55 protein-coding genes and 4 tRNA genes (2 of these 59 only partly in view) are annotated in these 57,671 nt (G+C 40.2%); 38 read left to right on the top strand and 21 right to left on the bottom strand.

Going from position 1 to position 57,671, the window contains the following annotated elements; genetic code table 11:
* Positions 1-307, bottom strand: the 5' portion of a protein-coding gene (gene mutY / locus MNY66_RS03145; protein ID WP_047255391.1) for an A/G-specific adenine glycosylase. Its footprint begins 731 nt before the window's first position; the window shows 307 of its 1,038 coding nt (coding positions 1-307); the start codon lies at positions 305-307; the stop codon falls past the left edge of the window.
* 370 nt (positions 308-677) lie between these two features.
* Here mutY and trmB point away from each other — a divergent pair, with 370 nt between their 5' ends.
* The 5 genes from trmB to MNY66_RS03170 all read left to right on the top strand — a co-directional run bounded on the left by trmB (position 678) and on the right by MNY66_RS03170 (position 4,793).
* Positions 678-1,397, top strand: a complete 720-nt coding sequence (gene trmB, locus MNY66_RS03150; protein ID WP_047255390.1) for a tRNA (guanosine(46)-N7)-methyltransferase TrmB — start codon at positions 678-680, stop codon at positions 1,395-1,397.
* A complete protein-coding gene (locus tag MNY66_RS03155) occupies positions 1,397-1,723 on the top strand; it encodes a YggL family protein (RefSeq protein WP_047255389.1) in 327 nt (108 codons plus the stop codon). The genes trmB and MNY66_RS03155 overlap by 1 nt, the downstream gene beginning before the upstream one ends.
* Positions 1,724-1,820: 97 nt before the next feature.
* Entirely contained in the window at positions 1,821-2,747 is a 927-nt protein-coding gene (gene glsB, locus MNY66_RS03160; RefSeq protein WP_241501424.1) for a glutaminase B, read from the top strand.
* 209 nt (positions 2,748-2,956) lie between these two features.
* The gene (locus MNY66_RS03165) at positions 2,957-3,682 is read left to right on the top strand and encodes a DUF2884 family protein (RefSeq protein ID WP_047255388.1); all 726 of its coding nucleotides are present in this window, start codon (positions 2,957-2,959) and stop codon (positions 3,680-3,682) included.
* Positions 3,683-3,839: 157 nt separating this feature from the next.
* Positions 3,840-4,793 (top strand): siderophore ABC transporter substrate-binding protein, encoded by a 954-nt coding sequence (locus tag MNY66_RS03170; RefSeq protein WP_241501425.1) that lies wholly within the window; start codon positions 3,840-3,842, stop codon positions 4,791-4,793.
* 152 nt (positions 4,794-4,945) lie between these two features.
* On the opposite strand, the gene hemW is transcribed toward MNY66_RS03170, so the two are convergent.
* The 9 genes from hemW to rsmE all read right to left on the bottom strand — a co-directional run bounded on the left by hemW (position 4,946) and on the right by rsmE (position 11,948).
* Positions 4,946-6,079, bottom strand: coding sequence for a radical SAM family heme chaperone HemW (gene hemW / locus MNY66_RS03175; RefSeq protein WP_241501426.1), 1,134 nt, complete (start codon positions 6,077-6,079; stop codon positions 4,946-4,948).
* The gene (rdgB, locus tag MNY66_RS03180) at positions 6,072-6,665 is read right to left on the bottom strand and encodes an RdgB/HAM1 family non-canonical purine NTP pyrophosphatase (protein WP_047255385.1); all 594 of its coding nucleotides are present in this window, start codon (positions 6,663-6,665) and stop codon (positions 6,072-6,074) included. Before rdgB ends, hemW begins: the two co-directional genes overlap by 8 nt.
* Before the next feature lie 15 nt (positions 6,666-6,680).
* Positions 6,681-7,265 (bottom strand): YggT family protein, encoded by a 585-nt coding sequence (locus MNY66_RS03185; RefSeq protein WP_047255384.1) that lies wholly within the window; start codon positions 7,263-7,265, stop codon positions 6,681-6,683.
* A 20-nt stretch (positions 7,266-7,285) separates the two neighbouring features.
* Entirely contained in the window at positions 7,286-8,107 is an 822-nt protein-coding gene (gene proC / locus MNY66_RS03190; RefSeq protein WP_241501427.1) for a pyrroline-5-carboxylate reductase, read from the bottom strand.
* Positions 8,108-8,182: 75 nt separating this feature from the next.
* Positions 8,183-8,878, bottom strand: coding sequence for a YggS family pyridoxal phosphate-dependent enzyme (locus tag MNY66_RS03195; protein ID WP_241501428.1), 696 nt, complete (start codon positions 8,876-8,878; stop codon positions 8,183-8,185).
* Between the two features lie 270 nt (positions 8,879-9,148).
* Positions 9,149-9,565 carry a Holliday junction resolvase RuvX gene (ruvX, locus tag MNY66_RS03200; protein ID WP_047255381.1) on the bottom strand — a complete coding sequence of 139 codons (417 nt, stop codon included), beginning with the start codon at positions 9,563-9,565 and terminating at the stop codon, positions 9,149-9,151.
* On the bottom strand, positions 9,565-10,128 hold the full coding sequence (locus MNY66_RS03205; protein WP_047255380.1) for a YqgE/AlgH family protein: 564 nt from the start codon (positions 10,126-10,128) through the stop codon (positions 9,565-9,567). Before MNY66_RS03205 ends, ruvX begins: the two co-directional genes overlap by 1 nt.
* Before the next feature lie 119 nt (positions 10,129-10,247).
* Positions 10,248-11,207, bottom strand: a complete 960-nt coding sequence (gene gshB, locus MNY66_RS03210) for a glutathione synthase (RefSeq protein WP_241501429.1) — start codon at positions 11,205-11,207, stop codon at positions 10,248-10,250.
* Positions 11,208-11,216: 9 nt separating this feature from the next.
* The gene (gene rsmE, locus MNY66_RS03215; protein WP_047255378.1) at positions 11,217-11,948 is read right to left on the bottom strand and encodes a 16S rRNA (uracil(1498)-N(3))-methyltransferase; all 732 of its coding nucleotides are present in this window, start codon (positions 11,946-11,948) and stop codon (positions 11,217-11,219) included.
* A gap of 607 nt (positions 11,949-12,555) precedes the next feature.
* Here rsmE and MNY66_RS03220 point away from each other — a divergent pair.
* Complete coding sequence (locus MNY66_RS03220; RefSeq protein WP_241501430.1) at positions 12,556-13,386, top strand: prepilin peptidase; 831 nt, start codon at positions 12,556-12,558, stop codon at positions 13,384-13,386.
* On the opposite strand, the gene MNY66_RS03225 is transcribed toward MNY66_RS03220, so the two are convergent.
* Both MNY66_RS03225 and MNY66_RS03230 read right to left on the bottom strand, forming a co-directional pair.
* Positions 13,377-14,048, bottom strand: a complete 672-nt coding sequence (locus MNY66_RS03225; RefSeq protein ID WP_241501431.1) for a DsbA family protein — start codon at positions 14,046-14,048, stop codon at positions 13,377-13,379. The two genes, MNY66_RS03220 and MNY66_RS03225, sit on opposite strands and share 10 nt — an antisense overlap.
* A 234-nt stretch (positions 14,049-14,282) precedes the next feature.
* On the bottom strand, positions 14,283-15,158 hold the full coding sequence (locus tag MNY66_RS03230; RefSeq protein WP_241501432.1) for an MBL fold metallo-hydrolase: 876 nt from the start codon (positions 15,156-15,158) through the stop codon (positions 14,283-14,285).
* A 163-nt stretch (positions 15,159-15,321) separates the two neighbouring features.
* On the opposite strand from MNY66_RS03230, the gene MNY66_RS03235 reads away from it, so the two are divergent.
* The gene (locus MNY66_RS03235; protein ID WP_241501433.1) at positions 15,322-16,242 is read left to right on the top strand and encodes a LysR family transcriptional regulator; all 921 of its coding nucleotides are present in this window, start codon (positions 15,322-15,324) and stop codon (positions 16,240-16,242) included.
* Here the strand turns inward: MNY66_RS03235 and MNY66_RS03240 are convergent.
* The gene (locus MNY66_RS03240) at positions 16,219-17,151 is read right to left on the bottom strand and encodes a LysR family transcriptional regulator (RefSeq protein WP_053909135.1); all 933 of its coding nucleotides are present in this window, start codon (positions 17,149-17,151) and stop codon (positions 16,219-16,221) included. The two genes, MNY66_RS03235 and MNY66_RS03240, sit on opposite strands and share 24 nt — an antisense overlap.
* A 171-nt stretch (positions 17,152-17,322) precedes the next feature.
* On the opposite strand from MNY66_RS03240, the gene lysA reads away from it, so the two are divergent.
* Entirely contained in the window at positions 17,323-18,585 is a 1,263-nt protein-coding gene (gene lysA, locus MNY66_RS03245; protein ID WP_047255373.1) for a diaminopimelate decarboxylase, read from the top strand.
* 116 nt (positions 18,586-18,701) lie between these two features.
* On the opposite strand, the gene fadE is transcribed toward lysA, so the two are convergent.
* Entirely contained in the window at positions 18,702-21,179 is a 2,478-nt protein-coding gene (gene fadE / locus MNY66_RS03250) for an acyl-CoA dehydrogenase FadE (RefSeq protein WP_047255372.1), read from the bottom strand.
* Between the two features lie 373 nt (positions 21,180-21,552).
* On the opposite strand from fadE, the gene lpcA reads away from it, so the two are divergent.
* Positions 21,553-22,131, top strand: a complete 579-nt coding sequence (lpcA, locus tag MNY66_RS03255; RefSeq protein WP_047255371.1) for a D-sedoheptulose 7-phosphate isomerase — start codon at positions 21,553-21,555, stop codon at positions 22,129-22,131.
* A 25-nt stretch (positions 22,132-22,156) separates the two neighbouring features.
* Complete coding sequence (locus MNY66_RS03260) at positions 22,157-22,924, top strand: class II glutamine amidotransferase (RefSeq protein WP_047255370.1); 768 nt, start codon at positions 22,157-22,159, stop codon at positions 22,922-22,924.
* Here MNY66_RS03260 and MNY66_RS03265 read toward each other — a convergent pair.
* The gene (locus tag MNY66_RS03265) at positions 22,895-23,677 is read right to left on the bottom strand and encodes a L,D-transpeptidase family protein (protein WP_241501434.1); all 783 of its coding nucleotides are present in this window, start codon (positions 23,675-23,677) and stop codon (positions 22,895-22,897) included. The two genes, MNY66_RS03260 and MNY66_RS03265, sit on opposite strands and share 30 nt — an antisense overlap.
* 417 nt (positions 23,678-24,094) lie before the next feature.
* Between MNY66_RS03265 and MNY66_RS03270 the strand changes: the two genes are divergently transcribed.
* The 8 genes from MNY66_RS03270 (at position 24,095) to nqrM (ending at position 31,496) form a co-directional block, all read left to right on the top strand.
* Positions 24,095-25,444: a Na(+)-translocating NADH-quinone reductase subunit A gene (locus MNY66_RS03270; protein ID WP_047255368.1), complete on the top strand. Its 1,350-nt coding sequence runs from the start codon at positions 24,095-24,097 to the stop codon at positions 25,442-25,444.
* A 5-nt stretch (positions 25,445-25,449) separates the two neighbouring features.
* Complete coding sequence (locus MNY66_RS03275) at positions 25,450-26,688, top strand: NADH:ubiquinone reductase (Na(+)-transporting) subunit B (protein WP_047255367.1); 1,239 nt, start codon at positions 25,450-25,452, stop codon at positions 26,686-26,688.
* On the top strand, positions 26,681-27,475 hold the full coding sequence (locus MNY66_RS03280) for a Na(+)-translocating NADH-quinone reductase subunit C (protein WP_241501435.1): 795 nt from the start codon (positions 26,681-26,683) through the stop codon (positions 27,473-27,475). The genes MNY66_RS03275 and MNY66_RS03280 overlap by 8 nt, the downstream gene beginning before the upstream one ends.
* Complete coding sequence (locus tag MNY66_RS03285; protein WP_241501436.1) at positions 27,468-28,097, top strand: NADH:ubiquinone reductase (Na(+)-transporting) subunit D; 630 nt, start codon at positions 27,468-27,470, stop codon at positions 28,095-28,097. Before MNY66_RS03280 ends, MNY66_RS03285 begins: the two co-directional genes overlap by 8 nt.
* A gap of 8 nt (positions 28,098-28,105) precedes the next feature.
* Entirely contained in the window at positions 28,106-28,702 is a 597-nt protein-coding gene (gene nqrE / locus MNY66_RS03290; protein ID WP_047255364.1) for an NADH:ubiquinone reductase (Na(+)-transporting) subunit E, read from the top strand.
* Positions 28,703-28,717: 15 nt separating this feature from the next.
* Positions 28,718-29,944: an NADH:ubiquinone reductase (Na(+)-transporting) subunit F gene (gene nqrF, locus MNY66_RS03295; RefSeq protein ID WP_047255363.1), complete on the top strand. Its 1,227-nt coding sequence runs from the start codon at positions 28,718-28,720 to the stop codon at positions 29,942-29,944.
* Between the two features lie 275 nt (positions 29,945-30,219).
* Positions 30,220-31,251, top strand: coding sequence for an FAD:protein FMN transferase (locus MNY66_RS03300; protein WP_047255362.1), 1,032 nt, complete (start codon positions 30,220-30,222; stop codon positions 31,249-31,251).
* Positions 31,252-31,268: 17 nt separating this feature from the next.
* Complete coding sequence (gene nqrM / locus MNY66_RS03305) at positions 31,269-31,496, top strand: (Na+)-NQR maturation NqrM (protein ID WP_047255361.1); 228 nt, start codon at positions 31,269-31,271, stop codon at positions 31,494-31,496.
* Positions 31,497-31,677: 181 nt separating this feature from the next.
* Here nqrM and MNY66_RS03310 read toward each other — a convergent pair whose 3' ends face one another.
* The 3 genes from MNY66_RS03310 to MNY66_RS03320 form a co-directional block, all read right to left on the bottom strand.
* On the bottom strand, positions 31,678-31,890 hold the full coding sequence (locus MNY66_RS03310) for a CsbD family protein (protein WP_047255360.1): 213 nt from the start codon (positions 31,888-31,890) through the stop codon (positions 31,678-31,680).
* Between the two features lie 282 nt (positions 31,891-32,172).
* Positions 32,173-33,102, bottom strand: a complete 930-nt coding sequence (locus tag MNY66_RS03315; RefSeq protein WP_047255359.1) for a glycerophosphodiester phosphodiesterase family protein — start codon at positions 33,100-33,102, stop codon at positions 32,173-32,175.
* A 408-nt stretch (positions 33,103-33,510) separates the two neighbouring features.
* Positions 33,511-33,786, bottom strand: coding sequence for a DUF4282 domain-containing protein (locus MNY66_RS03320; protein WP_241501437.1), 276 nt, complete (start codon positions 33,784-33,786; stop codon positions 33,511-33,513).
* Between the two features lie 420 nt (positions 33,787-34,206).
* On the opposite strand from MNY66_RS03320, the gene dinB reads away from it, so the two are divergent.
* Positions 34,207-35,262 carry a DNA polymerase IV gene (dinB, locus tag MNY66_RS03325; protein WP_047255003.1) on the top strand — a complete coding sequence of 352 codons (1,056 nt, stop codon included), beginning with the start codon at positions 34,207-34,209 and terminating at the stop codon, positions 35,260-35,262.
* A gap of 115 nt (positions 35,263-35,377) precedes the next feature.
* On the opposite strand, the gene pepD is transcribed toward dinB, so the two are convergent.
* A complete protein-coding gene (gene pepD / locus MNY66_RS03330; RefSeq protein ID WP_047255004.1) occupies positions 35,378-36,838 on the bottom strand; it encodes a beta-Ala-His dipeptidase in 1,461 nt (486 codons plus the stop codon).
* A 264-nt stretch (positions 36,839-37,102) separates the two neighbouring features.
* Here pepD and gpt point away from each other — a divergent pair, with 264 nt between their 5' ends.
* The 18 genes from gpt (at position 37,103) to luxS (ending at position 54,969) form a co-directional block, all read left to right on the top strand.
* Positions 37,103-37,561 carry a xanthine phosphoribosyltransferase gene (gene gpt, locus MNY66_RS03335; protein WP_047255005.1) on the top strand — a complete coding sequence of 153 codons (459 nt, stop codon included), beginning with the start codon at positions 37,103-37,105 and terminating at the stop codon, positions 37,559-37,561.
* Between the two features lie 300 nt (positions 37,562-37,861).
* Positions 37,862-39,112: an esterase FrsA gene (gene frsA / locus MNY66_RS03340; RefSeq protein ID WP_241501438.1), complete on the top strand. Its 1,251-nt coding sequence runs from the start codon at positions 37,862-37,864 to the stop codon at positions 39,110-39,112.
* Between the two features lie 97 nt (positions 39,113-39,209).
* A complete protein-coding gene (gene crl / locus MNY66_RS03345; protein WP_047255007.1) occupies positions 39,210-39,611 on the top strand; it encodes a sigma factor-binding protein Crl in 402 nt (133 codons plus the stop codon).
* 112 nt (positions 39,612-39,723) lie between these two features.
* Positions 39,724-40,827, top strand: a complete 1,104-nt coding sequence (gene proB, locus MNY66_RS03350; RefSeq protein ID WP_047255032.1) for a glutamate 5-kinase — start codon at positions 39,724-39,726, stop codon at positions 40,825-40,827.
* A gap of 15 nt (positions 40,828-40,842) precedes the next feature.
* The gene (gene proA, locus MNY66_RS03355) at positions 40,843-42,096 is read left to right on the top strand and encodes a glutamate-5-semialdehyde dehydrogenase (RefSeq protein WP_047255008.1); all 1,254 of its coding nucleotides are present in this window, start codon (positions 40,843-40,845) and stop codon (positions 42,094-42,096) included.
* 188 nt (positions 42,097-42,284) lie between these two features.
* Positions 42,285-42,797 carry a shikimate kinase AroL gene (gene aroL / locus MNY66_RS03360; protein WP_241501439.1) on the top strand — a complete coding sequence of 171 codons (513 nt, stop codon included), beginning with the start codon at positions 42,285-42,287 and terminating at the stop codon, positions 42,795-42,797.
* 87 nt (positions 42,798-42,884) lie between these two features.
* Positions 42,885-45,029: a bifunctional acyl-ACP--phospholipid O-acyltransferase/long-chain-fatty-acid--ACP ligase gene (aas, locus tag MNY66_RS03365; protein WP_241501440.1), complete on the top strand. Its 2,145-nt coding sequence runs from the start codon at positions 42,885-42,887 to the stop codon at positions 45,027-45,029.
* A 3-nt stretch (positions 45,030-45,032) separates the two neighbouring features.
* Positions 45,033-46,235 (top strand): lysophospholipid transporter LplT, encoded by a 1,203-nt coding sequence (gene lplT / locus MNY66_RS03370; protein ID WP_241501441.1) that lies wholly within the window; start codon positions 45,033-45,035, stop codon positions 46,233-46,235.
* A gap of 14 nt (positions 46,236-46,249) precedes the next feature.
* The gene (gene pncC / locus MNY66_RS03375; RefSeq protein WP_047255012.1) at positions 46,250-46,765 is read left to right on the top strand and encodes a nicotinamide-nucleotide amidase; all 516 of its coding nucleotides are present in this window, start codon (positions 46,250-46,252) and stop codon (positions 46,763-46,765) included.
* Positions 46,766-46,858: 93 nt separating this feature from the next.
* The gene (gene recA, locus MNY66_RS03380; protein WP_047255013.1) at positions 46,859-47,932 is read left to right on the top strand and encodes a recombinase RecA; all 1,074 of its coding nucleotides are present in this window, start codon (positions 46,859-46,861) and stop codon (positions 47,930-47,932) included.
* A gap of 387 nt (positions 47,933-48,319) precedes the next feature.
* Entirely contained in the window at positions 48,320-50,950 is a 2,631-nt protein-coding gene (alaS, locus tag MNY66_RS03385) for an alanine--tRNA ligase (RefSeq protein WP_241501442.1), read from the top strand.
* A 224-nt stretch (positions 50,951-51,174) separates the two neighbouring features.
* A complete protein-coding gene (gene csrA, locus MNY66_RS03390; protein ID WP_047255015.1) occupies positions 51,175-51,360 on the top strand; it encodes a carbon storage regulator CsrA in 186 nt (61 codons plus the stop codon).
* 565 nt (positions 51,361-51,925) lie between these two features.
* Positions 51,926-52,018, top strand: a tRNA-Ser gene (locus MNY66_RS03395).
* A 10-nt stretch (positions 52,019-52,028) separates the two neighbouring features.
* Positions 52,029-52,105, top strand: a tRNA-Arg gene (locus MNY66_RS03400).
* Between the two features lie 166 nt (positions 52,106-52,271).
* Positions 52,272-52,348 (top strand) — tRNA-Arg (locus MNY66_RS03405).
* Between the two features lie 75 nt (positions 52,349-52,423).
* Positions 52,424-52,500, top strand: a tRNA-Arg gene (locus MNY66_RS03410).
* 234 nt (positions 52,501-52,734) lie between these two features.
* Positions 52,735-54,294, top strand: a complete 1,560-nt coding sequence (gene gshA, locus MNY66_RS03415; protein WP_047255016.1) for a glutamate--cysteine ligase — start codon at positions 52,735-52,737, stop codon at positions 54,292-54,294.
* 159 nt (positions 54,295-54,453) lie between these two features.
* Positions 54,454-54,969 (top strand): S-ribosylhomocysteine lyase, encoded by a 516-nt coding sequence (luxS, locus tag MNY66_RS03420; protein WP_047255017.1) that lies wholly within the window; start codon positions 54,454-54,456, stop codon positions 54,967-54,969.
* A 107-nt stretch (positions 54,970-55,076) separates the two neighbouring features.
* Here luxS and MNY66_RS03425 read toward each other — a convergent pair whose 3' ends face one another.
* Together MNY66_RS03425 and MNY66_RS03430 are read right to left on the bottom strand one after the other, a co-directional pair.
* On the bottom strand, positions 55,077-56,378 hold the full coding sequence (locus MNY66_RS03425; RefSeq protein WP_047255018.1) for a CNNM domain-containing protein: 1,302 nt from the start codon (positions 56,376-56,378) through the stop codon (positions 55,077-55,079).
* Positions 56,379-56,428: 50 nt separating this feature from the next.
* A complete protein-coding gene (locus MNY66_RS03430) occupies positions 56,429-57,220 on the bottom strand; it encodes a cytochrome C assembly family protein (protein WP_047255019.1) in 792 nt (263 codons plus the stop codon).
* 323 nt (positions 57,221-57,543) lie between these two features.
* On the opposite strand from MNY66_RS03430, the gene ffh reads away from it, so the two are divergent.
* Positions 57,544-57,671: the 5' end (the start) of a signal recognition particle protein gene (gene ffh, locus MNY66_RS03435; protein ID WP_241501443.1), read on the top strand. The gene runs 1,234 nt beyond the window's last position; only the first 128 of its 1,362 coding nucleotides appear in the window; its start codon is at positions 57,544-57,546; its stop codon lies off the right edge, out of view.

The following is a 57,671-nucleotide window of genomic DNA, read 5'->3' on the forward strand; positions in this document are numbered from 1 at the left end:
CACCTTTATGTTGTTCGACAATCATTTGCGCGGCTTTATGTAAATTGCGCGCGCGCGCATAATAGCCAAGGCCGGTCCACAGATGCAGCACTTCATCCAGTGGGGCGGCAGCTAAATCCACAACTGTTGGAAATCGGGAAATAAACCGTTCAAAATAAGGAACGACAGTGGCAACTTGGGTTTGCTGAAGCATAACTTCAGACAGCCATACATGATAAGAGGATTTTTCACGCTGCCAAGGAAGCGTTTTGCGACCATATTTATGGTACCAATTGAGCACTGCACGAGAGAATTGTTGAGCTTCCATTTGAAACGATATTTTTATCAATTAAGTTAACGCCAATGTTAATGATTGCAACATAGACCAGAACAACTGTAAACCGCTATTAATGCTTGGGTTTGTAAATATACTCGGATTTCATCATGCATACTTGCTCAAGGTTTGCTAAACTCCATGCTTCTTTGGGGGCAGCGCATTATTTATCGTATCACTAAGCCCTCAGCATACCGAACTTATCAAATTATATTGATACAGGCGTAGTGTGTTGCATAGCTGCATAGCTATAACTCGTACTGCGATGGGCGTAGATAAGAATGATGATTCTTTGCGCCGCTAATTTTGCTTTATTGGCTTATAGCCAGAGCAGAGCCGATTAATTCTTAATGTTTCTATTATTATGATCAATAACGTCATTTCCCCAGAATATAATGAAGAAGGCCGCGTTATTCGCCGCGTTCGTAGTTTTGTCCGTCGTCAAGGGCGTCTAACAAAACGTCAGGAAGATGCACTAGAGCAAGTGTGGCCGGTTATGGGTATTGAATTTGAACCACAACCGATGGATTTCGCCTCTATTTTTGCCAATAATAATCCAGTCGTTTTGGAAATTGGTTTTGGTATGGGAACGTCATTGGTTACTATGGCGGCACAAAATCCAGATAAAAACTTTTTAGGTATTGAAGTACACGCTCCGGGAGTAGGCGCATGTTTAGCAGATGCCGCTGAAGAAAACGTTCAGAATTTAAGGGTTATGTGTCATGATGCTATCGAAGTTTTAGATAGGATGATCCCGGATAATAGCCTGCATATGGTGCAGTTGTTTTTCCCTGATCCATGGCATAAAGCGAAGCATAATAAACGTCGAATTGTACAAGTTCCTTTCGCTCAAAAAATATTAAGCAAATTGTCGCCTGGCGGAGTTTTCCATATGGCGACCGACTGGGAACCTTATGCTGAACATATGCTCGAAATTATGAGTAGCGTAGAAGGCTACCAAAACCTTTCTCAGCAGGGGGATTATGTTGATCGTCCTGCGTCTCGCCCAGTAACAAAATTTGAAAAACGGGGCCAGCGGTTAGGGCACGGTGTCTGGGATTTAATGTTTAAGAGGATTAACTAATGGCTAAACAGCGTAGTCGTCGTTTACGTAAAAAACTTCGTATTGATGAGTTTCAAGAACTGGGTTTTAGCGTAAAGTGGAGTTTTGCTGAAGGTACATCAGTAGAAGAAATTGACAGTGTAGTAGATGCGCTGATCCTTGAAGTTATTGAGCCTCAGGGCTTGGCTTTTGACGCAAGTGGTTATCTAAGCTGGGAAGGTTTAGTTTGCCTTCAAGGGATTGGAAAATGTACTGAAGAGCACAGACAATCCGTAAATAACTGGCTAACAGCAAAAGGCTTGAAAGACGTAGAAACATCAGAACTTTTTGATGTTTGGTGGGAATAATCACTATATTTTATCGCTTTTAAGTGAATAGTTTTAAATAAATAGTTATTAAATAAAGGCACCGTAATGGGTGCCTTTATTTTCTGGGGTGGTTTCATTGAGTACATCGTTTTCTAATCAATTATTGTCCGATATTTTAGAAAGAGTGCGCCCTTTGATAGGTCAAGGTCGTGTTGCTAGTTATATCCCTGCACTGGCCAATGTCGCTCCCGATTCTTTAGGTATTGCGGTTTGTACGGCAAACGGTGATATTTTTCAAGCGGGGGATGCTGAACAACGATTTTCGATTCAATCGATATCAAAGGTATTAAGTTTAACCTTAGCAATGACGCGTTATGAGGAAGATGAAATTTGGCAGCGTGTTGGAAAGGAGCCTTCAGGTTTACCGTTTAATTCTCTGATTCAACTAGAAATGGAGAAAGGAATACCGCGTAATCCGTTTATCAATGCTGGGGCGATTATTATTGCTGATATGCTGCAATCTCGTTTAAGTGCCCCTAAGCAGCGCATGTTAGAATTTGTACGCAAAATGTCTTGCCAATCAGACATTCGTTATGATGATGCCGTGGCAAAATCAGAAATGGAGCATTTAAGTCGTAATGCGGCGATTGCTTATTTGATGAAATCTTTTGGGAATTTTGAAAACGAAGTGATTTCAGCGCTAGAAATTTACTTTCATTATTGCTCATTAAGCATGAGCTGCGTTGAATTAGCGCGCTGTTTTACTTATCTTACCACCCATGGCATTGGCTATAGTGATAGCAAAGCTATCCTTCGGCCGCAACAAGCTAAACAAATTAATGCGTTGATGATGACATGTGGTATGTATGATGGTTCTGGAGAATTTGCCTTTCGTATAGGTATGCCGGGGAAATCGGGTGTCGGAGGGGGCGTTGTTTGTGTGGTTCCCAAAGATTTTACCGTGGCGGTTTGGTCCCCTGAATTAGATAAAGCAGGGAACTCTTTGGCGGGTTGCGCTGCCTTAGAATTATTATCCAAACAAATCGGTCGTTCTATCTTTTGAATTTTATGAATAGGCTGGCAAGATAAAGACCCGTCCGAAATCATCGGAAAGGACTTATTTCAGGGATTTGTTTCAGAGACTGATAACTTAGCCCAAATATCGAGGGCAAATGATTGAATCGCTGGACCATTATTGTCTAGCAAGCGGGCCAACATATGGCCATTTTTAACAGGTAAAAACTGCCATAATGGCAAATTACGGGAGAATTTATGCTACGTCATACGTTGGTCGCTATTTCTTTTCTGACTTCTGCTAGTGCACTGGCAGCAGATTATCAATGCTCAGTTAACTTTAAAGATGACATCATAGTGACTCCGCAGTCCGTACAAGTGGTTGGGGCAAATGGCGACATGATTATTACGCCTAAAGGTGATGTGACCTTAAATGGCCAAATGTTGAACCTCAATGAGCAGCAAAAAGAAAGAGCACTGCGTTATCAATCAGCAGTCAGAAATGATTTACCTTGGATTAAACAGCAATCAGAACAAAAACTGGCTAACTCACGCCAATCGCTGGATAAAGTGGTGATTCGTGTTATTGGTGAAGATAGTAATGTGCGTAATCGATTAACTAAATTAGAAAGTGATATTAATCGTCAAATAAATCAAGTTATTGAAACGAGCCCTGAGAATCTGACATTCCATCATCAAGCGATTAACAAGCTAGAAGCGCAAGGCAAACAGTTAATGAATGAAAGCCTTGGCGGTATGCTGCAAGACAGTATTAATGAAATGGGTCGTAAGCAATTACTTTCCGGCGGTGATGCCAAGCAATCACTGCAAGGCCTGTTAGGTAATATGGGCGGGTTGCAGCAAGAGTTAGAATCCGAATGGAAGAAGCAAGAAGCTAGTTTTAAAATCTTTGGACAACAAGTTTGTTCAAAAGCAGGATACATAGAACAACAGCGTATTAGCTTAATGAATTCATTAAAATAATATTTATATTATGGGCGTAATATGATGTATTTTTACATTGGCGCCCAAAAAAGCTTAATGAAAATCTAAATGAAATTGATTCTTATTTGATTGACTTGTTCCCGTGAGTCTCTAGAATGCTGAGCAGGCTTTTTAAATTACTTCACGGGTGCATTATATGAAAAAATTACTTCCCGCCGTTTTAGTCTCTATTTTGGCTTTTTCTTCCAGTTATGCGTTAAGCTCTGCCGAAACCACATTATTTACACCAAATGCTGTAACCGCTCAATCTGCTGATACATTAACGATTAAACATCTTTCGGGGGAAACTACGGTTCCTAAAAATCCACAAAAAGTTGTTTTATTTGATTTTGGTGTTTATGACTCGATGAATACATTGGGATTAGGCGATAAGGTGGTGGCATTACCTTTGGGGAATGCCCCTGCATATCTGAAAGATAAATTAGCTAAAAAAATCCAAGATGCGGGGGGGATGAAACAACCTGATCTAGCTAAATTAGCACAGATCAAACCCGATCTTATTGTGATTACTGGGCGCCAAGGTGCATCTTATGCGGCATTAAGTGAGATTGCGCCTACGATTAATTTGGGAACTGACAGCAAGCATTATTTGGCATCAGTGAAATCCAATCTTCATTTACTGGGCGATTTATATCAGCAACAACCTGCGGTTGATGCCGAGTTAACCGAGTTAGATAAAACGATAGCTAAAGCGCAAGATAAAGCAGCTAAATCAAATAAAAAAGTGCTAGTTTTGCTGCATAATGCCGGCAATTTAATGCCGAATAATCAAAGTGTAGTCTATGATGTTGTCAAAGCTCAGCGTGCCGAGTTACCGCCACAGACGGCGAGTGAGCAAACTAAGCGTAGATTAGTCGATAGCAAAATGATTGCTCAGGTTAATCCAGATGTCATATTAATTATTGATCGTAGCGAAGCGATTGGTGCCGAGAAGTTGGATAAAGTGAAGTTTGAAGATATTAATGTTCAACAAACTACCGCTTATAAAGACGGTAAAATCACCTATTTGCAGTCCGACTTATGGTATTTATCAGGCGGTGGTTTAGTCAGCTTGACGGAGCAAGTCAATGCGGTGGCTAACGCGCTCTAATTCGTTGCCATTATTTATTGTTATTCGAATGTTTTCAGTTAATCCAAGATCAGCCTTTCGGCTGATCTTTTTGATTTTTATAATGCACTCTTTAGCCTAATAACATTGAATCTAGCTAATAATGTTAGTACTTACTGACGCTATGCTGATGCTTAATTTAAAAATAGCTCTAAAAGTGAGTTTAAAAATAATTTACCATGCTGAGTAATTTGCCACTGGGTTGCGGTTTCCGTGATATACCCTTGCTTTATCGCTTGATCTAATTGGGACCGAATACGTGCTTCGGATAAGCCAGTAAAACGCGTAAAATCAGAGCGTTCCATGGCTTCGAGCAAACGAAATCGATTCATGAAATATTCAAATGGCCGATCTTCATCGCTGACCTGATGGGATTGATCAAGATAGCGACCTTCCATATAGCCTCGCGGATGCTTAACTTTGACGGTGCGTAAAATACGCCCATCAGCAAAAGATATTTTTCCGTGAGCACCGCAGCCCACGCCGAGATAATCACCAAAGCGCCAGTAATTAATATTATGCTGGCATTGAAATCCTGGTTTTGCATAAGCAGAGGTTTCATATTGCTGATACCCTGCAGCCGTTAACATTTGATGCCCTTCGGTATAAATTTCCCATAATGCATCGTCATCGGGTAAAACTGGCGGCCGCGAACCAAATTGAGTATTAGGCTCTATCGTCAGCTGATACCAAGAAATATGTGGGGGAGAAAGCTCGATTGCTTGGCGTAAATCAGATAATCCTTCACTGAAAGTTTGTGCGGGTAAACCATGCATCAAATCGAGGTTAAAGCTTCTTAAACCCAACTCGGCTGCCAATCGCGCTGCTTTTTTAGCTTCTTCTGGTCCATGAATTCGTCCCAGAGTGATCAGTTTATCTGAGCCAAAACTTTGTACACCAATAGATATTCGGTTAATTCCTGCTTGTTGATAAGCATAGAAACGTTCTGCTTCGACGGTACCGGGATTCGCTTCCATGGTTACTTCAGCCTGAGGGTCAAGCGTAATAATATTTCTTACGCCATCCATCAAAACCTGCATTGATTCTGCACTGAGTAAACTGGGCGTTCCGCCCCCAATAAAGATAGTTTTAACCGTTCTATTGCCTATCAGCTGCGCATCCTGCTGTAAGTCATTGAGAACATGCTGGATATACTCTTGCTGGGGGATCTCCCCCTTGAGAGTGTGCGAGTTAAAATCACAATATGGGCATTTCTGCACACACCAAGGAATATGGATATACAGGCTTAATGGAGGAACACTAAGCATTTGCTAACGCATCCAATAACATATCGAGTGCTTGAGCACGATGTGAAATCGCTTGTTTTTGTGGTTTGGTCAATTCCGCCGCAGTACAGCCAAATTCATGGATATAGAAAATAGGATCATAGCCAAATCCGCCACAACCAGACGGTGAGTGAGTGATTACTCCGTGCCAGCGCCCATGAAATACTAACGGCGTGGGATCTTCTGCATGGCGCATATATACTAATACACAATTGAATTGTGCCTGACGCTGTTGGTCAGGAACATCTTTCATTGCGGATAATAATTTATTTAAATTTTGCTCGTCGGTCGCATTTTCTCCGGCATAACGTGCAGAATAAATGCCTGGTGCTCCGTCTAAAGCATCGACCGAAATACCAGAGTCATCGGCTATAGCGGGTAATCCGGTGGCCGCAGAGGCATGGCGTGCCTTTAAGATGGCGTTTTCAATAAAGGTCAGGCCAGTTTCTTCTGCTGAGCCAATGCCCAAATCTGTTTGGGCGACAATATCCATTCCAAAATCAGCTAGTATGCTAGCTAACTCATTAACTTTACCGGGATTAGCGGTGGCTAAAACAACTTTTTGCATAATAGAGTGCTCTAATTACATGATTCCGATAGAGTAAAGAACCGCAGTGATATTCTGATCTATCATAAGTGAAACATCGAGGCGCAGGTAATTTAGCGCAATCAGTATAAACATGACTATCATAGCGGAGAAATCAAGACCGCCCATGGCTGGAATGATACGACGAATTGGTGCCATCAGGGGTTCAGTCAATTGATAAAGTAGCAGATCAACCGGATTACGTCCTTGGCTTACCCAGCTTAAAATTGCGCGGATTAAAATCAGCCAGAAAATTAATTTACCCACATAAGTTAAGAATAAAATAATTCCCATCGGAATTAACGATAATCCTAATAATGCCATTGTGCTGGTTGCCCACAGACCAAACACAATGCTAACTAATGCTAGCAGATAAGCGACTAATACGGTTGAGGTATCAATAGCGCCCATGGCTGGAATGATACGGCGCAGAGGTCCCACTAGTGGTTGTGTAGCTTTGACCACAAACTGAGAGAAGGGATTATAAAAATCAGCTCTTACGCATTGCATCCATACGCGCAGTAATAACACGAAAATATATAGCTGAATAATAGTTGGGATCACAAAAAGTAATGTTTGCATGTCACTGCCCTGAAGTTAATTTAAAAAAGTTTTTCCATTTCTTCTGCGCGTTTAATCGCATTTTGCATTGCTGAAGCCACGAGCTCAGGCAAATGCCCTTCATAGAATGTTGATAATGCTGCTGCGGTTGTTCCACCTTTCGAGGTGACTTGTTCACGTAAAGTAGAAAATGCCGTATCGGGTTGTGATCCTGCTAATGTAACAGCCCCTAATGCGGTTTGCTGTACTAATTCACGGGCTTGCTGTGCTGAAAAACCTAATCGTTCGGCTTCTTGCTGGATAGATTCCATAAATAAGAAGAAATAGGCCGGAGAACTACCAGATATTGCAATAATTTCATTAATGCCTTGTTCTTTTTGGCACCAGATGGTGGTTCCAACGCTTTGCATTAGCTGTTGTGCAAAATCTTTATCTTGCTGGCTAACTTGGGGCTCGGCGAATAATCCGCTGATCCCTTTGCCAACTAACGAGGGAGTATTGGGCATTATGCGAATCAAACGTAAAGGATCAGAAAGATAATCATGGTAGCGTTTTGCCGGAATACCCGCAGCAATAGTAAGTACTAACTTATTTTTGAAATCTACGGAATTTTTTAATGGTTGGCAGACCTCAGCCATCATTTGGGGTTTAACCGCTAACACAATAACGTCGGCGTGTTGAGCTACTTGAATATTGTCACTTTCGCTATTAATACCATATTTGGTGGCAATGTGATCACGATGAGTCGGCGTTGGTGAACAGGCGGTAATCAACTTGGCGGGATAGCCATGGTTAACCAGCCCTGCAATAATAGCGTGAGCCATATTTCCTGCACCAATGAAGGCTATTTTTCGATGTTGCATGGTGTCCCTCTAGCTATTGAGCGAATGTAGATTGAATCGTGTTTTATCAATAAAACTATTATTTGAATTGCCGATTCATTGAGAATAGTTTCTTGCGCCAAAAATGGCGGTACCAATTCGGACTAATGTTGAGCCACAATGAATCGCAGCATTCATATCATCAGTCATTCCCATAGATAATGTATCGACGGTTTTATAATTTATTTTCAGTATGTTAAAGGCTGATGTCATTTTTTGAAAGACGGCAACTTGGCGTTCAAAATCAGATTCCGGCGCTGGAATAGCCATTAGTCCGCGTAATTGTAGCTGCGGCATATTTACAATTTGTTCGGCCAGTTCAGCCACTTGTTGTAATGGAATACCTGATTTACTGGATTCATCGCTGATATTGACTTGAATTAATACATTGAGTGGGGCTTTTTCTGCCGGACGCTGATCATTTAGTCGTTGAGCGATTTTGACGCGATCTAAGGTATGAAACCAGTCAAAGTTCTCAGCCACTAAACGACTTTTATTTGATTGTAATGGGCCAATAAAGTGCCAAACCAGAGATTTGTCATGAGCAAAAGCATGAACTTTTTCAATACCTTCTTGAACATAATTTTCACCGAATTGGCGTTGTCCAGCATCAATCGCTGCTTGAATAGCTTCACAAGGTTTGGTTTTGCTGACGGCAAGCAGCGTAATTTCGTCGGGATGACGCCCACAGCTTTCTGCGGCTGTAGAAATACGCTTTAAGACATCAGAAATATTTTGTTGAATTGTTATCATGCTAATTTCGTCAATCATTAAAGAAATAAAAGGATTATCACTAGTTTAAAGCATATTTAGCACAAACGGCACCTTTGGATGTAAAACAACTAAAAATTTACTGTTTTTTAAGATAGAGTTATAAATTAATCGATTAACTGAATAAAGTTACTGGATATAAATTAAATTAATGATGGATGGATGGAGGGAGAAAATCTCATTTTTGTATCCTGATGAACAGTGGTACAGAGTAATGCGCCCTCTACGGTTAGACCGCGAGGGAATGATCAATCATGTTTTTTCAAACCAGCTTTCTAAAATAATTACAGCGGATGCAGAGTCGACTTTGCCTTTATCTAAAGCACGAAATCCGCCGCTATCAAATAAATTGGCTCGGGCTTCAACGGTAGATAGCCGTTCATCATGTAACTCAATTTGAACGCCAAAGCGGCCATGAAGTCGGTTAGCAAATTTACGCGCTTGGTTGGTAACCAGTTGATCGCTTCCGTCCATATTTAACGGTAGGCCGACGATAACTAAATTAGGTTGCCATTCTTTAATTATTTGTTCAATTTGAGACCATTCAGGAATACCATTTTTGGCTTTAAATGAAGTCAGAGCGCGTGCGGTTCTGGTAATTTCTTGACCAATGGCTGCGCCGATACTTTTGGTACCGAAATCGAAAGCGATAATTGTTCTACCTGACATTATGCATGACCTGCTTGTGGTGAAATCATATGAATATCAATTCCTAATAATGCAGCGGCGGCTTGCCAGCGCTGATGTATCGGTGTCGAAAAAATTAATGAACTGTCAGCGGGCACGGTAAGCCAACTGTTATCCATAATTTCTTGTTCTAATTGACCCGTTTCCCAACTTGCATAGCCTAAAGTGACCAATGTATTGGTGGGTTGACGATAACTGCCGAGTGTTTCTAAAACATCTTTTGAGGTGGTGACCATCAATTCATCACTGAGTTTTAAACTTGAGCTAAAGCCTTCAACCGGGGTGTGAAGAATAAATCCATGCTCTTCAGCTACAGGGCCGCCAGCAATCACTTGAGTATCTAAATTGATAGTTTCATTTCTATCAGCAATACTTATTTCAAGTTTTGCTAGCATTTCAGCGACAGAAAATTCCTCAATCGGTTTATTGATTACCAGACCCATAGCGCCTTTTTCATCGTGTTCACACAGATAGATAACTGAGCGACTAAAATAGTGATCAGTTAACGTTGGCATAGCGATGAGGAAATGGTTTTGTAAGTTCATAATATTTTAATTAATTTATTCAGTTATATCCTGTGTACTTCAGAGTGAGTTTAGAGCTGTTGATTTACAATTCCATAACTATTTTCTCGGAAGCACACAGAGGATAAAAATCGAAATTATTAACTTTCAGCCTTATCTTTTAGTCGATTCTCAATGGCATCCATCAGCATCGCCATAATTGAAATATCAAATGTAGCTTCAATTTCACGCGCACATGTTGGGCTAGTCACATTAATTTCAGTGAGACGATCGCCAATGATATCTAGACCAACAAAAATCAGGCCTTTTTCTTTCAATTTTGGAGCCACCGCACGAGCAATCGCCCAGTCACTGTCGGTTAATGGACGCGCTTCTCCACGTCCACCAGCTGCCAGATTACCACGAGTTTCACCTTGAGCAGGAATACGAGCTAAGCAATAAGGTACAGGTTCACCGTCAACGACTAGAACGCGTTTATCGCCTTGTTTAATTGCTGGCAAATAGTTTTGTGCCATGCAGAAATGGTTACCTTGATCAGTGAGGGTTTCAATAATCACACCGACGTTTGGATCATCTTGTTTCAAGCGGAAAATAGATGCTCCGCCCATACCATCCAGAGGTTTGAAAATTACATCGCCGTGTTTTTTATGGAATTCACGCAATTGCTTAGCACTGCGAGTAACCAATGTATCTGGAGTTAGTTCAGGGAACCATGCGGTGAATAATTTTTCGTTACAGTCACGTAAACTTTGAGGTTTATTGACTATCAATGAACCGGCTTCTTCCGCACGTTCTAAAATATAGGTCGCATAGATATATTCAGTATCAAAAGGTGGATCTTTACGCATTAAAATGGCGTCTAAATCGGCTAATGGAATGTCTTGTTCGCCAGTGAATCGGTACCAATTTTGCGGGTTTTCTTCTACGGTTACGATTTGAGTCTGTGCTCTGGCTTCACCTTGATGCAAATACAGATCTTTCATTTCCATGTAATGAATTTCGTAGCCGCGGCGCTGAGCTTCCAGCATCATCGCAAAACTAGTATCTTTCTTGATTTTGATGGAGGAAATCGGATCCATCACAATACCCAACTTAATCATTATATCTCCTTACCCTAAATCGCCTAAACGCACTTGTAATGCCGCAATAGCGGTGAGCGCCGTCGTTTCTGTTCGTAATACTCTAGGCCCGAGTAAAATATCGGTGAATTGATATTTTGCGGTCATAGCAATTTCTTCAGCGGAAAGCCCGCCTTCTGGCCCAATTAGCAGCCGTACATCTTTAACTGATGCCGGTAGCGTGTTAATACTTTCGGTGGCGCGAGGATGAAGATTGACTTTAAATGCCCCATCGTTTTCTGCACACCATGCTTCTAATGTTTGAATTTCGCGGATGATAGGGATCTGATTACGGCCGCATTGTTCGCAAGCTGCAATCGCAATTTTTTGCCATTGTTGCACTTTTTTAGCTAGTCGCTCTGAATCTAATTTAACACCACAACGTGCTGAAAGTAGGGGGGTAATAATGTTAACACCTAATTCAACAGATTTCTGAATAGTAAATTCCATTTTTTCACCGCGTGAAATCACTTGTCCCAGATGCAAGTTAAGCGGGGATTCACGGTTATCGAGTGTTGAATCAATAATTTGGACACGAACTTCTTTTTTAGATGATTCGATGATTTCGGCTGAAAAAATATGATTACTACCATCAAACAGTTCGAGTGCTTGCCCCTTAACCATTCGTAGGACTCTACCGACATGGTTAGCTGCATCATCGCTCAGAGAAATTGTAGTATTAGTTTGTAATGGCTCCGGGTGATAAATGCGTGGAATTCGCATGAGTTTTTCCTTATGAGTACCGGGACTGAATGTTGTTGATGATAAACTCGTTAGACCACAACACTAGGTTAAATGAGTGATTGTCGAGTGTTTAATGATTCTATAATGAATAGTCGGTGATTTATAGTAGCCATAAATTATAGCAACAGATTTTGTTTCGTTGTCAGCCTCAATGGTGCCAGCCTCAATGGTTATATTTGTGTCGACCTGAAATTATTTTTTGACTTGTATCACAGTGTAATTGTTGTGGTTATATTATTTTTTGTATTTATATAAGCTCATTTTAGGCTCTAATTTTCAGATGTTAATTTCAAGTTTTAATTCTCAATATTATAAATAGTACATTATCAACTATATTAAATTTATATTTTATTCAATAAATGCTTTTGTTAATAAATAGCTAATACATAAATCCATGAGGTTAATTGAAATATTTCTATTTCTAATAAATATGAATTAATCCTTTTTTATTGCTTTATATATTGGTTTTTTTATTCAATAAATTGCAATCAATTTATTTTTGTGTTGGTGATTAATTATTTTCAATATACATCAAGTGAGTTTTAAACTAGCTTAACTGTAATTTATAAAAAATGGATATAATTAAATGAAATGGGCTTTTATATTGGATGCAAATGTAATTATAGAATTTATTTATTACCTTCCCCATCTTATTTTATATTATATGGTTGATTTTATTTGGTTTTTGTTTGGTGGTGTCAATGTCTCTATTAATGATTTTAATTTAACAATAGACAGTGTAAATGAAGAAAAAAATAATATAATAAATTTTTTATTATCATTTAAAATGTTAGAGGTTATTATGGCTCTAGGTTATGTAATAATATTACCTTTAATTATGTTGTTATTATTGCATCAGATTCCACAACGGCTATTTTCTATGCCAACTATTAATGTGAGTTATAAATATTTATTTCTTATTTTTTTTATTTTTATCGGATGGGTCTTATGGTATGAAAAAAATAGTATTACCTTATTTTTCTTGACATTTTTTTTCTTGCTTAGTATGACTTTAGCTATAATTGATATTAAATTATTATTATTGCCAGATATATTAACCTTTCCTCTATTATGGGGAGGATTGATTTTTCAATTATTAATTCCACAAGGTAATATTGCTTTAGGTATCTATGGGGTTCTTGCAGGATATTTATCGATGCTATTTATTTCTTCGATGATGAGCTGGCACTATCAGCAGCCACAGTTAGGTCACGGAGATTTAAAGCTAATTGCCGCTTATGGTGCGTGGTTAGGGGTGTTAAAACTGCCTTATTTACTGTTGGGGGCGGCAGTATGTGGAATTATTCATTATCTGTGGCTATTTTTTAGATCCCAAAGAAGATCGGCGGCGATCCCCTTTGGGCCATCAATTGTGCTTAGTGGATGTTATTGGCTACTCATTGATGCTTATTGGTGATCACTAAGTTGATCAAGGTGTTTTTTCCATCGAGAGTGATCACCGAGAAAATCAGCTAATGCAATAGGTTGTAATTCATCACGCTGATCGGTTGAAACTAAATGATCAGTTGATGGGGATCCTATTAATAAGGTAGGAAACCCCGAAGCCCCAGATCGATTTAATAAATCACGACTGAGATCAATATGCTGTTGAGTGGGCTTACCGTAAAAATAATTAAAATTAGTGATAAATTGTGTTTTATCCAGACCTATTTCTGTCGCGATAGAAAACAAGATTTCATTTTCACTAACGCGTTGTCCCATTACATAGTGAGCATGCTGAATAGCTTTTAGCATAGCAAAATCTTGTTGTGATTGTTTTCCGGCGGCTAAAATTGCAGTGATCGGTGGGGCGGAGTCAAAAGTTAGATTATTTTCAGATAACATCTGGCGATATGCTGCAGTAAATGGTTGCCCTGTAATCGCAGCAATACGTTGATCTGATTGTATTATATGTTGACGAAATGAATCGTTGATCAATAGCTTGCGATCATTTGCTAACATTCCACCAGCATGTAATTCAAGTTGGATCGATGAATGCTGCGCAGCTATTTCAAGGAGCGGTTCAGCGCCATAACACCAACCACATAGAGGATCATAAATATAAATGAGTTTGAGCATGTTATTGTCCATTAATTCTGATTTGTCTCTGATTACCTATAAATAATAATTGGGAGAGCATTTTGTGCTGGAATGAGCTTAATGATTAATTTATTTAAGTTAGCGATTAAATTATTCGATAAATGAGCCACTAAATAACAGAATTATTCATTAACAGAACTATTCATTAACAGAACTATCATAGTGGCCATATCAAAGAGATTCATACCAATAGACTGATAAATTAGATATCAATTATTGTGGCCAGGTCATTTCACCTTTAATTACTTTAGCACTGAGTTCCAAACTAGAGACATCTTCTAACTGTGGATATTTATGGGTCATTTTTTGGATAGTTTCGGCGGCATTACGACTATTGGCTGCTGTATCTTCAAAGTCATTAAGGTACTGTAACGTAAAGTTAACGCTAGCAATATCTAACGCAGATTTACCAGTAAAATGCCCCGGAACAATAATTTTAGGATCCAGTTGTTTAATCGAAGCTAATGTATTTTTCCAATACTGGCGTGATGCGCTTGTTTGAGTATCCGCAATCCAAACGTGGATATTATCAGAAACGATAACACCACCAACAACAGCCTTTAAATCAGGGATCCAAACAAATGTACGTGCAGGATCCTCGCCATTTATTCCTTGAATAATAATAGGCTTTCCTTCAATTGAAAAACTATTACCCTCAAGAGCTTCAGGGACAATTAATGATGCTGGAGCTTGCTCTTTAAGAATTCCGCTCCAATAAGCCAGTTTGCCATCTTTGTTGGCTTTGATGGCATTAACTGTAGCTGGGCTAGCAATTACTTTGGCGTCAGGGAAGGCTTTAGTCAGTGTTTCTAAGCCAAAATAATAATCTGGGTCGGAATGACTGATATAAATAGTAGTCAATTTTTTATTCAGTTGTTTGATTTTATTTACTAATGCTTCAGCATCATTATTTTGAAATTGAGCATCAATTAAAACAACTTCATTTTCACCACTAATAATTTCAGAAGATACGGGAAAAATACTATTATTGCCGGGATTATAGATCTCTAGTTTTAATGCTGCCGCCGAGGAAAATTGACTGGCGGTCATTAGCAGGCTAGCAGCGACAAATAATTTATTTAATTTCATTAGATTATCCTGATTAAGGTATTTATTTATCTCTTGGGATCAGAGGTAACTTTATAGGGTGTAGGTTATTAACCTGTATTGATGAGATGTATATTAAATTGCAATTAAAGAAAGAAAAACGGCATAATTGACAATTGTTTGTTGCATAAATCGGACATATTAAATGGATCGGATCACCGCAAATCAGGTATTTATTACCATTATTGAACAGGGAAGTATGGTCGCTGCCGCGGATAAACTCGAAATGTCTCGAGCGATGGTGACACGTTATTTGGCGGAAATGGAAGCGTGGGCAGGGGTACGATTAATCAACCGCACCACTCGTCGGCTTAGTTTGACTTCGGCGGGTGAGCAGGTTTATCAGCAGGCACTAAAATTAAATTTATTAGCCCAATCCTTACCGGTTCAGCAAGATAAAGGTGCGGAAGCACTCAGTGGATTAATTCGTATTAGTTGCTCCCAATCGATAGCGAACAGTGCATTATCTCGGGCAATTAGCGACTTTTTACTGCTTTATCCTCAAATGATGATAGATTTACAAATCAGTAACAAAGTAACTAATTTAGTTGAAGATCGAATTGATCTAGCGATCCGTATTACTAATGATTTGGAACCTAATTTAATTGCTAGGCCGTTATCAACCTGTCACTCGGTTATTTGTGCTTCACCAAGCTATTTTGAACATAGAATCTTGCCAACGGAACCTGCACACTTAGCCGTGATGGATTGCCTAACTTACAATTTCTTTGGACGTAGCATTTGGCTGTTTAAAAAGCAGGGAGAATCGTTCTCAGTTCCTGTGCAAGGACGTTTAAGTGCTAATGAATCGACATTTTTAGCTGATGCAGCCCGCTATGGTGCTGGTATTGCTATGCAACCCTATTATTCAGTTGCCGAGTATTTAAATTCAGGCGAACTGATCCCTTTATTGACAGATTACCAGCCTCAACCTTTAGGTATTTATGCAATTTATACCAGCCGCCAAAATATGCCGGCCACCTTGAGGGTACTATTAGATTATTTAGCCGATTGGTTTGCCCATTCTAAATATTGGCAGCAATTAATGAGTAAGCGCTTGCTTTAGTTGGGTACCAAGCTGTTGTAGGGTTTTATTTAGGCAGTCATGAAATGCTGAGATTATTTCATAAGATGGGCGATGTAATGGTGTGATCAGGCTGACAGTAAAGGGGATCTCGTAGCTAAATGGGCGGATCACCAGTTTTCGGTGATCTTGTTGATAGAAATCTAAGGCAGTAAACGGATTTACGATAGATAGTCCAATGCCTTGTTGTACCATCGCACATATTGAAGCGGCAGAATGTGTTTCCATAACACTTTTACGCATGACTCCATGCTGGCTAAAAATACGATCGATTATTTGTCGGTAGCTATCGGTTTGTGATAAATGAATAAAGCGTTGCCCTGAAAAATCCTCCGGTGTTAGCTGAGGCTTATTACAGAGAGGGTGCTCGGCGGGTAGCACACAAACTTCATTTAAGCTGATTAAACTAATACGTTCGGTACCCGGCGGCGTTTGTAAATGCTCAGTAAGCCCAAGATCGTAGCGTTGGGCGGAAAGCCATTCTTCAAGTAGTGGTGATTCTTGCGGAATAATCGTTAGATTTAATTCAGGATAAGTGGCCATGAAATGGTGGCAAACTTGGGGCAACAAGGATTGTGCAAATGCAGGTAAGCAGGTTATTGATAATTCAGAATGTTCAAATTGTCGGATAGATTCAGCCGCATTTTTGATACGCGCTAACCCATAATAAGAGCGTTCTACCTCTTCAAATAAGCGTAATCCCTGTACTGTCGGGTGCAGGCGTCCTTTTATCCTATCAAATAATTTAAATTGCAGTAGATATTCCAACCGAGCCAATTCACGGCTGATCGTCGGCTGAGATGTGTTCAGCAACTGCGCTGCTTCAGTCAAGTTTGGCGCGGTCATAACGGCTTTAAATATTTCGATATGACGCCAAGAAAGTTGTTGCATGGTTTTATTCCAACCTATATCAGAAATAAATAGACTTTAGCAAAATGGATATTTTTTTTCCGCTTATTTTGCATTGATAATGGATTAATATTCAATATCGTTTTTTCCGCTGATTTATCTTAATAACAAATTTATCTTAATAACAAAATCAAATAATAAAATGGATCATTTATGACAACATTTGCTAGCACAACCAGCCATTACCTGACACCAACCACATTACGCGCGTTACCACAACACTATGGAACCCCGCTTTGGGTCTATGATAGCGAAGTGATCCTAGAACGAATTAAACGATTAACCCAATTTGATGTGATCCGCTTTGCACAAAAAGCATGTTCTAACATTCATATTTTAAGTTTAATGCGAGAGCAAGGGGTAAAAGTTGATTCAGTGTCACTGGGGGAGATAGAACGTGCATTAGTGGCAGGTTTTCAACCGGGACGTGAAAGTGCTGAAATTGTATTTACAGCGGATGTGTTAGATCAAGCGACATTAATGCGAGTTACTGAATTAGATATTCCGGTCAATGCTGGATCTATTGATATGCTCGATCAAATTGGTCAGCAAAAAGCTGGGCATCCAGTGTGGTTACGGATTAATCCAGGATTTGGTCATGGGCATAGCCAAAAAACTAATACCGGGGGGGAAAATAGCAAACACGGTATTTGGCATGCAGATTTACCTTTGGCGCTGGAAAAAATTCGCCATTACGGTTTATCATTAATTGGCTTACATATGCATATTGGCTCAGGGGTTGATTATGCACATTTATCTAGCGTGTGTGAGGCGATGGTTGAATTAGTAAAAACCGCAGACGTAGATATTCAGGCAATTTCAGCAGGGGGTGGATTATCAACGCCATATCGTCAAGATGATGAAACTATCGATATTAACCATTATTACCATTTATGGAACAGTGCACGTCAACGTATTGAAGCACATTTGGGACATTCGATTGAATTAGAAATTGAACCTGGTCGCTATTTAGTGGCGGAATCTGGTGTATTAATTGCCGAGGTTCGGGCGATAAAATCTATGGGAAGTCGCAATTATGTGTTAGTTGATAGCGGATTCAATGATTTAATGCGCCCGGCTATGTATGGCAGCTATCATCATATTTCAGTATTACCTGCGGATGATCGCAAGCTCGATAATATGCATTTGATTGATACTATTGTTGCTGGGCCATTGTGCGAATCTGGTGATGTATTTACTCAGCAAGAAGGGGGAACCGTAGAAACTCGGCCACTACCTCCAGTTAATGTTGGCGATTATTTGGTATTTCATGATACAGGCGCTTATGGTGCATCAATGTCATCAAATTATAATAGCCGACCATTATTGCCAGAAGTAATGTTTATTAATGGACAGCCTCAATTAATTCGTCGTCGACAAACAGTAGAACAATTATTAGCGTTAGAATTAATTTAGTTTGTGCTATTTGATAGTTTAAATGGCCTAGCTCTGAAAGAATGAGCTAGGCCGTTATTGTTACTGGGTCAATATTTAATTTATCTAGAGACATTATCAGTTATATCGGTGTGAAATTAAGCAGCATGTTTTTTCTTTAGGGTACCATTGCCATTCTCACTGTTTTTACTGTCTTGGACAGGCTGTTTATTTGGTGCTACAGCTAAATCATTGAATTCGAATTCATCAACATTGATAGTCCGTAAGCGACTATTTTCAGCGGTGCGTAAAATCTCTGCTTCTTCTAGGGTAATAATTTTATCGGTTAAAGCTTTTTCAGCCAGTTTATCTAATTGGGTAAAACTGAATTTACGTTCTGCTAACCGGCAAATACGCTCAAAAATCGGCTCAGCGGCAATAATATCGTGCAGCGCTTGTTCAACTAATCCGTGTGGATTATGCTCTGTAGGGGTTAAATATTGTCCCCGTCCAATTCTGTCGCGTGTTTCGGAAGGCTCCATCATAATGCGAGCTAATTGATGATCAAGACGATCAGATGGCGTTTTCATCCGGCGGCCTAATGGGAATAACGTTAGGTTAAGCACGCTTGCTACCCAGCGATTAGGGAAGTTTCTTAATAAATCATCCATAGCTTTTTCTGACTGATATAAACAATCTTCGACAGCCCATTTAACCAACGGTAAATCTGCTTTTTGACGGCCTTCTTCGTCATAGCGTTTGAGCGTAGCAGAGGCTAAATATAAGTGGCTTAAGATATCGCCTAAACGAGCAGATATACGTTCACGGCGTTTTAAACTACCGCCTAAGATAGCCATTGATACATCGGATAACAGTGCGAGGTTAGCACTTTGTCGATTTAAAATTTGATAATAACGACGTGTTTCATCTTTCATTGGGCTGCTACTGGTTCGCCCATTAGTTAATCCCAACCAGAAACTGCGTATTTGGCTACTGAGTACGTGGCCAATATGACCGAATAGGGCGCTATCAAAAGCCGTTAGATTATTATTTTTTGCTGCATTCATTTCTTCTAAAACATAAGGATGGCAACGGATTGCACCTTGTCCAAAGATTATCATGCTGCGAGTAAGAATATTGGCACCTTCCACAGTGACTGCAATCGGGGAGCCTTGATAAAAGCGAGCGACAAAATTTGATGAACCTAAGCAGATACCTTTGCCGCCAACAATATCCATCGCATCAATCACTGAGCGTTGCCCTCTATGGGTACAATGGTATTTTACAATGGCAGATAATACCGCCGGTTTTTCCCCCAGCATAATGCCAGTGGTGATTAAGGTTGCTGCGGCATCCATCAAATATGCGTTACCAGCAAGGCGCGCTAAAGGTTCTTCGATACCTTCCATTTTACCAATAGGCAGCTTAAATTGACGACGAATATAGGCGTAAGCCCCAGTCGCCATAGCGACACTTTTCAACCCCCCAGTTGCATTGGATGGTAAAGTAATCCCTCTACCAACAGATAGACATTCAACTAGCATCCGCCAGCCTTGTCCCGCCATTGCTGGGCCCCCTATAATGTAATCAATGGGAACAAAGATATCTTTCCCTCGAGTAGGGCCGTTCATAAAGGAAATATTAAGAGGGAAGTGACGTTTACCAATTTCAACGCCGTCGGTATTTGTGGGGATTAATGCGCAGGTAATGCCTAATTCTGTTTGTTCGCCCAGTAAATGCTCAGGGTCTGATAATTTAAATGCAAGCCCGAGAACGGTGGCTATGGGGGCGAGGGTAATGTAGCGTTTATTCCAGTTTAAGCGCATGCCTAATACTTGCTCGCCTTGCCATTCTCCCATACAAACTACACCGGTATCAGGAATTGCGCCAGCATCAGAGCCAGCTTCTGGGCTAGTAAGGGCAAAACATGGAACTTCTTCTCCGCGGGCTAAGCCAGGTAAATATTGGCGTTTTTGTTCATCTGTACCATAGTGCTGTAATAATTCACCGGGACCCAAAGAGTTAGGCACACCAACCGTAATCGCTAAAATACCAGAGACCCCCGCGAGTTTTTGTAAAATACGGGCTTGTGCATAGGCTGAAAAATCTAAACCGCCGTACTCTTTTTTGATGATCAGTGCAAAAAAGCGGTGCTGTTTCAAATATTGCCAAACTTCGGGAGGCAGATCGGCTAGCTCATGGCTGACTTGAAAATCATTGACCATGCCACAAACAACTTCGACCGGACCGTCAAGGAAAGCTTGTTCTTCTGCTGTCAGTTGTGGTTTAGGATAGCTGTGTAGCTTCTTCCAGTCGGGTGCGCCTTGAAATAAATCTCCCTCCCACCAAGTTGTTCCGGCGTCAATCGCTTCTTTCTCAGTTCGTGACATCTGAGGCATGACTTTTTTGAACATAGTTAAGATACGTTTTGAAAATAATGACTGACGAGCTGGAGGGAATGTCAATGGGAATAGCACTAATGCAGCAGGAAGTAATAGCCAGTAACTCCAAATATTAATCAGCCCCATAGTGGCCGTATAGAGCAGTATTAGGCTTGCGCTGAGCAGCAAGGATGTTTTGTGGTAGCAAAATATGCCAATTAAAGCGAATAAAAAGATTATGCTGAGTAGGATCATAATTAAACTCCTGTTTCTCGTCAGAGGTCTGACCTGTTGTCTAACTTAATTTTTAGCAACTCGAAATTAATTAGCAACCTTTTTACATTTTAATTACAAGCTAGTTCACAAAACCATCAAATAAATTACCAAAATGAATAGATAAGTTGATTTTTTGGCGCTCATTTTTGAGTGGGGGAGGTATGAAATTAGTATTAGATTGGAAACTGAATAGTTGTAATGGAATAGAAAAGCGAAAAATAGTGGAAATTTATTGAGTTAGTTAACAAACTGATCAACATAATAATCTGAACAGTAAAGATTAATTAACAGCTTGATTATATCTGATAATATATCACTCTGATAATCCGTATCTTTAATTAAGGGAACTTCCATGTACCAAGATCTTATTCGTGGTGAATTGAATGAAGCCGCAGAAACATTGACTCAATTTTTAAATGACGATGAAAATATTGATGCCATTCAACAGGCTGCGGTTTTACTCGCGGATTCATTTAAAGCGGGTGGAAAAGTTTTATCTTGTGGTAACGGAGGCTCTCATTGTGATGCGATGCATTTCGCTGAGGAACTAACCGGTCGCTACCGTGAAAATCGTCCGGGTTATCCGGCAATTGCTATCTCTGATGTTAGCCATTTATCATGCGTTAGTAATGATTTCGGTTATGAATATGTTTTCTCGCGTTTTCTGGAAGCGGTCGGCAAAGAAGGTGATGTTTTACTGGGTATTTCGACCTCAGGAAACTCAGGGAATATAATTAAAGCTATCGAAGCCGCTCGTGAAAAAGGGATGAAAGTTATTACTCTGACGGGTAAAGATGGCGGAAAAATGGCCGGTAGTGCAGATATTGAAATTCGTGTTCCTCATTTTGGTTACGCTGATCGAATTCAAGAAATCCACATAAAAGTTATACATATCCTGATCCAATTAATTGAAAAAGAGATGGTGAAGTAACCCGTTAAGTTTTCGGAGGCGTTAAATGTGTGAATTGCTCGGCATGAGTGCCAATGTACCGACTGATATTAGTTTCAGTTTGAGTGGATTGATCCCGCGTGGTGGGCAAACGGGCCCACATAAAGATGGCTGGGGGATCACTTTCTATGAAGGACTCGGCTGTCGCACATTTAAAGATCCACAACCGAGTTACATGTCGCCAGTCGCTCGGTTTGTCCAAGAATATCCGATAAAATCAGAAGCAGTGATCGCGCATATTCGGCAGGCAAATCGAGGTAACGTATCGTTAGAGAATACCCACCCATTTACTCGCGAATTATGGGGGCGCAACTGGACTTATGCGCATAATGGGCAATTGAAAGGTTATAACACCTTATCTACCGGGAACTTTAGACCGATTGGGCAGACCGACAGTGAAAAAGCTTTTTGTTGGATTTTAAATCAACTAGTCACTAAGTATCCCCGCACCCCAAGCCATTGGCCAGCTGTGTTTAATTATATTGCTCAACTCGCTAGCCAGCTAAGACAAAAAGGTGTGTTCAATATGCTGCTGTCTGATGGACGCTATGTAATGGCTTATTGCTCGACTAATTTACACTGGCTGACTCGGCGTTCACCTTTTGGCAAGGCTAAGCTGTTAGATCAGGATATAGAAATTGATTTTCAGCAATGCACTCAACCTAGCGATGTGGTGTCGGTTATCGCCACTCAACCCTTGACCGGCAATGAGAATTGGCAGCGAATTGAACCGGGTGAATTTGTTTTATTTTATCTCGGTGAACGTATTCTGTGAGCCAAGGTGCAATAATTTAGTCGCGGTAGATTGTGGATGAGGATTTTTATTTTTAGTCATATTATCTTCATCAACACTACCCTTCTCTATTTTATATTGACCCGCTTGAACGGAAATTACTGCCGGTCGTTTAGTTGCTATAAAATAATCATACGCCGGTTTTAATTGTTGCCAGAAATTATAATGTGGCGAATTTCGGTGACGAGCCATATTTTCAGCCGTCATTTTGAACGGATAAATATTGATATCAATGTGCGATTGCCCATGCTTTAGTGCTGCGGCTGTATAATGATAAATCTCTCCCATGGCTTGGTCAGTCATAGCATAGCAGCCGACAGAAACACAATCGCCGTGGATCATTAAATACTGACCATCATAACCCTGGGCTGTATCAAAAGCGTTGGGAAAACCTAAATTGATAGATCGGTAATACCGACTATTTGGGTTAAGTTGAGTCATCGTGATTTGATAAAAACCTTCTGGACTTTTTAAATCACCGGGATGTTTTTTAGGCCCTAAGCCACCAGAATAGTTACATATTGGATAAGTTTTCAATAATGAAAACTGACCGTTCTGCTGTTTTTGGTACAATTCTAATTGATTTTCTTCCTTAAAAACTTGAATAAACACGGAATTATTTTGTGTATTGCTAGCGTTTAGTTTAAGAGTGGAAAAATTATTTTCTGCGTAAACAAGTTGTAGAGGATAGAGAATAAAAAAATAGATCAGGCTAAAAAACTGCACTTTTTTCATAGATTATCCGTATAAAAAAACAACAAAACTAGTAAGTAAACAAAGTAATTGTTTCATCATAGTGACAGATAAGTAAAATTAATATAGAAGTGTAATAATTTTTTACATATTGCACTTTGACTAAAAAATGCTCTGTTATCGATAATTGTGAGTTGATTAATCGTAAAAACCGAACTAAAAGCAAAATAATATGAAAAAGATTGTGATTTGCTTGAGCTAAGTCACTTGAATAGACGGACAGATAGGAAGGGAACTGATAAAATTACACTTGGCAAAGTAAGAAATTATCGTGACATTTATCGGAGAATTATAAGCTCGAGTTATTTTTATAACTTGAGTGTTTTTTATTACTGAGTTGCTATGGTTTCTAATGAAACTACTAGCTTAGGGTTTAACTGATAAACTTGTGCATATCTTATGATTAAAATTAAAAAAGGTCTCAACCTCCCTATTGCAGGTGAGCCAGCCCAAGTAATAGAAGACGGACCACAGATTCAACATGTAGCGTTGCTAGGTGAAGAATATGTGGGAATGCGTCCTTCTATGCTGGTAAAAGAAGGCGAGCAAGTAAAAAAAGGGCAGGCTCTTTTTGAAGATAAAAAGAACCCAGGGGTAATATTTACTAGCCCAGCAAGCGGCACGATTACACATATTAATCGTGGTGAGCGTCGTGTACTGCAATCTGTCGTGATTGAAGTGAATGGTAATGAGGATGATCAGGTTACGTTTGCATCTTATGATAGCGCGCAACTTGTCAATCTTACCCGTGAACAAGTTGAAGAAAACTTGCTGCAATCGGGGCTATGGACAGCATTAAGAACGCGTCCATTCAGCCATTCTCCAAAGCCTGGATCATCGCCTTTAGCTATTTTTGTTACTGCGATGGATACCAATCCGCTGGCGGCAGATCCATTAGTCGTGATTAATCAACAGCAGCAGGCATTTAATGATGGCCTTCAGGTTCTGTCTAAATTAACTGACGGTAAAGTGCACATTTGTCATGGTGCAGGCCAGTTGCCGAAGCTGACAACTAGCGATCAGCTGGTTTATACCGAGTTTGCTGGTCCTCATCCTGCCGGTTTAGTGGGAACACATATTCATTTCCTTGAGCCAGTAAGTATGAATAAACGGGTATGGCATCTGAATTATCAAGATGTTATCGCTATCGGTAAATTATTTACCACCGGTTATTTGTATACAGATCGCGTTATTTCTTTAGCTGGCCCTCAGGTTGAAAAACCACGCTTGATCCGCACACGTCTTGGTGCTGATATCCTAGAGATAACTGCCGGTCAGTTAAAAGACGGTGAAAACCGGATTATTTCAGGCTCAATTTTATGGGGTGTTCAATGTGATGAGGCTCATCATTATTTAGGGCGTTTCCATAATTCGGTCGCGGTATTACGTGAAGGCCGTGAGAAAGAGCTATTTGGTTGGATTATGCCGGGTATCAATAAATTCACGATTACACGAACAACTATCGGTCATTTCCTGAAGAATAAACGTTTTAACTTCACGACGACAATGAATGGTGGTGAGCGTTCAATGGTGCCAATTGGTAACTATGAGCGGGTGATGCCTCTCGACATCATGATCACTCATTTACTGCGTGATCTTCTGGTGGGTGATACTGAGGGTTCTCAAGCATTAGGTTGTCTCGAACTTGATGAAGAAGATCTGGGACTGTGTACGTATGTTTGTCCGGCCAAGTATGAATATGGACCGGTACTACGTGATGTACTAACCAAGATTGAGTTAGAAGGGTAATTCCAATGGGTCTGAAAAATTTACTTGAAAAATATGAGCACCATTTTGAACCCGGTGGAAAACTAGAAAAATACTACGTGCTGTATGAAGCCGTAGCGACCATTTTCTATACACCAGGCACAGTGACTCATGGGCGTTCGCATGTTCGCGATACGATTGATCTTAAACGAATGATGATCCTCGTTTGGCTCGCCGTATTCCCAGCGATGTTTTGGGGAATGTATAACGTCGGTAACCAAGCTATTCCAGGGTTGAATCATTTGTACAGTGGTGCTGAGCTGCAGCAAGTTTTGGCGTCTGATTGGCATTACCGTGTGGCTCAATTCTTAGGTGCATCGCTGACACCTGATGCCGGATGGGGAAGCAAGATGTTGTTAGGCGCAGTATATTTTATGCCTATCTATCTTGTGGTCTTCTTGGTTGGTGGATTCTGGGAAGTACTATTCGGTATGATCCGCGGGCATGAAATTAACGAAGGTTTTTTCATCTCCTCAATACTATTCGCCTTGATTGTTCCGCCAACCATGCCGTTATGGCAAGCCGCATTAGGGATCACCTTTGGTGTGGTTATTGCGAAAGAAATTTTTGGTGGAACAGGCCGTAACTTCTTGAACCCTGCATTAGCCGGTCGTGCTTTCTTATTCTTTGCTTACCCAGCACAAATTTCGGGTGACTTAGTATGGACGGCTGCGGATGGTTTCTCTGGCGCGACACCATTATCACAATGGGCAGCAGGTGGTAATCATGCGTTAGTAAATACCGTGACTAATGAACCAATTACTTGGATGCAGGCTTTTTTAGGCAACATTCCAGGGTCTATCGGTGAAGTTTCTACACTGATGATTTTTATTGGTGGCGCGTTAATCCTATTTTTCCGTATCGCCTCATGGCGAATTGTTGCTGGCGTAATGATAGGGATGATAGCGATCTCTTATTTATTTAATGCTATCGGCTCAGAAACTAATGCCTTATTTGCTATGCCTTGGTATTGGCATATGGTGTTGGGTGGTTTCGCCTTTGGTATGATTTTTATGGCCACCGATCCAGTATCGGCTTCATTTACCGATAAAGGTAAATGGGCATACGGTATTTTAATTGGGGTAATGTGTGTGTTAATCAGGGTCGCAAACCCAGCATATCCAGAAGGTATGATGCTGGCAATATTGTTTGCTAACTTATTTGCGCCGCTGTTTGATTATCTGGTCGTTCAGGCAAATATTAAGCGGAGAAAAGCCCGTGGCTAATGAAAAACCAAAAAATAAAGACAGTATCGGAAGAACATTCCTTGTCGTATTTATTCTGTGTTTAGTCTGTTCTGTCGTTGTTGCAGGTTCTGCAGTTGGGCTTAAATCTCAGCAACAAGAACAAATTATGCTAGATAAACAGCGTAATATTCTGGATGTTGCTGGGCTTCTACAGCCTAAAATGGCCGCAAGTGAAATTAATGCGCTGTATGATTCTCGCATTACACCTAAGCTATTGAATTTTAAAACCGGTGAGTTATCAGATGGTAAAGCTAAATATGATCTGAATGATGAACTGCGTAGCGACGAAACCAGTATTGCATTATCACCGGCCGAAGATCTGGCGAAAATCCGTCGTCGTGCTAATTCAGCAGAAATTTACTTGGTAAAAGACGATGCGGGCGAAGTCTCGAAAATCATTTTACCGGTATATGGTTCAGGTCTGTGGTCAATAATGTACGCATTCGTGGCTGTTGATGCTGATGGTGTTACTGTTCGAGGTATCACTTACTACTCACACGGTGAAACTCCGGGACTGGGTGGTGAAGTCGATAACCCACAATGGCGTGCTCAATGGAACGGTAAAAAACTATTTAATGAGCAAGGTGTTGCGGCAATAAAAGTTGTTCGTAGTGGAACCACTGACAGCCCGTATGGCATTGATGGTTTATCAGGCGCAACTCTGACGTCAAACGGAATTCAATCTATGTTTGATTTCTGGCTGGGCGATAACGGCTTTGGTCCGTTCCTGAAAAAAGTTCGCGAAGGAGCGTTGAAAAATGGCTGATTCTAAAGAAATTAAACGGGTTCTTCTCGGTCCGTTATTTGATAACAACCCAATTGCATTACAGATTTTAGGGGTATGTTCGGCCTTGGCAGTAACGACTAAACTCGAAACTGCACTGGTTATGACCATTGCAGTAACTTTAGTTACTGCATTCTCTAACTTTTTTATCTCTTTAATCCGTAACTTTATACCGGGCAGTGTTCGAATTATTGTTCAGATGGCAATAATTGCATCTTTGGTTATTGTTGTTGACCAAATACTTCGTGCATATGCTTATGAAATTTCTAAACAATTATCAGTATTTGTTGGTTTGATTATCACCAACTGTATTGTGATGGGTCGTGCCGAAGCTTACGCCATGAAAGCGCCACCGATTGAAAGCTTCATGGATGGTATCGGTAATGGCCTTGGCTACGGTGTCATTTTAGTGTTAGTCGGATTCCTGCGCGAGTTATTTGGGTCAGGTAAATTATTCGGTGTCACTGTATTTGAATCACTGCAAAATGGCGGCTGGTATATGCCTAATGGTCTGTTCCTACTGGCGCCGAGTGCATTCTTTATTATCGGCTTGCTGATTTGGGGTCTACGGACGTTCAAACCAGCCCAGATTGAGAAGGACTAACCGATACTATGGAACATTATATTAGCCTATTTGTTCGTGCAGTCTTTATTGAAAACATGGCGTTAGCCTTTTTCTTGGGGATGTGTACATTCTTAGCAGTATCCAAAAATGTTAAAACTGCATTTGGTTTGGGTATTGCGGTTACGGTTGTTTTAGGAATTTCAGTTCCTGCGAACAACTTGGTTTATAACCTGATCCTGCGCGATGGTGCATTGATTGAAGGAGTAGATTTAAGTTTTCTTAACTTTATTACCTTTATCGGTGTGATTGCAGCTCTGGTTCAGATCCTTGAGATGATTTTAGACCGTTATTTTCCATCATTATATAATGCACTGGGTATCTTCTTACCGTTGATTACCGTTAACTGTGCAATTTTTGGTGGGGTTTCTTTCATGGCTCAGCGCGATTATAACTTTAGTGAATCTGTTGTTTACGGCTTTGCTTCAGGTATCGGCTGGATGCTGGCAATTGTTCTGTTGGCGTCAATCCGTGAAAAAATGAAATATGCCGATGTTCCGGCAGGTCTGAAAGGCTTGGGCATCACCTTTGTCACCACCGGTTTGATGGCATTAGGCTTTATGTCTTTCTCCGGTGTGCAGCTATAAAGGCGAGAAGAACTGATGGATATTATTATTCTTGGCGTAGTAATGTTTACCCTAATAGTTTTAGTTTTGACGGGATTAATCCTGTTCGCAAAATCTAAACTGGTTAATACAGGGGAAATTAAAGTAGAAATTAACGGTGATCCTGATAAGAGTTTTGAAGCCCCAGCGGGTGATAAACTGTTAAATATGCTGGCTAATCAGGGGGTTTTTGTATCTTCAGCCTGTGGCGGCGGCGGGACTTGTGGACAATGTCGTGTCACCATCAAAGAAGGTGGCGGCGATATTTTACCTACCGAGCTTTCTCATATCAGCAAGCGTGAAGCGAAAGAAGGCTGCCGTTTATCGTGTCAGGTCAACGTTAAACAAGATTTGAAAATTGAATTACCAGAAGAAATTTTTGGGGTGAAAAAATGGGAGTGTGAGGTTATCTCTAACGATAATAAAGCCACTTTCATTAAAGAACTGAAATTAAAAATTCCTGATGGTGAAATTGTTCCATTCCGCGCTGGTGGATACATTCAAATTGAATGCCCGCCTCATACCGTGCGTTATGAAGACTTTGATGTTCCTGAAGAATACCGTGAAGATTGGGATAAACATAATTTATTCCGCTTTGTCTCTGAGGTTAAAGAACCGACGGTTCGTGCTTATTCAATGGCTAACTACCCAGAAGAATACGGTATGATTATGCTGAACGTGCGTATAGCAACGCCACCTCCGCGTAATTCAGAGGCTCCTCCTGGTATTATGTCATCTTATATTTGGTCACTAAAACCAGGCGATAAAGTCACGATTTCGGGACCATTTGGTGATTTCTTTGCCAAAGATACCGATGCTGAAATGATCTTTATCGGTGGTGGTGCAGGTATGGCACCAATGCGTTCACATATCTTTGACCAGCTAAAACGCTTAAATTCTAAACGTAAGATTAGCTTCTGGTATGGTGCACGTTCTAAACGTGAAATGTTCTATGTGGAAGATTTTGATCAGCTGGCTGCTGAAAATGAAAACTTTACTTGGAATGTCGCACTATCTGATGCTCTGCCTGAAGATAATTGGGATGGTTATACTGGGTTTATTCATAATGTTCTGTATGAAAACTACCTACGAGATCACCCAGCGCCAGAAGATTGTGAATTCTACATGTGTGGACCGCCAGTGATGAATGCTGCGGTAATTAAGATGTTGAAGGATCTGGGCGTTGAAGATGAAAACATCTTACTGGATGACTTTGGTGGCTAATTATTGCTTTCATTGTTAATAATGTAACAGGCTGTAATTATTGTATTTATATTTTTTTAGCCTGCCAGTAGTATGGGATTGTTTCCCCATCCGGTAAATTTAGCGCCCACTTTATGGTGGGCGCTAGTGATCTGATGCTAGTGATGTTCAGTAATAGATAGGATATCAACTAGATAAGGATATTAAACCGATAGCCGAAGATATAACTTATAGCGCTAGTAGCAATATACCGACAAATTTATATCGCAGAAAATATACCGAGCCCGAGAAAAATTATGCTGAGAAAAAAATTGTTAGGATCGATAGTTGTGTTTATCTCCATCATATTGCTGAGTGCTTGTGGTGGACCTGAACAAAAAAATCTGCAAGGCCAAACGATGGGGACTTACTACTCCATAAAGTATGTTACTGATAGCGACTCTCCTTCAACTGAAAATATTCAGGCTAAAATTGATGATTTGCTTGAAGAAGTTAATGATCAAATGTCGACATATCGTCCTAATTCCGAGCTCAGTAGATTTAATCAATTCCGCGAAGTAAATACACCTTTCCCTGTTTCTGCTGCTACAGCCAAAGTAGTCGAAGATGCGATCAGGATTAATAAGCTGACCCAAGGTGCTTTAGATGTCACTGTTGGGCCTTTAGTTAATTTATGGGGCTTTGGCCCAGAAGGCCGTGTTACCAAAGAGCCCTCGGATGAACAGTTAGCGGCACGCCGGGCATGGACTGGTATTGAGAAGCTATCTATTCAAGGTAATAACTTAATTAAAACCATACCTGAGCTGTATGTTGATTTATCGTCAATTGCTAAAGGTTATGGTGTGGATGTAGTGGCTGAATATTTAGAATCACAAAATATTAATAACTATATGGTTGATATTGGTGGTGAAGTTCGAACTAAAGGCAAAAATGGCAAGGATGTTCCTTGGCGCATAGCGATTGAAAAACCGGCGGTTAACGGTACAGATCAAAGTGTACAAGAAATTATTGAACCAGGAGATGTTTCAATTGCTACTTCTGGTGATTATCGTAATTTCTTTGAACAGGATGGTGTACGTTTTTCTCATACTATCGACCCTAAAACCGGGAAACCGATTGCACATAATTTAGTATCAATTACGGTATTAGCTCCTTCTTGTATGAGTGCAGATGGATTTTCTACTGGTCTAAATGTTCTGGGTCCAGTGGAAGGTTTAAAAGTTGCAGAAGAGCTGAATATTCCTGTTTTTATGATTATCAAAACAGAAAATGGTTTTGAAGAGCGCTATACTAAGGCTTTCGAACCTTATTTACAGAAAAAATCCTAAATAGAGAGGAAACTGCAATGTTAGAGGTATTTGTCGCTGCCTTTATCTTTTTCCTACTGGCATTTTTAGGAATGTCGTTGGGTTATATTATTAAGCGAAAGAGCATTCAAGGAAGCTGCGGTGGGCTAAGCAGTATAGGGGTTGATAAAGTGTGTGATTGCCCTGAACCTTGTGATGCGCGTAAAAAACGTATGGCTCGCGAAGAAGCTCGGCAGGCAAAATTAGCTAAGAATCGGATTGTTTAATTATTGCTACTGCTTAGTCTATTGTTTTTAAAATATTCTTCCGGAACTTTTATTTTTTAATTCTTCTCCCTGAACATTGATAATTCAATCAGTAAGGGAGGCTAGTTTTTAGTCAGTTATGATAGTGAATTTGTTTCTCAGCCTTATGTTGATTGACATAAGGCTGAAAAATAATAATTAATTACTTCCATGGATACGGATTTTCACCTTCCCATTTACGTACTTCTTCATCAGCTTCTTCAAATGAATAACCATAATGCTGTTGTAATTTACCTATCAACTGTTCGCGGGTACCATCAATAATATCTAACTCGTTATTAGTTAGTTTCCCCCATTTTTCAATGATATGACCTTTAATTAAATTCCAGTCTCCTGCAATTTTATCTTTCATCATGACTCCTATTTATCATTAATCGATACGATGGATAAGTAATCGCCTTCTAGCCTAACACAATAGATTAAAATAAATCAGGCTTAGCAATAAAATAAACTAAGTTAGTTTTATTTGATCAAAATGACACTATGGTGATGATATACCGTCAATTTGATTAGTTGCAAAAGCATTGGATGGTGATTGCTAGAGATAAATTGTAGAGATATTTAAAATAAATCTACTGTCATAAATTAATGACTAGATGAACCAACATTGATATCCCTACAGAGGTAATTATTTTTATTATTTATTTGATGTGTAGAATAATTTTGGCGAGTCAACCATGACTGCATCAGCGCCTAATTGTTTCGCTAACTGGTAATCCTCAAGGGTATTTATACCAAATAGCATAATATAGGCATCATCATTTTTCCTAAAACATTCAATGGCAGATTTATCCCAAATTAATGTTGCCGGAGAGCGTGCTTCACCGAGCGTATAATGCTCTACAACTTCTACTTGGCGACGTAATTCAAAACCATACCAGCGTTTTTTCCCGGCATTAGAAGAGGTTATTTGAGCTTTAGGTAATTCACATAAATGCTCCATAATACTATTTGCTAAAATAGTTCGTGTCTCATCTCGACTTTCAAATACTTGGATTTTATCTGATAGAGTCGTTAACGCATTAATATAATTACTATCAGTGGAATAAAAGCGAGTACGAGAAAAAGCATTGGTTTTGTTGAGAACATTAAGTAATTGTTTGGCTTGCAATGTTGCATTTGTATCAGGTGATTTTAAATCAATATAGAATTGAGTCGCAGGGTAGCGTCGTAATGTTTCTTGTAATTCAGGAATTGCCGTAATAGGCAGCATATATTTGGTTTTATTTTTATCGTTAAATTTAGTCGCCGCATTGGCCTTTTTTAATTCGTTAGCCGTATACTTGGAAACCTTACCACTCATATCCGTTAATGCATTAAGATCACTGGGGCGATATAGAACAAATTTAGCATCTTTGGTCGGCTGAATACTGATCCAAATAGCATCGGCATGATTTTTTAGTGCGGTATCAATTGCTAGATAGGTGTTTTCTGGGGCATCGGCTGTTCCAGCGCGGTGAGCTACAATTTCTGGGGATTGTGATGCGCCTATGGCACTAAAGCCGATTAAAAGAAATAAGCACACAGTAAATCCTTTTCGTATCGTGGTTTTGATTATTTTACTCATTAATAATTTCCTTTGATGTATTATCTATGTGTATCTTATATTTCAAATAGTTAAAAATAATGCTCGGATTTTATAACTCATTTAATTTTTTAGTGCTCAACTTTTAGCGATTATGTTGCCATAATTAGAATTATTTAGGAGTAACTTTTAAAATTAATACTATTAGGTTAAGAATATTCATAGGATGAAACTGTCTAGGTTATTATTTTTATAATTTAGTTAATATCAATGATATAATTGTTATTAACTAAATTAGATTAAATAATTATTAAAGTTTAATTAATTTTTTATGTTTGAGGTTATGATGTGGGTACTCGAAAATTGGATTGAGAGATAAGTAATTTAGTATGATAAATAAAAACAACGGACGTTTTAGTGAATAAAACATCCGTTGGAATAAAATAATAATTAGATTTTATTTTTTAGATTTTCATTAATTTCTTTTAATTTTGAATATATATTAAATACGACAATGATCATCTCACAAAAAATACGGGTAAATAATGCGCCTAGAACGATAGAGATAAGACCAACAATAAAGGTCTGAAATGTCATTGGGCTATAAGGACCACCACTCATGGTAAATAATCCAGTAATTAGTACGCTGAGTAAACCAATCCAATAAAGAATATTTATTATTTTAGGCGTTACCATATTTTCGAAGGTGAATAGATTCTTTAACATATTTATTCCTTTATCATTGTTTTCTCTGATTTTTATTTAGCATCGTTTTTATAGTATTAATATAACCTATAGCCATCATAATGTAGCACATAAAGTCAAATTATTCCTATTCCATATTGAAAGTAATTTAAATTAAGTTCTCTTGATTGACTGTATTATTCTATTTTTTACTAATGAGTCAGTTATAAAAATAATCTATATAATTCAGTATCCGTTAATTATTTTGATATTTTATTTTTATTATTATATTTATCTATTTTTATCATCTAATAATTGTAATTAAAGAATTTACCTCTAATGTAGGAGTTTTATTATTTAATAGAAAGAACCTTTTTTATGCAATTGAAATTGCACATATAGTAAATTAACTGTATATTTAACCAGTTGATTTATTGTTGATGATTGGTTTCTGAGGTTGATGTGCGTAAAATTATTCATGTTGATATGGATTGCTTTTATGCGGCTATTGAAATGCGTGATGATCCCTCATTGCGTGATTTACCGATCGCAGTCGGGGGAAGTGCAGATAGACGTGGGGTGATCAGTACCGCCAATTATTTAGCTCGTCGTTTTGGCGTTCGCAGTGCTATGTCAACTGCAATGGCATTACGTTTGTGCCCTGAGTTAAAAGTTATTGCTGGACGTATGGCGGTCTACAAGCAAGCCTCACTACAAATTCGACAAATTTTTTCTCGCTATACCGATCTTATTGAACCTCTTTCTCTTGATGAAGCTTATCTAGATGTAACTGATAGCCTTCATTGCCAAGGTTCTGCCACATTAATTGCGCAGGCTATTCGTCAGCAAATATTTACTGAATTGAATCTAACTGCGTCTGCGGGCATAGCTCCGGTGAAGTTTTTAGCCAAAATAGCTTCTGATATGAATAAACCCAATGGCCAGTTTGTGATTTCACCAGAACAAATTGATTCATTTGTTGCTGATTTACCACTGAGAAAAATTCCTGGCGTGGGAAAGGTAACTGCGCAGAGGTTAGCGGATATGGGATTAGAAACTTGCCTTGATGTCCAGCGTTCAGATAGGCTGATGCTGAGTAAAAAACTTGGCAAATTTGGTCAGGTATTATGGCAACGTAGCCATGGAATAGATGAACGAGCTATCGAGCCAGATCGTTTACGTAAATCAGTAGGGGTGGAGCGAACTTTGGCGCAGGATATTTTTGATTGGCAAGAGTGCGTTAGCTTGCTTGATGTTTTATTTCAAGAACTTCATACCCGTTTAGCCAAAGTAAAAACGGATTTAAGAATTGCGCGTCAGGGAGTGAAAATGAAATTTTCTGACTTTCAACAGACTACGCAAGAGCATGTTTATCCACTATTGGATAAGACAGATTTATTGAATATTGCACAGCAAATATGGAACCGTCGTAGAGAAGGGCGGGGGGTTCGCTTACTAGGATTACATGTTACATTACAAAGCCCGCAAATTGAGCGCCAGTTATTGCTAGAATTATGATGAATTTTTATAGCTGATACTAAAAAAGCACACATATTTCGGTGTGCTTTTGATAATTCAGTGTGTTTACTGTATTTGATAGTTAATATTCGGACTGAAATACAGCGCAAATAATTTAATTTTTGACGGGGATAGCTTTTAAAATCGCTGTCAATAAGGTCCAGTATTGACCCACACTTTCAATATGAACACGCTCATCCGGTGAGTGTGCTCCACGGATGGTCGGTCCGATAGAAACCATATCCATTTCTGGGTAAGGTTTTTTAAATAAACCGCACTCTAGACCCGCATGGATAACCATGATGTTCGGTACTTTGCCAAATAAATCTTTATAAGTATCGCGTACAATGTGCATAACTGGTGAATCAGCATCTGGTTGCCAACCGGGATAGCTACCTTCCGCTTTAAATTCAGCACCAGCTAATTTAGTCAATGAAGTCAGCATGTTAACAACATAATTCTTGCCGCTATCAATTAATGAACGGATCAAGAAAATTACGCTCGCATTGTCTTCAGTCATTTCAACAACGCCTTCGTTTAATGAGGTTTCCACCACGCCTTTTGCCACATCACTCATACGGATAACACCATTAGGTGCCGCATTTAAGAAGAATAAAAAGCGAGATTGGCAATCAGCATTAATGGCTTTGAGCTGAGTTGTTGTTTCTTCTAATACTAAGATTAAATTCGGTTCAACGGCTGCGAGTTCATTTTTTAGGATATCTTCATATCGGGTTCTTAGGGCGGAGAGTTCGGCCACTTTATGGCTTGGAACGGCGATGATTGCATGGCTTTCACGTGGGATAGCGTTGCGTAAAGTTCCGCCTTTAAACTCCAATAGTTTCAGGGCTAAATCATCTTGATGACCAGCTAAAAAGCGAGCCAGAAGTTTATTCGCATTACCTAAGCCTAAATGAACATCGCCACCGGAGTGTCCACCTTTTAAGCCTTTTAATGTCAGGGTGAAAGTTTGATAATCGGCAGGAATAGCTTCACGAGTGAGGGCAAAATTCGCTGTAAAATCAACACCACCAGCACAGCCCATATAAATTTCACCTTCTTCTTCTGAGTCGGTGTTAATTAATATTTCGGCTTGCAGCCAGTTTGGTTGTAATCCAAAGGCACCGTCCATCCCGGTCTCTTCGGTCATGGTTAACAGTACTTCTAACGGGCCATGTTCAACGCTATTATCGGCTAAAACAGCCAGTGCTGAAGCCATACCAACACCATTATCGGCGCCTAATGTTGTACCGTCGGCAGTGACCCAATCGCCATTAATATACGGACGAATAGGATCTTTAGTAAAATCATGTTCAGTCTCATTATTTTTCTGTGGCACCATATCTAAGTGTGCTTGCAAAACCACCGGTTTACGGTTTTCATAGCCCGCAGTAGCAGGTTTACGGATTAATAAATTTCCGGTTTGATCGCGTTCAACATGAAGGCCTTGATCTTTAGCCCATTGAATAATATGCGATGCAAGCGCTTCTTCATGATGAGAAGGATGAGGAATTGAACAAATTTTTGCGAAGATATCCCACAATGGCTGTGGTTTTAATTGGGAAAGTTCAGACAAGATCAATCTCCTTAGACTGCATCAGTTTTTTATGTTTTTAGCAAATTATGCTGAATAAAGCCGCAGGAACACAGTTATTCTGTCCCTGAGTTCAATACCTTCAGCATATCACTTTCTTACCGGTTATTGACAAGGTAAATAAGATTAATATAAAGAAATGGGCGGTTTTCGCTGGTTTTTAGCGGCTCAAATCACTATAATCTCGCGCAACCTTTTTTCCGCAAACACGTTCTGAAATCTCTCAGCTGTTGGGACCCGAATCTTATGAGTGAAAAATATGTTGTTACGTGGGATATGTTGCAAATACATGCCCGCAAACTGGCGCAACGTTTGTTGCCAGCCGCACAATGGAAAGGCATCATTGCAGTTAGCCGTGGTGGTTTAGTTCCTGGTGCTCTCCTTGCCCGCGAATTGGGTATCCGTAATATAGATACCGTCTGTATTTCCAGCTATGATCATAATAATCAACGTGAACTGACAGTGATTAAACGCGCTGAAGGTGATGGTGAAGGTTATATCGTGGTTGATGATTTAGTTGATACTGGTGGTACAGCAAAAGCTATCCGTGATATGTATCCTAAAGCACATTTTGTGACTATTTTCGCTAAACCAGAAGGACGTCCATTGGTCGATGATTATGTCGTTGATATCCCACAAGATACATGGATTGAACAGCCATGGGATATGGGTGTGGTTTTCTTAAAGCCTTTATGTGATCAATAAATATTGCGATTTTGATTGGCATTATAATTCGGCTGAAGCAGCCTAATAATTCGCTGATAATCACTGAAAATATAACTGATTTGATTTGAGGCTTATTAAGTTCAGATAAACCCGTTATCATAAGCAGGCGTATTCTTAGCTTGTGGCAGCAATAAATAAGTAAATACACGGTCATATTCGACATTATCGAAAGGTTGGCTGTTTTATTATTTATAATCAGCACACAGAATTAAATTTAAAAGGGATGCGCAGGCATCCCTTTTTTTGTGGGCAATCCAAAATCTCATTTATGGTCTTACGATGATTAAGCAAAACTTGTCTGAAAAACTGTTTAAACCCAAAATTAAGCAGACTGAAACATCCACATTGGTTTCATATTGTGATTTTACTGGAAACTCAATGAATACTCAGTCAGCCCTGAGTGGTTCACAGCATACGGGTTGGTATCGCATGATTAATCGCTTAATGTGGATTTGGCGAGGTATTAACCCGTTAGAGATTGAAGAAATATTAAGCCGAATTGCCGTATCTGAAGCTCAACGTAGCGATGATAAAATGTTAGATACGGTGATTGGTAATCGGCCGGGTAATTGGTGTTTTGAATGGTCTCATCAGGCGATGTATTGGCAGCAAAAAGCGTTACAGTATGAAACGGGTCCTGATGCCCATAATGCTTGGTTACGGGCGGCAAATCTCTATAGTATCGCCGCGTATCCGTTTATTAAAGGCGATGAGTTAGCCGATCAAGCGACAGTATTAGCTTATAAGGCTTATGATAATGCCGCTAAATTCTCCAGTTATAAATTAAAAAAACTAACGTTTAAGCTTGAGGATAGAAAAGAGGTTAGCGGTTTTTTACATGTGCCAAGCGAAGGTCAAGGGCCATTTCCGACAGTATTGATGTGTGGGGCATTAGATAGCTTACAAATTGATTATTGTCGCTATTTTCGTGATTATTTACAGCCACAAGGAATAGCGATGCTGACACTGGATATGCCGTCTATTGGTTATTCCATTAAACAGAAATTGACCCAAGAAACCAGTACATTACACCAACAGATTATTAATCAACTGGTTAATATCCCTTGGATTGATCACACTCGGTTTGGTGTTGTTGGGGTACGCTTTGGCGCTAATATTGCGCTGCGATTAGCCTATATGGAACCGACGAAGATCAAGGCTGTCGCGGTGCTAGGGCCGGTAGTACATAGTTTATTAAATGATGAAAAGCGCCAATATACATTGCCAAAAATGGAACTAGATGTTTTTGCCAGTCGTCTTGGTATTTATCAAGTCGATGGGCTAGCTTTGCGTCATGAACTCAGCTGCTACTCATTAAAAAATCAGGGATTATTAGGCCGTCGTTGTCCAGTTCCATTTATGTCCGTACATTGGAAAGATGATATTTATAGTCCGCGTGAAGAATCATTATTAATCATGCGTTCTTCGGTTGACAGTGATTTGCTCTCACTTCCGAGTCATCCTGTATTTGAAAGCTATCAAAAAGCGTTACGCGAAACCACTGATTGGATGGTAGGTAAAATTTTTTAAACTAATAGATATATTAGTTTAAATAGTTAAATTTTATTTATAACTTGCTTATTTTTTAACTTTTGTTACAAAGGGATCTCACAACAGGAGATCCCTAATGGCACTACCTTTCGACTATTCAAATGGCAAGTATTTGAAAAAATTTACAGATTTAGGGCCTTATCTACGGGCGCTAAAATGCCAAAATGATCAATATTTCTTTGATAGTTTAGTGGTCTGTATTAACACTAAAATAGAACCAGAAACGCGTGAATTTTGGGGATGGTGGCTAGATTTAGAAAAAACAGATAGTGAGTTTTTCTACCGCTACCAGCTAGGGCGATATGATAATCAAGGTCATTGGCAAGTTGAGCCACTAGATAACCATGAAGTGTTATCTCCTATTGAACAAAATATTCAAGATTTTCATCAACGTCTTTGCACCGTGTTTGATACCCTCGAGTTAAAATTATTGCCTTCTCCCCAAATGACAAAATTTAGACTTAAATTAATCGCATAAACTTGTTTTAAACCAACTTTTCTGTAATTTTGCATTATGCCTGTTGGCATAATGCCTCTCAGCTGTTAAAACAGATAAACACTTTTTTAATTATCCTAATGGCAGAAAAATGATGAATAATAGCCAAACATTGGTCGTGAAACTGGGCACCAGTGTGCTAACAGGAGGCTCACGTCGTTTAAATCAAGCCCATATTGTTGAGCTTGTTAGACAGTGTGCACAGCAATATGAACAAGGTCATCGAATTATTATCGTGACCTCTGGTGCGATAGCCGCCGGTAGAGAGCATTTAAACTATCCCGAACTTCCGGCGACAATAGCCTCTAAACAACTGCTGGCCGCGGTAGGTCAAAGTCGTTTAATTCAATTATGGGAACGTCTATTTTCTATTTATGGAATTAATATCGGGCAAATGTTATTAACGCGTGCAGATTTAGAAGACCGTGAGCGTTTCTTGAATGCGCGTGATACGCTGCACGCGTTATTAGATAATGGAATTATTCCGGTAATTAATGAAAATGACGCCGTGGCAACCGCAGAAATTAAAGTCGGTGATAATGATAATTTATCGGCGTTAGCCGCAATTTTAGCCGATGCGGATAAACTTTTATTGTTGACTGATATTGAAGGATTATACGACGCTGATCCGCGCAGTAATCCACAGGCTAAATTGATCCCCGAAGTGTATGAAATTAATGATCAGTTACGTCAAATGGCGGGCGGGAGTGTTTCTGGCTTAGGGACTGGTGGTATGGCGACAAAAATACAAGCAGCCGATGTTGCCGGCCGCGCGGGTATTGATGTGGTTATTGCTGCTGGTAATAAGCCGGGGGTGATTGGTGCGGTTATCGAAAATACGCCGGTAGGCACACGTTTTCACGGGCAAAAAAACCCGATGGAAAACCGTAAACGTTGGATTTTTGGTGCCCCAGCCGCAGGTGATATCTATGTCGATGATGGCGCACAATTAGCGATTATCGAAAAAGGCAGCTCATTATTGCCAAAAGGGATCAAGAAAATTGAAGGCGATTTTTCGCGTGGAGCGGTGATCCGTATTCGCAATATGGCCGGAAAAGATCTCGCCCATGGCGTTACACATTATAACAGCGATGCACTGCGGATGATTGCAGGGCACCACTCTCAAGAAATTACCACGATCCTTGGGTACGAACATGGTGATGTCGCCGTGCATCGTGACGATATGATTGTAGGCTAAGCCAGTAGGATAATTATGTTAGAACAAATGGGAAGCCAGGCTCGTGAAGCATCTTGGCAGCTTGCAGAGCTGAGCACACAACAAAAAAATGCCGTATTACTGCAAATTGCACAGTCATTAGATTCTCAGAGTGAAGAAATTCTAGCGGCGAATCAGCTAGATATGCAACAGGCGCAAGAAAGTGGTATGAGTGGTGCTTTACAAGATCGCTTATTACTAACCCCTGAGCGTTTACAAGCTATCGCTAATGATGTCAGAAAAGTTTGTCAATTAGCTGATCCAGTAGGACAAATTATTGATGGCAACCAAATGGATAGCGGGCTTAATTTACAGCGCCGTCGTGTGCCGCTCGGTGTCGTTGGTGTGATTTATGAAGCTCGTCCCAATGTAACGGTTGATACTGCGGCACTGTGCTTAAAAACTGGTAATGCAGTGATCTTACGAGGCGGTAAAGAGACTCATAATACTAATTTAGCCGTAGTCAAAGTGATTCAAGATGCGTTACAACGCTGTGGATTACCGGCTGCTGCGGTACAGGCGATTAATAATCCAGACCGCCAATTAGTCACTCAAATGCTGAAACTTGATCGCTATATAGATATGTTGATCCCGCGTGGCGGTGCCGGGTTACATAAATTATGCCGTGAGCAATCAACCATTCCGGTGATCACTGGTGGAATTGGTGTTTGTCATACTTTTGTGGATCAGAGCGCAGATTTTGATAAAGCTTTAAAGGTGATTATTAATGCCAAAGTTCAGCGTCCGAGCGCTTGTAATTCGTTAGAGACATTATTGGTTCATCAAGCTATTGCTGCAGATTTCTTACCTCGTTTAAGTCAAGTTATGGCTGAACAGCAAGTGACTTTACATGCTACGCCAGCAGCGATGAACTATTTACAAGAGGGGCCGGCGACGGTGCTTCCAGTAACCGCAGAAAATTTAGTTGATGAGTGGTTATCATTGGATTTAAATGTTGAAATTGTGGCGGATATCGATGCGGCTATTCAGCATATTCGTACTTTTGGGACAGCGCATTCCGATGCTATTTTAACCCAATCAATTCGTCAGGCCGATTACTTTGTTCAGCGGGTAGATTCAGCGGCGGTATATGTTAACGCCAGCACTCGTTTTACCGATGGTGGTCAATTTGGATTAGGTGCGGAAGTCGCTGTTAGTACTCAAAAATTACATTCTCGGGGTCCAATGGGGCTTGATGCTTTGACTACCTATAAATGGATTGGCTACGGTGACGATTTAATCCGTCCGTAGTCACCATTTTTAGTTAACATAAAATGAAATAACGTAAATTAGGCCACACTTAATATGTGTGGCTTTATTTTTATTATTGATAAGTGTAAAAACAGTCATATTATTGGCTGAGTAATAAATGAGAATTATCAATTAAAATCATTAAGTAGCGGTTATTAGCCACATTAACAGGTATGGAATAGATAGCGATGCTTTATATTATTGGCCCTAGAGGGGCAGGAAAAACCACCATAGGCAAAAGATTAGCAGAGACTGCATCCTATCCATTTATCGATACTGATGCGTTGATCCTTCAGCGGGCAGGAATGACGATTGCTGAATTCGTTAAATTGAACGGTTGGGAGCAGTTTCGTCAATTAGAAACGGAGGTATTAACCTCATTATCTCAATTACCTAGCGTGATATCTACAGGGGGAGGAATTATTTTAGCACCAGAAAACCGCCAATTTATGCGAGATACCGGCACTGTTATTTATCTTAATGCTAGCGTTGATGTTCTCGCTGCCCGCTTAAGTGCCGCGCCTGAAGCAGATCAGCGCCCAAGCCTAACAGGAAAATCTATCTTAGACGAAATATCTGAGGTCATGGCAACCCGTGGGCCTCTGTATCTATCAACTGCTCATCATATTATCGATGCACAAATGCCCATCGAGACAATAGTCCGTCAGCTGATACAGCTTACGGGTGATTTATCAGTTTGATAGGCACTAGATTTAAGACAAATCCGCTAAAGTGATCATTTATATGCGGTAATCTTAGGATTAGAAAATAATTTATAGGGATACATTATGCTGGCAAAAGTGGTAACAGCAGTGCTGCGTTTTTTATTTAGAATAACGATAAAGGGAGATAAAAACGCACTATATCAAGATAAATGTTTAATCACTCCAAACCATGTTTCGTTTCTGGACGGTATTCTGCTGGCACTCTTTTTGCCGGTAAAACCGGTCTTTGCGGTGTACTCTTCTATTGCTACCCCGAAAATGATCAAGTTGCTAAAGCCTTATGCCGATATTGTACCTTTAGACCCGACAAGCCCGATGGGGATCCGACATTTAGTCTATGAAGTTGCCAAAGGTCGCCCAATTGTGATTTTTCCTGAAGGGCGGATCAGCATTCATGGCTCATTAATGAAAATTTATGATGGTGCGGGCTTTGTGGCGGCAAAATCTGGGGCAAAGGTGGTACCTATCCGTATTGATGGCGCTGAGCGTAGTCACTTTGGCCGCTTAAAAGGAATTATTAAACTACAGTGGTTGCCAAAAATCACCTTAACTATCCTACCAGCACAGACGATAGAGATGCCACAAGCACAGCGCTCCGCCGAACGCCGTCGATTAGCGGGCGAGCAGTTATATCAAATAATGAAAAACGCTCGTATGGCTTGTCGTCCACATCAAACGCTGGTGGAGGCATTCCTTGACAGCATTACTCGTTATGGTCGGCATAAACCTTGTATTGAAGATATTGCGCTGAAAGAAGACAGCTTGCAGGGATTATTAAAAAAAGTGTTGGGCGTAGGGCGAATTGTTGAGCGATATAGCGATGAAAATCAACGAATTGGCCTATTACTGCCGAATGCAACTATTACTGTTGCCGCTATTTTCGGGTCATTAATGCGTGGTCGAGTTCCTGCCATGCTGAACTATACTGCGGGAAGCCATGGTATCAGTAATGCGCTGAAGGCGGCTGAAATTAAAGTTATTTTTACCTCGCGGCAATTTTTAGAGAAAGGTAATTTGCTTGCCCTGCCACAGCAAGTGACTGAAGCCGAATGGATTTATCTCGAAGATTTAAAAGATACCGTTACTTGGCAAGATAAAATATGGATAGTGAAACATCTTTGGTCACCGCATAAAGCCATGCTGCCACGTAAGCCTGAGGATGAAGCGATGATTTTATTTACTTCAGGCTCAGAAGGGACGCCAAAAGGTGTGGTACATAGCCACGCGAGTTTATTGGCAAATGTAGAACAGGTAAAAACTATCGCTGATTTTACACCTCGCGATCGTTTTATGTCCTCTTTACCCTTATTTCATGCTTTTGGTTTAACCGTTGGTCTGTTTATTCCATTATTTTCAGGCAGTCGAATTTTTCTTTATCCAAGCCCACTGCATTATCGAGTAATTCCTGAATTAGTGTACGATAAAAATTGCACTGTACTATTTGGAACCTCTACTTTTCTCGCCAGCTACGCTCGTTTCGCCCATCAGTATGATTTTGCGCGTTTACGTTATGTGGTGGCGGGGGCTGAAAAATTGGCCGATAGCACTCAAAAATTGTGGTTCGATAAATTTGGCATTCGCATTTTAGAAGGTTATGGCGTGACTGAGTGTGCCCCTATTGTGTCGATTAATGTGCCTATGGCGACCAAAGAAGGCACTGTAGGGCAGATATTGCCAGCGATGGAAGCGCGTTTATTACCTGTTCCTGGAATTGAACATGCGGGACGTTTACAGCTTAAAGGCCCGAATATTATGAAAGGCTATTTGCGGGTTGAAGCACCGGGTGTGATTGAACCACCCGCGGCCGAAAATGCCCAAGGCGTTAGTGAACCAGGCTGGTACGATACTGGGGATATCGTCGCTTTAGATAATGAAAACTATTGTACTATTCGTGGACGCGTCAAACGTTTTGCTAAATTGGCGGGTGAAATGGTGTCATTAGAAAGTATTGAGCAAATGATTTTCCTGCTTTCGCCAGATGCCCATCATGCAGTGGTGACAAAACCGGATAGCAGCAAAGGCGAAGCATTAGTCCTGTTTACTACCGATAAATCATTAGATCGCTCCGCACTTTCTCAAGCGGCAAAAGAGAAGGGATTGACCGAATTAGCCGTTCCTCGAGATATTCGCTATCTCAAAGAGTTACCAGTGTTAGGAAGTGGTAAACCAGATTTTGTTAGCTTGAAAAAAATGGCCCAACAGGACTAAATTATGCCCCAAGAAAATCATGATTTGCCCTTACTTAGTCAAGGAATGAAGGCGGTTCTATTAACTCAGTTTCTCTCTGCTTTTGCAGATAATGCCTTGCTGTTTGCTTTACTCGCCCAATTAAAGGCCGAATTTTATCCTGAATGGAGCCACCCAATTTTACAGATAGTATTTGTGCTGACTTATATTATTCTGGCACCATTTGTCGGGCAGATTGCCGATAGATTTTCCAAAGGCAGAGTCATGTTATTTGCTAATCTATTTAAGTTTGTCGGTGCATTTGGGATCTGTTTGGGGCTTAATCCTTTCTTATGCTATGGCTTAGTTGGGATTGGCGCGGCTTCTTACTCACCGGCTAAATACGGTATTCTGGGTGAGTTAACATCAGGCAATAAATTAGTTAAAGCCAACGGTATCATGGAAGCATCAACTATTGCTGCGATTTTAGTCGGATCCGTTGCGGGAGGATACCTTTCTGATATTAGTCTATTTTTAGCGCTCGGAACTTGTACCGTGCTGTATGCCTTGGCAGTTGCGGTCAATTTTGCCATTCCTCATCTTGCACCAGCACGACCGGCAACAGGCTGGAATTTTTTATTATTAATCAAGAATTTTATTATTGCTTGCCAGTCATTATGGGCAAATCAAGAAACGCGCTTTTCTTTAGTCGGGACGAGTATGTTTTGGGGCGCAGGGGTTACCTTGCGATTTTTACTGGTGGCCTGGGTGCCGATTGCGTTAGGGCTACAAGATAATACCACACCGACGATTTTAAATGCCATGGTAGCCCTAGGTATAGTGATTGGCGCGGGATTAGCCGCTAAATTTATCACTTTAAAAACAGTTCGTCGCTGTATGCCCGCGGGGATTTTTATTGGTGTTATGGTGATATTTTTATCCTTACAAAGCCAGCTCATCCCTGCATCTATGCTATTAATTACCCTTGGTATTTTTGGCGGATTATTTGTTGTTCCGTTGAATGCCTTACTGCAAGAAAAGGGCAAAGCCACTGTAGGGGCAGGAAATGCTATTGCGGTGCAAAACTTAGGCGAAAATAGCGCAATGTTGATTATGCTGGGCCTGTATTCCTTGGCAATGAAAGTGGGTTTATCAGTGATCAGTGTTGGAATAGGTTTTGGCGCTCTTTTTGCTATGGCTATCGGTGGTTTGTGGGTTTGGGATAGCGTTCGCAAAAAAACTAACTAAAGGGTCATCGAGTTATGAAAGATGAGAAATACCTCGAAGAGTTAAGTCTTCAGCTGGGACAACAACTGCGTCAATTGGGTAAAACTGTCACTAGTGCGGAATCTTGTACCGGTGGATGGATAGCTAAAGCACTGACCGATATCGCCGGGAGTTCGGCTTATTATGAGCGTGGTTTTGTGACTTACAGTAATGAAGCAAAACATCAGATGATAGGTGTCAGCTCGCAAACCTTAGAAAACTATGGCGCGGTTAGCCAGCAGGTTGTCTTAGAGATGGCCGAAGGTGCATTAAATCAAGCTAATGCCGATTTTGCTATTTCAGTGAGTGGTATTGCTGGGCCTGGCGGCGGTACGCCAGATAAACCGGTCGGCACCGTATGGTTTGGATTTGCGCATAAAATTGATGAGAATAATCTTTCACTGAGCGCACATCATTGTATATTTGAAGGAGATCGCCATTGCGTACGTTTGCAATCAGCTATCTTTTCACTTGAAACGTTATTGCAACAAATCACTAAAAAATTTGCTTGATACTGTATGATTATACAGTATAATTAGCATCAACAAACCGAATTCAAATCGTATTATTAGCAATGAAACAATCATTGCATTAAGGGAGTCAGCATGGCTATTGATGAAAACAAACAGAAAGCACTTGCAGCAGCACTGGGTCAAATTGAGAAACAATTTGGTAAAGGCTCTATTATGCGTCTGGGTGAAGACCGCTCGATGGATGTCGAAACCATATCAACAGGTTCTTTGTCTCTTGATGTAGCCTTGGGGGCTGGTGGCCTGCCACTCGGTCGTATTGTTGAAATTTACGGGCCTGAATCTTCCGGTAAAACGACTTTAACTTTGCAAGTTATTGCTTCTGCACAGCGTGAAGGTAAAACCTGCGCATTTATTGATGCTGAGCATGCTCTTGACCCTGTTTATGCGAAAAAATTGGGCGTTGATATTGATAACTTGTTGTGTTCTCAACCTGACACTGGCGAACAAGCATTAGAAATTTGTGATGCATTGACTCGCTCAGGTGCCGTTGACGTTATTGTTGTTGACTCCGTTGCCGCATTGACACCAAAAGCTGAAATTGAAGGTGAAATTGGTGATTCACATATGGGACTGGCTGCACGTATGATGAGTCAGGCAATGCGTAAGTTAGCTGGTAACCTTAAAAATTCCAATACCTTGTTAATCTTCATTAACCAAATTCGTATGAAAATTGGTGTGATGTTCGGTAATCCAGAAACCACAACGGGTGGTAACGCACTGAAATTTTATGCTTCTGTTCGTTTAGATATCCGTCGTATCGGTGCGGTGAAAAACGGCGAAGAAGTTGTCGGCAGTGAAACGCGCGTTAAAGTGGTAAAAAACAAAGTTGCAGCGCCATTTAAACAAGCTGAATTCCAAATTCTGTACGGTGAAGGCATTAACACTTATGGTGAATTAATTGATTTAGGTGTTAAACATAAATTAATTGAGAAAGCTGGTGCTTGGTATAGCTATAAAGGCGATAAAATTGGTCAAGGTAAAGCAAATTCCACCAATTATTTGAAAGAGCATCAAGATATCGCGACAGAAATCGATCATAATCTGCGCGAGATGTTATTGAATCATGCCGGCGAATTTAGCAGCGCAGCTTCAGATTTCGAAGCTGAAAAAGACGATGCTGATAAATCAGCAAAAGAAGAATTTTAATCTGCAGCTAATAGCTAACAGAGTGTAATAGAAATCATAGTTAGTCATAGAATAGCCTAAGTATGTTATGGCTATAGCATGAATGCTTGAATTAAAGCGTTGTACTGTATTTGCAGTGCAGCGCTTTTTTATTTATATTACAAGTGGTTTGATGATTAATTAATAGATCTAATCGTAAAATAACCCCTAAATAGGGGAGTTAACACACTTTCAGAAAATATCTAGACGCTCTACAATAGTGAAGGCGAATGGATGTATCAAAATTTTACTTCTATAAGAAGACACTTTATCTTATTAACTACTTTTAACTGAAGAGTTGATTTGAGTTGATATTGCATCCATCTCAATAATTCGTAATTCATTTTTCAGCTTGATATCGGGATAAATATGAGCAAAAGCACCGCTGAGATCCGTCAAGCGTTTCTCGACTTTTTTCATACAAAAGGTCATCAGGTTGTACCAAGTAGTTCGTTGGTACCAAACAATGACCCGACATTATTGTTTACTAATGCAGGGATGAACCAGTTCAAAGATGTGTTTCTTGGATTGGACAAAAGATCGTATTCCCGAGCGACGACCTCACAACGATGTGTGCGGGCTGGTGGTAAACATAATGATTTAGAAAACGTAGGCTACACAGCACGCCATCATACTTTTTTTGAGATGCTGGGTAATTTTAGTTTTGGTGATTACTTTAAACATGAAGCGATTAATTTCGCTTGGGAATTACTTACTGGCAAAGAATGGTTTAATTTGCCGAAAGAAAGATTATGGGTCACCGTTTATGCTACAGATGACGAAGCTTATGATATCTGGAACCAGCAGGTAGGCATCCCGGCTGAACGTATTATCCGTATTGGCGATAATAAAGGCGCACCATACGCGTCAGATAACTTTTGGCAAATGGGTGATACCGGTCCTTGCGGTCCTTGCACCGAAATTTTTTATGATCATGGTGACCATATCTGGGGCGGCCCTCCAGGAACCCCTGAAGAAGATGGCGATCGTTATATTGAGATCTGGAATATCGTCTTCATGCAATTCAATCGTAAATCAGATGGCACTATGGAACCGCTGCCTAAGCCTTCTGTTGATACAGGGATGGGGCTTGAGCGTATTACAGCAGTATTGCAACATGTTAATTCTAACTACGATATCGATTTATTCCGTGAACTGATTGCTGCGGCAGCTAAAGCTACTGGTGCGACGGATTTAGACAATAAATCGTTACGCGTTATTGCAGATCATATTCGCTCTTGTGCGTTCTTAGTCAGCGATGGCGTGATACCTTCAAATGAAGGTCGCGGCTATGTTCTGCGTCGTATTATTCGTCGCGCTGTACGCCATGGTTATATGCTGGGCGCGAAAGAAACCTTTTTCTACAAATTAGTCGCGCCATTAATCAAAGTTATGGGCGCAGCTGCGGATGAGCTACATCGCCAACAAGCTACTGTCGAAAAAGTACTGAAAACAGAAGAAGAACAATTTGCGCGGACATTAGAACGTGGCTTACAGTTACTTGATGATGAATTAGCGGCATTGAGTGGAGATACTCTCGATGGCGAAACGGCATTCCGTTTATACGACACTTATGGCTTCCCAATTGATTTAACAGCAGATGTTTGCCGTGAGCGTAATCTAAAAGTAGATGAAGCTGGTTTTGAAACCGCGATGGAAAATCAACGTCGTCGTGCGAGAGAATCCAGTGGTTTCGGAACCGACTATAATGATTTAATCAAAGTTGAGAAAGATAGCGAATTCTCTGGCTATGCGCATAATGCTCAACAGGCGACAATCACGGCAATTTTCCGTGAAGGTCAACCGGTGGATACGCTAAATGCTGGTGAAGAAGGGATCGTTATTCTGGATAAAACAGCATTTTATGCAGAATCAGGTGGGCAAGTCGGTGATACCGGTAAGCTAGTCAGTGACAGTGCACTGTTCAATGTCGCAGATACGCAAAAATACGGCCGTGCTATCGGCCATATTGGTAAAGTCGAGTCTGGTAGTTTAACCGTAAATCATCGTATAGAAGCTCAGGTTGACAGTGAAAGACGTGATGCTATCCGTTTAAATCACTCGGCAACCCACTTAATGCATGCGGCATTACGCCAAGTGCTGGGTGAGCATGTTTCTCAAAAAGGTTCTTTAGTTAACGATAAATATCTGCGTTTTGACTTCTCACACTTCGAAGCAATGACGGATGCGCAATTACGTCAAGTTGAAGATATTGTAAATGCTGAAATTCGTAAAAATTTACCGATCGAAACTGAATTGATGGATCTGGAAGCAGCCAAAGAAAAAGGCGCGATGGCGTTATTTGGTGAAAAATATGAAGAGCGGGTCCGTGTTCTGAGTATGGGCGACTTCTCCATTGAATTGTGTGGTGGTACTCATGCAAGCCGCACTGGTGATATTGGTTTATTCCGTATTATCAGTGAGTCAGGAACAGCAGCGGGTATTCGTCGCCTTGAAGCTGTGACAGGTAAAGGTGCGTTGGCAACTGTTCATCAGCAGTCAGAGCAGCTTTCAGCTATCGCTCACTTGCTGAAAAGTGATATTCATAGCGTAACAGATAAAGTTAAATCTGCGCTGGATAAAACACGTCAGTTAGAGAAAGAACTGCAACAATTAAAAGATCAGCAAGCGTCACAAGAAAGCTCATCTTTAAGTAGCCAAGCGAAAGATGTGAAAGGCGTCAAATTATTGGTTAGCCAATTAAGTAACACTGAACCAAAAATGTTACGTACCATGGTTGATGAATTAAAAAATCAGCTCAAGTCTGCAATTATTGTACTTTCTACAGTAAGTGGTGGTAAAGTCAGCTTAATTGTTGGTGTGACTCATGATTTGACTACTAAAATAAAAGCAGGCGACTTGATTGCGTATGTGGCGCAGCAGGTTGGTGGTAAAGGCGGTGGACGACCAGATATGGCTCAGGCTGGTGGTACAGATGTTGAAGCATTACCCGCGGCTTTAGCAACGGTAGAAGCGTGGGTTGAATCAACATTACCCTAGATCCACCTGAAAGTTACCTCCGAGAGAGGTAACTTTCAACTGTTGCTATATTGTTAAATCATTCGGGGCAGTGTTATATTGAGTTTTGGCTATAATTATAATGATTGCCTTGTTAACATTGACGCTTTAGGTGAATATCATTGCTTTACGTTTTCACGGTGTGTGATGGACAATAGCGGGGAAACCTAGAGACCCGACTCTTTTAATATTTCAAGGAGCAAAGAATGCTTATTCTGACTCGTCGAGTTGGTGAAACACTCATGATAGGCGATGAGGTAACAGTTACAGTGCTGGGCGTTAAAGGAAACCAAGTTCGTATTGGTGTTAATGCACCCAAGGAAGTTTCTGTTCACCGTGAAGAGATTTATCAACGGATCCAGGCCGAAAAATCCCAACCAGACAACCAATAATACCGATATTAATAGCTATAATATCGATAACTATAGTATTAATAATAACAGTTAAGCGTCCTGCTCTTTATGCCAACAGCGAAAGAACGGACGCTGTATCTTCTCACTATCTCTGGTGGGATGACATGATTATTGCTTATATCCTCTCTGATTTATTTATTAATTTATTCTGATTTTTATCAATTCCATTTTTTTATTCACTTTATAAGTAAGTTAATGGTCAATGAATGGACTATCTATTAGTTTGGCTTGAGTAGAATCGTTTGTATTTTGAACATCCTTAATGTTTTTCACTCGAAGATTATTTAGTGTTACTGTTTATCGCTCTCCAAAAGGAGGGAAAAGAACATTTATCTAACCAATGACCGGTAGATTATTGTCAGTATTAACTGTTGATAAAACCTGCTTTTTGTTGTTTAATCGTTCATCTTGATTGTGAATTGTGCAAACAAACCAAATAATTTAAAAACTTTGGAAAAAATGTTTGACTTCTAAGTCTATGGAAGTAATATGTGCGCCACACAGAGACGAGATGTTGTTAGCAACTCTCTGTGAGCTAGAAGATGGTGAGGTGGCCGAGAGGCTGAAGGCGCTCCCCTGCTAAGGGAGTATGCGGTCAAAAGCTGCATCGAGGGTTCGAATCCCTCCCTCACCGCCATTTTAGTACTGCATCCGTAGCTCAGCTGGATAGAGTACTCGGCTACGAACCGAGCGGTCGGAGGTTCGAATCCTCCCGGTTGCACCATATTCTAACCCCATAAATATAAATGGGGTTTTATTTTGGAAAGTAAGTTTGATTTTCCGAAATTGAGTGAAAAACAAATAGTAAGTAAAAGTAAAAGTAATAGTTATAATTAACTGTGAAATAAATATTTGCTAAAAGTAGTAAGTTAGTAAAGCGACATAACTCTGCATCCGTAGCTCAGCTGGATAGAGTACTCGGCTACGAACCGAGCGGTCGGAGGTTCGAATCCTCCCGGATGCACCATCTTTAATTAGCGAATGCTAAAAAAGACAATAGTTATATCGTAATACATACAAAGTAAAGCTTGCCACGAATTTTGCATCCGTAGCTCAGCTGGATAGAGTACTCGGCTACGAACCGAGCGGTCGGAGGTTCGAATCCTCCCGGTTGCACCATATAAGAAGGCCTCATCATTTGATGAGGCTTTTTTTTTGCCTAAAAGAGTATTTTTTAGTACTCCTCTTTTTCCATAAGCTGCTAGTTATCTCGTAGCTAATCTTCAATTAAATTCCTAATATGTTGTATTAGTACAGTGCATTGCGCACATCTAGACAGCGACAATTTGCTCGGTTTACGTTAAAGTAAACACCTTTCTAGAAATAAAACATTATTATAGGCGGGAGGTCAAATTGATCCCGGACGTATCAAAAGCGCTCTCATGGTTAGAGTCGCACCCCGAAGCACTTAAAGGCATTCACCGAGGTATAGAGCGTGAAACGCTGCGAGTAACTCCTGAGGATGGGATAGCAACGACATTGCATCCTGATGAACTAGGGAAAGCGTTGACCCATAAATGGATCACTACTGACTTTGCTGAATCTTTATTAGAATTTATAACCCCAGTAGATAATAATATTAGCCACACGCTGGCCTTCTTGCGCGATTTACATCGTTATACGGCAAGGCATTTGCATAATGAAAGAATGTGGCCATTAAGCATGCCATGCTTTATTGGCAGTGAAGATAAGATCACACTGGCTCAGTATGGTAACTCGAATCTTGGTCGGTTTAAAACACTGTACCGCGAAGGATTAAAGAATCGTTATGGTGCACTAATGCAGACTATTGCTGGTGTTCATTATAATTTTTCACTACCTATCGAGTTTTGGCAAGCCTGGGCGGGTATTGAAGATGAAGAAAGTGGTAAAGATAAAATTTCTGAGGGCTATTTCCGTCTAATTCGCAATTACTATCGCTTTGGTTGGGTTATTCCGTATTTATTCGGAGCCTCTCCTGCTATTTGTCGTTCATTCCTCAATGATAGAGAAACTAGCCTGTCGTTTGAAGAGACTGATGGGGGAACTTGCTATTTACCTTATGCGACTTCCTTGCGTATGAGCGATTTAGGCTATACTAATAAGTCGCAGAGTGATTTAAATATCACATTCAATCATCTTGACAGCTATGTTGAAGGATTGAAAAAAGCGATTCATAAGCCATCTGCTGAATTTGCTGAGTTAGGTGTGAAGAAAGACGGTAAATATCGTCAATTAAATACCAATGTATTGCAGATTGAAAATGAGCTGTATGCTCCAATTCGCCCTAAACGCGTGCCAAAAAATGATGAATCGCCTTCAGATGCATTATTGCGGGGTGGCGTTGAATACATTGAGGTGCGCGCACTAGATATTAATCCATTCAGTGCGGTAGGTGTGGATGAAACCCAAATTCGTTTCCTTGATCTGTTCTTAATTTGGTGTGTCTTGGCTGATGCCCCAGAGATGGACAGTAAAGAGCTAGATTGCAGCCGTAAAAACTGGAATCGAGTTATTTTAGAAGGGCGTAAGCCGGGGCAAGTTATTGGTATTGGCTGTGGCAGTGAAATGAAGCCATTAGTTGAAGTCGGTCAACAGCTGTTTAAGGACTTAATCCGCGTCGCTGAAGTTCTGGATACTTGCTGCGATTCAAAATATCAGGAAGTTTGCCATCAATTTTTGACTATGTTTGAAGATCCAACACAAACGTATTCTGCACTGGTTTTGGATAAAATGTTAGCGCAGGGTATTGGTGGTTTTGGGCTTGAACTGGCAGATAAATACTTTGAGCAGCTAATTAGTGAGCCGTATGAAGTCATTACAGAGGCGCAATTTGATGAAGCGCGTAAAGCCTCGGAAGAGAAGCAATCGATGATGGAAGCTCAATCTGATGAAAGCTTTGAAGACTATTTGCAGAAGCATGCAGGTCGCTGATAAGAAAATGGCCACTGATGCTAGTGGCCAAAGAAAAAGTACTCAGAGAATTAGGGATGATAACTAATGATGCGTCTTTCATAAATTCAGACACGTTGTTGATAAAAAGGTTTCATTTATTTTAGCAAAATAAATATTAATTTCTCAGGAGGTCAAAAAATGCCGTTATTAGATAGCTTTACCGTCGATCATACCCGCATGGCTGCACCTGCGGTACGTATAGCAAAAACAATGAAGACACCTCACGGTGATACGATTACTGTTTTTGATTTACGTTTTACCGTGCCAAATAAACAGGCAATGACAGAAAAGGGTACCCATACTCTTGAGCATTTATTTGCTGGGTTCATGCGTAATCATTTAAATGGCAATGGTGTTGAGATTATTGATATATCTCCTATGGGATGCCGTACAGGCTTTTATATGAGCTTAATTGGTCAGCCTGATGAGATACGTGTCGCGAAAGCCTGGAAGGCTGCGATGGAAGATGTATTAAAAGTTGAAGACCAAACCAAGATCCCTGAACTGAACGTTTATCAGTGCGGCACTTATGAAATGCACTCACTGAAAGAAGCTCAGGATATTGCCCGTAATGTTGTAGGTGCAGAGATTGGTGTGAATAAAAATGATGATCTTGCTCTACCTGCAGATAAGTTGGCGGAATTACATATCTAGCAGTTATCAATATCTGAGTGATAAAATAGACAAAGACCCTATAGACAATATTATCTATAGGGTCTTTTTAGCTTGAAATAATGATTAAAACTGCAGCGAAATGATAATTAATGCGAGGTATTGCTGTCGTTAGTTTCTGTATTCATCATGCCCGCCGGAATTATTTTTACTTGTTTGATAATATTTTCACTGATGGATAAGACTTCCACTAAATAATTATTAATAATTATTTTTTCGCCGACTTCAGGAATATCGCCAAGTGCTTCTAATACAATCCCATTGACTGTTCTAGGCCCATCAAGCGGTAAGTGCCAATCAAAGGCCTTATTGAGCTCACGAATATTCGCCGTACCATCTACCAAAACGCTACCATCTTTTTGGCGCAGAACCTCTTCGGCCAGAGAAGGGGACATTGAGGTGGTAAAATCGCCGACAATTTCCTCAAGAATATCTTCAACCGTGATTAGCCCTTGAATATCACCATATTCATCAACAATGATGCCGACTTTTTCTTTATTGCGCTGGAAGTTAATTAGCTGAATGTTGAGCGGAGTACTGTCGGGAATGAAGTAAATTTTATCCGCAGCTTTCATCAAATTCTGTTTATCAAACTGCTGTTTTTCCATCATTAAACGATAGGCTTCACGTACCCTGAGCATACCAATACTGTCGTCTAATGAGTCACGATAAAGAACAATTCTGCCATGCGGCGAATGAGTTAATTGACGGGTAATTGATTTCCAATCGTCGTTAATATCAATACCGACGACTTCATTACGCGGCACCATAATGTCGCCGACTGTGACTTTTTCTAAATCAAGAATTGAGATTAGCATATCTTGATTACGCTGGCTTAGCTTGGTTCTCGATTCATTGACGATAGTTCGGAGCTCTTCTTTACTGACTGCATCACTACGAATGATTGGCGATTTAATTCCGCAACAGCGCATAAATAATAGAGTGATTTTATTAAATGACCACACTACAGGTAGCATTAGTTTTTGTAGAGGTTGGAGGATAAAACTGCTCGGAAAGGCCACTTTTTCTGGATATAGCGCCGCGATGGTTTTTGGCATGACTTCAGAAAAGATCAAAATAACAATGGTTAGTATCCCGGTAGCAATAGCTACCCCTGCGTTACCGTATAACCGCATACCGATGATAGTAGCTAAAGCAGATGCCAGAATATTAATCAAGTTATTGCCAATTAAAATTAAACCGATTAGGCGATCAGGTTGTTTTAGCAGGGCTTCTACACGCCGGGCAGACGTATTTCCTTGCTTGGCTAAATGCCTCAATTTATAACGATTGAGTGACATCATGCCGGTCTCTGAGGCCGAAAAATAGGCTGATACGACAACCATAACAATCAGAATAATTATTAGCGTACTCGTTGAAACCTCATCCAAAACAGTATCCCTTTAACGTTTTTCGAATGGTTAGTAAACCGTGGTGATCATTAAGACAGCATTATTTGTTGCAATACTCGATTACCAAAAAATGCCAATGTGAGAATAATAGCGCCGGTTAAATTAAACAGCAGAACCCGTTTGCCACGCCACCCACCATGATAATGTCCCCATAATAAAACGATGTAGACAAACCATGCAAAAATAGACAATATCGATTTATGAATATTCTCTTTATCGAAAATATTTTCCATATAAATCAATCCAGTACATAGAGTTAACGTGAGTAGAATGACACCGACTTGGGTAATGTGGAACATTTTGCGTTCAATCACCATCAATGGTGGCATATCGGGGCTAAACTTTAATTTCTTATTTTTTAATTGATAATCAATAATACCCACTTGTAATGCATAAAGAGCTGCTATTAATAGTGTGGCATAGCTGAGCAGCGCTAAACCAATATGAATAAACATGGGTACACTAGCTTCTAAGTGGGTAATGAATTCCCCAGGCATCACGCTCGCTAGCATTAAATTGATAATTGAAAAGCTATAAATAATAGGGATTAAATACCACGCGCGTCCACGGGATGCCACAATAGTCATGATGATACACATCAGTAAACTGACGGCAGATCCGAGATTGAGCAGCGTTAAATTTTGACCGTCTATACCGCGAAAAATAGATAGCTTTAAGGTAATCGCATGGGTTATTAACGCGATGACAGCAGAAAATATAGCCAGACGACGGTATCCCCGTTGCTTGCGGACTAAGCCAGGAACAATTAGTGATAGGCTTAGAAGATAGGAAAAAACAGCAATGGCTGCAAATACTAGCATAGTATATTGTCGTTATTCATTTAGAGTGGATATGAATTCTATAGTATAACGCATGCTTTAGCAGCCCCCAACCCTTGAGATAGCAGGATGAAAACTGGGGCAGCGTTCCACCATTCATCGTGTTATAATGGGGCAAACACATCAGAGTTGGTTTTTATACAGCCGTTAATACAGAATTTGTTATGTCTATTGTCAACATAAGTTAACATAAATAGATTGAAAAATAACATTTTCATACAATGATTGGGATGATTTGCATTCAGTCAATTCTGGCATGAAACGAACTTTGCAGCAGGCCCATAAACAGAACTGAGCTAAGACACATGTTTGATAATTTAACTGATAGACTATCGCGTTCGTTACGCAATATCAGCGGTCGAGGGCGGCTGACTGAAGACAATATTAAAGAAACGCTGCGTGAAGTCCGAATGGCTTTACTTGAAGCAGATGT

It is taken from the genome of Moellerella wisconsensis (genome assembly GCF_022592395.1).
Lineage (GTDB): Bacteria > Pseudomonadota > Gammaproteobacteria > Enterobacterales > Enterobacteriaceae > Moellerella > Moellerella wisconsensis.

Excerpts from the sequence above, each read along its gene's own strand:
- ruvX (WP_047255381.1), bottom strand. The coding sequence starts at position 9,565 with ATGTCAGGTAGAACAATTATCGCTTTCGATTTCGGTACCAAAAGTATC.
- MNY66_RS03225 (WP_241501431.1), bottom strand. The coding sequence starts at position 14,048 with ATGCTCAAACTCATTTATATTTATGATCCTCTATGTGGTTGGTGTTAT.
- proC (WP_241501427.1), bottom strand. The coding sequence starts at position 8,107 with ATGCAACATCGAAAAATAGCCTTCATTGGTGCAGGAAATATGGCTCAC.
- trmB (WP_047255390.1), top strand. The coding sequence starts at position 678 with ATGATCAATAACGTCATTTCCCCAGAATATAATGAAGAAGGCCGCGTT.
- gshB (WP_241501429.1), bottom strand. The coding sequence starts at position 11,207 with ATGATTAAGTTGGGTATTGTGATGGATCCGATTTCCTCCATCAAAATC.
- rdgB (WP_047255385.1), bottom strand. The coding sequence starts at position 6,665 with ATGCAAAAAGTTGTTTTAGCCACCGCTAATCCCGGTAAAGTTAATGAG.
- MNY66_RS03430 (WP_047255019.1), bottom strand. The coding sequence starts at position 57,220 with ATGCTAGTATTTGCAGCCATTGCTGTTTTTTCCTATCTTCTAAGCCTA.
- nqrF (WP_047255363.1), top strand. The coding sequence starts at position 28,718 with ATGGATATTATTATTCTTGGCGTAGTAATGTTTACCCTAATAGTTTTA.
- MNY66_RS03265 (WP_241501434.1), bottom strand. The coding sequence starts at position 23,677 with ATGAAAAAAGTGCAGTTTTTTAGCCTGATCTATTTTTTTATTCTCTAT.
- MNY66_RS03320 (WP_241501437.1), bottom strand. The coding sequence starts at position 33,786 with ATGTTAAAGAATCTATTCACCTTCGAAAATATGGTAACGCCTAAAATA.
- pncC (WP_047255012.1), top strand. The coding sequence starts at position 46,250 with ATGAAAGATGAGAAATACCTCGAAGAGTTAAGTCTTCAGCTGGGACAA.
- proA (WP_047255008.1), top strand. The coding sequence starts at position 40,843 with ATGTTAGAACAAATGGGAAGCCAGGCTCGTGAAGCATCTTGGCAGCTT.
- frsA (WP_241501438.1), top strand. The coding sequence starts at position 37,862 with ATGATTAAGCAAAACTTGTCTGAAAAACTGTTTAAACCCAAAATTAAG.
- MNY66_RS03240 (WP_053909135.1), bottom strand. The coding sequence starts at position 17,151 with ATGCAACAACTTTCTTGGCGTCATATCGAAATATTTAAAGCCGTTATG.
- MNY66_RS03155 (WP_047255389.1), top strand. The coding sequence starts at position 1,397 with ATGGCTAAACAGCGTAGTCGTCGTTTACGTAAAAAACTTCGTATTGAT.
- MNY66_RS03235 (WP_241501433.1), top strand. The coding sequence starts at position 15,322 with ATGGATCGGATCACCGCAAATCAGGTATTTATTACCATTATTGAACAG.
- MNY66_RS03205 (WP_047255380.1), bottom strand. The coding sequence starts at position 10,128 with ATGAACTTACAAAACCATTTCCTCATCGCTATGCCAACGTTAACTGAT.
- MNY66_RS03270 (WP_047255368.1), top strand. The coding sequence starts at position 24,095 with ATGATTAAAATTAAAAAAGGTCTCAACCTCCCTATTGCAGGTGAGCCA.
- aas (WP_241501440.1), top strand. The coding sequence starts at position 42,885 with ATGCTGGCAAAAGTGGTAACAGCAGTGCTGCGTTTTTTATTTAGAATA.
- crl (WP_047255007.1), top strand. The coding sequence starts at position 39,210 with ATGGCACTACCTTTCGACTATTCAAATGGCAAGTATTTGAAAAAATTT.
- MNY66_RS03260 (WP_047255370.1), top strand. The coding sequence starts at position 22,157 with ATGTGTGAATTGCTCGGCATGAGTGCCAATGTACCGACTGATATTAGT.
- MNY66_RS03170 (WP_241501425.1), top strand. The coding sequence starts at position 3,840 with ATGAAAAAATTACTTCCCGCCGTTTTAGTCTCTATTTTGGCTTTTTCT.
- csrA (WP_047255015.1), top strand. The coding sequence starts at position 51,175 with ATGCTTATTCTGACTCGTCGAGTTGGTGAAACACTCATGATAGGCGAT.
- hemW (WP_241501426.1), bottom strand. The coding sequence starts at position 6,079 with ATGCTTAGTGTTCCTCCATTAAGCCTGTATATCCATATTCCTTGGTGT.
- fadE (WP_047255372.1), bottom strand. The coding sequence starts at position 21,179 with ATGATCCTACTCAGCATAATCTTTTTATTCGCTTTAATTGGCATATTT.
- MNY66_RS03285 (WP_241501436.1), top strand. The coding sequence starts at position 27,468 with ATGGCTGATTCTAAAGAAATTAAACGGGTTCTTCTCGGTCCGTTATTT.
- MNY66_RS03195 (WP_241501428.1), bottom strand. The coding sequence starts at position 8,878 with ATGATAACAATTCAACAAAATATTTCTGATGTCTTAAAGCGTATTTCT.
- MNY66_RS03165 (WP_047255388.1), top strand. The coding sequence starts at position 2,957 with ATGCTACGTCATACGTTGGTCGCTATTTCTTTTCTGACTTCTGCTAGT.
- alaS (WP_241501442.1), top strand. The coding sequence starts at position 48,320 with ATGAGCAAAAGCACCGCTGAGATCCGTCAAGCGTTTCTCGACTTTTTT.
- recA (WP_047255013.1), top strand. The coding sequence starts at position 46,859 with ATGGCTATTGATGAAAACAAACAGAAAGCACTTGCAGCAGCACTGGGT.
- MNY66_RS03185 (WP_047255384.1), bottom strand. The coding sequence starts at position 7,265 with ATGCAAACATTACTTTTTGTGATCCCAACTATTATTCAGCTATATATT.
- MNY66_RS03230 (WP_241501432.1), bottom strand. The coding sequence starts at position 15,158 with ATGAAATTAAATAAATTATTTGTCGCTGCTAGCCTGCTAATGACCGCC.
- MNY66_RS03310 (WP_047255360.1), bottom strand. The coding sequence starts at position 31,890 with ATGATGAAAGATAAAATTGCAGGAGACTGGAATTTAATTAAAGGTCAT.
- MNY66_RS03315 (WP_047255359.1), bottom strand. The coding sequence starts at position 33,102 with ATGAGTAAAATAATCAAAACCACGATACGAAAAGGATTTACTGTGTGC.
- MNY66_RS03275 (WP_047255367.1), top strand. The coding sequence starts at position 25,450 with ATGGGTCTGAAAAATTTACTTGAAAAATATGAGCACCATTTTGAACCC.
- rsmE (WP_047255378.1), bottom strand. The coding sequence starts at position 11,948 with ATGCGAATTCCACGCATTTATCACCCGGAGCCATTACAAACTAATACT.
- MNY66_RS03220 (WP_241501430.1), top strand. The coding sequence starts at position 12,556 with ATGAAATGGGCTTTTATATTGGATGCAAATGTAATTATAGAATTTATT.
- nqrM (WP_047255361.1), top strand. The coding sequence starts at position 31,269 with ATGTTAGAGGTATTTGTCGCTGCCTTTATCTTTTTCCTACTGGCATTT.
- proB (WP_047255032.1), top strand. The coding sequence starts at position 39,724 with ATGAATAATAGCCAAACATTGGTCGTGAAACTGGGCACCAGTGTGCTA.
- aroL (WP_241501439.1), top strand. The coding sequence starts at position 42,285 with ATGCTTTATATTATTGGCCCTAGAGGGGCAGGAAAAACCACCATAGGC.
- lpcA (WP_047255371.1), top strand. The coding sequence starts at position 21,553 with ATGTACCAAGATCTTATTCGTGGTGAATTGAATGAAGCCGCAGAAACA.
- gpt (WP_047255005.1), top strand. The coding sequence starts at position 37,103 with ATGAGTGAAAAATATGTTGTTACGTGGGATATGTTGCAAATACATGCC.
- MNY66_RS03300 (WP_047255362.1), top strand. The coding sequence starts at position 30,220 with ATGCTGAGAAAAAAATTGTTAGGATCGATAGTTGTGTTTATCTCCATC.
- lysA (WP_047255373.1), top strand. The coding sequence starts at position 17,323 with ATGACAACATTTGCTAGCACAACCAGCCATTACCTGACACCAACCACA.
- luxS (WP_047255017.1), top strand. The coding sequence starts at position 54,454 with ATGCCGTTATTAGATAGCTTTACCGTCGATCATACCCGCATGGCTGCA.
- lplT (WP_241501441.1), top strand. The coding sequence starts at position 45,033 with ATGCCCCAAGAAAATCATGATTTGCCCTTACTTAGTCAAGGAATGAAG.
- nqrE (WP_047255364.1), top strand. The coding sequence starts at position 28,106 with ATGGAACATTATATTAGCCTATTTGTTCGTGCAGTCTTTATTGAAAAC.